The 55015-nt window shown below is 72.1% G+C and carries 53 protein-coding genes, 8 tRNA genes and 1 pseudogene; 21 read left to right on the top strand and 41 right to left on the bottom strand.

What is annotated here, in order from left to right; translation table 11 throughout:
* Positions 1–105 precede the first annotated feature (105 nt).
* Positions 106–1284, bottom strand: a complete 1179-nt coding sequence (locus M8I34_RS32100; protein ID WP_250055474.1) for a hypothetical protein — start codon at positions 1282–1284, stop codon at positions 106–108.
* Positions 1284–1850: a DUF4365 domain-containing protein gene (locus M8I34_RS32095; protein ID WP_030987231.1), complete on the bottom strand. Its 567-nt coding sequence runs from the start codon at positions 1848–1850 to the stop codon at positions 1284–1286. The genes M8I34_RS32100 and M8I34_RS32095 overlap by 1 nt, the downstream gene beginning before the upstream one ends.
* A gap of 199 nt (positions 1851–2049) precedes the next feature.
* On the opposite strand from M8I34_RS32095, the gene M8I34_RS32090 reads away from it, so the two are divergent.
* On the top strand, positions 2050–2775 hold the full coding sequence (locus M8I34_RS32090; protein WP_250055500.1) for an exonuclease domain-containing protein: 726 nt from the start codon (positions 2050–2052) through the stop codon (positions 2773–2775).
* Positions 2776–2901: 126 nt separating this feature from the next.
* Here M8I34_RS32090 and M8I34_RS32085 read toward each other — a convergent pair.
* The 4 genes from M8I34_RS32085 to M8I34_RS32070 all read right to left on the bottom strand — a co-directional run bounded on the left by M8I34_RS32085 (position 2902) and on the right by M8I34_RS32070 (position 4194).
* A tRNA-Val gene (locus M8I34_RS32085) sits at positions 2902–2973 on the bottom strand.
* Between the two features lie 116 nt (positions 2974–3089).
* Entirely contained in the window at positions 3090–3551 is a 462-nt protein-coding gene (locus M8I34_RS32080) for an SRPBCC family protein (RefSeq protein ID WP_250055472.1), read from the bottom strand.
* 85 nt (positions 3552–3636) lie between these two features.
* Positions 3637–3708: transfer RNA gene (locus tag M8I34_RS32075), tRNA-Val, on the bottom strand.
* 54 nt (positions 3709–3762) lie between these two features.
* Complete coding sequence (locus M8I34_RS32070; protein ID WP_250055470.1) at positions 3763–4194, bottom strand: TIGR02611 family protein; 432 nt, start codon at positions 4192–4194, stop codon at positions 3763–3765.
* Positions 4195–4383: 189 nt separating this feature from the next.
* On the opposite strand from M8I34_RS32070, the gene M8I34_RS32065 reads away from it, so the two are divergent.
* The gene (locus tag M8I34_RS32065; protein ID WP_003959770.1) at positions 4384–4797 is read left to right on the top strand and encodes an SsgA family sporulation/cell division regulator; all 414 of its coding nucleotides are present in this window, start codon (positions 4384–4386) and stop codon (positions 4795–4797) included.
* A 227-nt stretch (positions 4798–5024) separates the two neighbouring features.
* Entirely contained in the window at positions 5025–5594 is a 570-nt protein-coding gene (locus M8I34_RS32060; protein WP_250055467.1) for a CGNR zinc finger domain-containing protein, read from the top strand.
* 51 nt (positions 5595–5645) lie between these two features.
* Here M8I34_RS32060 and M8I34_RS32055 read toward each other — a convergent pair whose 3' ends face one another.
* Positions 5646–5801, bottom strand: a complete 156-nt coding sequence (locus M8I34_RS32055; RefSeq protein WP_018087659.1) for a hypothetical protein — start codon at positions 5799–5801, stop codon at positions 5646–5648.
* A gap of 68 nt (positions 5802–5869) precedes the next feature.
* A complete protein-coding gene (locus M8I34_RS32050; protein WP_250055465.1) occupies positions 5870–6331 on the bottom strand; it encodes a hypothetical protein in 462 nt (153 codons plus the stop codon).
* 196 nt (positions 6332–6527) lie between these two features.
* Here M8I34_RS32050 and M8I34_RS32045 point away from each other — a divergent pair, with 196 nt between their 5' ends.
* Positions 6528–7055 carry a DsbA family protein gene (locus M8I34_RS32045; protein WP_250055463.1) on the top strand — a complete coding sequence of 176 codons (528 nt, stop codon included), beginning with the start codon at positions 6528–6530 and terminating at the stop codon, positions 7053–7055.
* Positions 7056–7086: 31 nt separating this feature from the next.
* Here M8I34_RS32045 and M8I34_RS32040 read toward each other — a convergent pair whose 3' ends face one another.
* Genes M8I34_RS32040 through M8I34_RS32030 form a run of 3 tightly spaced genes read right to left on the bottom strand, consistent with a single transcriptional unit; the run spans position 7087 to position 9841 of the window.
* Positions 7087–7917, bottom strand: coding sequence for a GNAT family N-acetyltransferase (locus tag M8I34_RS32040; RefSeq protein WP_250055461.1), 831 nt, complete (start codon positions 7915–7917; stop codon positions 7087–7089).
* Between the two features lie 35 nt (positions 7918–7952).
* A complete protein-coding gene (locus M8I34_RS32035; RefSeq protein ID WP_250055459.1) occupies positions 7953–8777 on the bottom strand; it encodes an aminotransferase class IV in 825 nt (274 codons plus the stop codon).
* Positions 8774–9841 (bottom strand): chorismate-binding protein, encoded by a 1068-nt coding sequence (locus tag M8I34_RS32030; RefSeq protein ID WP_250055457.1) that lies wholly within the window; start codon positions 9839–9841, stop codon positions 8774–8776. The genes M8I34_RS32035 and M8I34_RS32030 overlap by 4 nt, the downstream gene beginning before the upstream one ends.
* Positions 9842–10018: 177 nt before the next feature.
* Here M8I34_RS32030 and M8I34_RS32025 point away from each other — a divergent pair.
* The 5 genes from M8I34_RS32025 to M8I34_RS32005 all read left to right on the top strand — a co-directional run bounded on the left by M8I34_RS32025 (position 10019) and on the right by M8I34_RS32005 (position 10476).
* Positions 10019–10091: transfer RNA gene (locus M8I34_RS32025), tRNA-Gly, on the top strand.
* Between the two features lie 35 nt (positions 10092–10126).
* Positions 10127–10200: transfer RNA gene (locus tag M8I34_RS32020), tRNA-Cys, on the top strand.
* A 1-nt stretch (position 10201) separates the two neighbouring features.
* Positions 10202–10273 (top strand) — tRNA-Val (locus M8I34_RS32015).
* A gap of 25 nt (positions 10274–10298) precedes the next feature.
* Positions 10299–10370: transfer RNA gene (locus M8I34_RS32010), tRNA-Val, on the top strand.
* 34 nt (positions 10371–10404) lie between these two features.
* Positions 10405–10476: transfer RNA gene (locus M8I34_RS32005), tRNA-Val, on the top strand.
* Between the two features lie 84 nt (positions 10477–10560).
* Here the strand turns inward: M8I34_RS32005 and M8I34_RS32000 are convergent.
* The 3 genes from M8I34_RS32000 to M8I34_RS31990 form a co-directional block, all read right to left on the bottom strand.
* Positions 10561–10839: a zf-TFIIB domain-containing protein gene (locus tag M8I34_RS32000; RefSeq protein WP_030987212.1), complete on the bottom strand. Its 279-nt coding sequence runs from the start codon at positions 10837–10839 to the stop codon at positions 10561–10563.
* A 73-nt stretch (positions 10840–10912) separates the two neighbouring features.
* Positions 10913–11926, bottom strand: coding sequence for a phosphotransferase family protein (locus tag M8I34_RS31995; protein WP_250055455.1), 1014 nt, complete (start codon positions 11924–11926; stop codon positions 10913–10915).
* Between the two features lie 238 nt (positions 11927–12164).
* Positions 12165–12374, bottom strand: coding sequence for a hypothetical protein (locus M8I34_RS31990; RefSeq protein ID WP_030083005.1), 210 nt, complete (start codon positions 12372–12374; stop codon positions 12165–12167).
* Between the two features lie 610 nt (positions 12375–12984).
* On the opposite strand from M8I34_RS31990, the gene M8I34_RS31985 reads away from it, so the two are divergent.
* Together M8I34_RS31985 and M8I34_RS31980 are read left to right on the top strand one after the other, a co-directional pair.
* On the top strand, positions 12985–14343 hold the full coding sequence (locus tag M8I34_RS31985) for a serine/threonine-protein kinase (RefSeq protein ID WP_250055453.1): 1359 nt from the start codon (positions 12985–12987) through the stop codon (positions 14341–14343).
* Between the two features lie 66 nt (positions 14344–14409).
* Positions 14410–14625, top strand: a pseudogene (locus M8I34_RS31980) (IS5/IS1182 family transposase); the annotation flags it as partial.
* On the opposite strand, the gene M8I34_RS31975 reads toward M8I34_RS31980, so the two are convergent.
* The 10 genes from M8I34_RS31975 to M8I34_RS31930 all read right to left on the bottom strand — a co-directional run bounded on the left by M8I34_RS31975 (position 14621) and on the right by M8I34_RS31930 (position 27905).
* A complete protein-coding gene (locus M8I34_RS31975) occupies positions 14621–14974 on the bottom strand; it encodes a hypothetical protein (RefSeq protein ID WP_250055451.1) in 354 nt (117 codons plus the stop codon). The pseudogene M8I34_RS31980 and the gene M8I34_RS31975 sit on opposite strands and share 5 nt — an antisense overlap.
* A 40-nt stretch (positions 14975–15014) precedes the next feature.
* Positions 15015–15830: an RNA methyltransferase gene (locus M8I34_RS31970; RefSeq protein WP_250055448.1), complete on the bottom strand. Its 816-nt coding sequence runs from the start codon at positions 15828–15830 to the stop codon at positions 15015–15017.
* A 53-nt stretch (positions 15831–15883) separates the two neighbouring features.
* The gene (cobA, locus tag M8I34_RS31965) at positions 15884–17122 is read right to left on the bottom strand and encodes a uroporphyrinogen-III C-methyltransferase (protein ID WP_250055446.1); all 1239 of its coding nucleotides are present in this window, start codon (positions 17120–17122) and stop codon (positions 15884–15886) included.
* A 162-nt stretch (positions 17123–17284) separates the two neighbouring features.
* Positions 17285–21496, bottom strand: a complete 4212-nt coding sequence (gene cobT, locus M8I34_RS31960) for a nicotinate-nucleotide--dimethylbenzimidazole phosphoribosyltransferase (RefSeq protein WP_250055443.1) — start codon at positions 21494–21496, stop codon at positions 17285–17287.
* Between the two features lie 235 nt (positions 21497–21731).
* On the bottom strand, positions 21732–22952 hold the full coding sequence (gene cbiE / locus M8I34_RS31955; RefSeq protein WP_250055441.1) for a precorrin-6y C5,15-methyltransferase (decarboxylating) subunit CbiE: 1221 nt from the start codon (positions 22950–22952) through the stop codon (positions 21732–21734).
* A 178-nt stretch (positions 22953–23130) separates the two neighbouring features.
* Positions 23131–23766 (bottom strand): GNAT family N-acetyltransferase, encoded by a 636-nt coding sequence (locus tag M8I34_RS31950; RefSeq protein WP_244415927.1) that lies wholly within the window; start codon positions 23764–23766, stop codon positions 23131–23133.
* 289 nt (positions 23767–24055) lie between these two features.
* Positions 24056–24937, bottom strand: a complete 882-nt coding sequence (locus M8I34_RS31945; protein ID WP_250055440.1) for a MetQ/NlpA family ABC transporter substrate-binding protein — start codon at positions 24935–24937, stop codon at positions 24056–24058.
* Between the two features lie 80 nt (positions 24938–25017).
* On the bottom strand, positions 25018–25755 hold the full coding sequence (locus M8I34_RS31940) for a methionine ABC transporter permease (RefSeq protein ID WP_250055439.1): 738 nt from the start codon (positions 25753–25755) through the stop codon (positions 25018–25020).
* Positions 25752–26846 carry a methionine ABC transporter ATP-binding protein gene (locus tag M8I34_RS31935; RefSeq protein ID WP_250055438.1) on the bottom strand — a complete coding sequence of 365 codons (1095 nt, stop codon included), beginning with the start codon at positions 26844–26846 and terminating at the stop codon, positions 25752–25754. Before M8I34_RS31935 ends, M8I34_RS31940 begins: the two co-directional genes overlap by 4 nt.
* A gap of 411 nt (positions 26847–27257) precedes the next feature.
* Positions 27258–27905, bottom strand: a complete 648-nt coding sequence (locus tag M8I34_RS31930) for an HAD-IA family hydrolase (RefSeq protein ID WP_250055435.1) — start codon at positions 27903–27905, stop codon at positions 27258–27260.
* A gap of 118 nt (positions 27906–28023) precedes the next feature.
* Here M8I34_RS31930 and M8I34_RS31925 point away from each other — a divergent pair, with 118 nt between their 5' ends.
* Together M8I34_RS31925 and M8I34_RS31920 are read left to right on the top strand one after the other, a co-directional pair.
* Positions 28024–28392 (top strand): hypothetical protein, encoded by a 369-nt coding sequence (locus M8I34_RS31925; protein WP_244415922.1) that lies wholly within the window; start codon positions 28024–28026, stop codon positions 28390–28392.
* The gene (locus M8I34_RS31920) at positions 28385–28840 is read left to right on the top strand and encodes a hypothetical protein (RefSeq protein WP_250055433.1); all 456 of its coding nucleotides are present in this window, start codon (positions 28385–28387) and stop codon (positions 28838–28840) included. Before M8I34_RS31925 ends, M8I34_RS31920 begins: the two co-directional genes overlap by 8 nt.
* Before the next feature lie 72 nt (positions 28841–28912).
* On the opposite strand, the gene M8I34_RS31915 is transcribed toward M8I34_RS31920, so the two are convergent.
* Together M8I34_RS31915 and M8I34_RS31910 are read right to left on the bottom strand one after the other, a co-directional pair.
* On the bottom strand, positions 28913–29455 hold the full coding sequence (locus M8I34_RS31915; protein WP_250055431.1) for a GNAT family N-acetyltransferase: 543 nt from the start codon (positions 29453–29455) through the stop codon (positions 28913–28915).
* A 343-nt stretch (positions 29456–29798) separates the two neighbouring features.
* Complete coding sequence (locus tag M8I34_RS31910) at positions 29799–30947, bottom strand: glycerophosphodiester phosphodiesterase (protein ID WP_250055429.1); 1149 nt, start codon at positions 30945–30947, stop codon at positions 29799–29801.
* Positions 30948–31245: 298 nt separating this feature from the next.
* Here M8I34_RS31910 and M8I34_RS31905 point away from each other — a divergent pair, with 298 nt between their 5' ends.
* A complete protein-coding gene (locus M8I34_RS31905; protein ID WP_030987173.1) occupies positions 31246–31914 on the top strand; it encodes a 1-acyl-sn-glycerol-3-phosphate acyltransferase in 669 nt (222 codons plus the stop codon).
* Positions 31915–31988: 74 nt separating this feature from the next.
* Here the strand turns inward: M8I34_RS31905 and M8I34_RS31900 are convergent, their stop codons facing one another.
* From M8I34_RS31900 to M8I34_RS31875, 6 genes are all read right to left on the bottom strand, one after another.
* Positions 31989–33959: a bifunctional metallophosphatase/5'-nucleotidase gene (locus M8I34_RS31900; protein ID WP_250055427.1), complete on the bottom strand. Its 1971-nt coding sequence runs from the start codon at positions 33957–33959 to the stop codon at positions 31989–31991.
* Positions 33960–34182: 223 nt separating this feature from the next.
* Positions 34183–35820, bottom strand: coding sequence for an MFS transporter (locus M8I34_RS31895; protein ID WP_250055425.1), 1638 nt, complete (start codon positions 35818–35820; stop codon positions 34183–34185).
* Positions 35817–36368, bottom strand: coding sequence for a TetR/AcrR family transcriptional regulator (locus M8I34_RS31890; RefSeq protein ID WP_244415915.1), 552 nt, complete (start codon positions 36366–36368; stop codon positions 35817–35819). The genes M8I34_RS31895 and M8I34_RS31890 overlap by 4 nt, the downstream gene beginning before the upstream one ends.
* Positions 36369–36483: 115 nt before the next feature.
* Complete coding sequence (gene argH, locus M8I34_RS31885) at positions 36484–37926, bottom strand: argininosuccinate lyase (protein WP_250055423.1); 1443 nt, start codon at positions 37924–37926, stop codon at positions 36484–36486.
* Positions 37927–38045: 119 nt separating this feature from the next.
* Entirely contained in the window at positions 38046–39239 is a 1194-nt protein-coding gene (locus M8I34_RS31880; RefSeq protein WP_250055421.1) for an argininosuccinate synthase, read from the bottom strand.
* 115 nt (positions 39240–39354) lie between these two features.
* A complete protein-coding gene (locus M8I34_RS31875) occupies positions 39355–39723 on the bottom strand; it encodes a DUF488 domain-containing protein (protein WP_250055419.1) in 369 nt (122 codons plus the stop codon).
* Positions 39724–39875: 152 nt separating this feature from the next.
* Between M8I34_RS31875 and M8I34_RS31870 the strand changes: the two genes are divergently transcribed.
* A tRNA-Pro gene (locus M8I34_RS31870) sits at positions 39876–39949 on the top strand.
* Between the two features lie 166 nt (positions 39950–40115).
* Here M8I34_RS31870 and M8I34_RS31865 read toward each other — a convergent pair.
* From M8I34_RS31865 to argC, 6 genes are all read right to left on the bottom strand, one after another.
* Positions 40116–41192 carry a mechanosensitive ion channel family protein gene (locus M8I34_RS31865; RefSeq protein WP_244415911.1) on the bottom strand — a complete coding sequence of 359 codons (1077 nt, stop codon included), beginning with the start codon at positions 41190–41192 and terminating at the stop codon, positions 40116–40118.
* A gap of 280 nt (positions 41193–41472) precedes the next feature.
* Positions 41473–42030, bottom strand: a complete 558-nt coding sequence (locus M8I34_RS31860) for an arginine repressor (protein ID WP_030987163.1) — start codon at positions 42028–42030, stop codon at positions 41473–41475.
* An 8-nt stretch (positions 42031–42038) separates the two neighbouring features.
* A complete protein-coding gene (locus tag M8I34_RS31855; RefSeq protein WP_250055417.1) occupies positions 42039–43274 on the bottom strand; it encodes an acetylornithine transaminase in 1236 nt (411 codons plus the stop codon).
* Positions 43271–44188, bottom strand: coding sequence for an acetylglutamate kinase (gene argB / locus M8I34_RS31850; RefSeq protein WP_250055415.1), 918 nt, complete (start codon positions 44186–44188; stop codon positions 43271–43273). Before argB ends, M8I34_RS31855 begins: the two co-directional genes overlap by 4 nt.
* 99 nt (positions 44189–44287) lie before the next feature.
* Positions 44288–45439 carry a bifunctional glutamate N-acetyltransferase/amino-acid acetyltransferase ArgJ gene (argJ, locus tag M8I34_RS31845; RefSeq protein ID WP_250055413.1) on the bottom strand — a complete coding sequence of 384 codons (1152 nt, stop codon included), beginning with the start codon at positions 45437–45439 and terminating at the stop codon, positions 44288–44290.
* A gap of 67 nt (positions 45440–45506) precedes the next feature.
* On the bottom strand, positions 45507–46535 hold the full coding sequence (argC, locus tag M8I34_RS31840; protein ID WP_250055411.1) for an N-acetyl-gamma-glutamyl-phosphate reductase: 1029 nt from the start codon (positions 46533–46535) through the stop codon (positions 45507–45509).
* 271 nt (positions 46536–46806) lie between these two features.
* Between argC and M8I34_RS31835 the strand changes: the two genes are divergently transcribed.
* Positions 46807–47517 (top strand): DUF6215 domain-containing protein, encoded by a 711-nt coding sequence (locus M8I34_RS31835; RefSeq protein WP_250055409.1) that lies wholly within the window; start codon positions 46807–46809, stop codon positions 47515–47517.
* 190 nt (positions 47518–47707) lie between these two features.
* The gene (locus M8I34_RS31830; RefSeq protein ID WP_250055407.1) at positions 47708–49315 is read left to right on the top strand and encodes an alpha/beta hydrolase; all 1608 of its coding nucleotides are present in this window, start codon (positions 47708–47710) and stop codon (positions 49313–49315) included.
* 195 nt (positions 49316–49510) lie between these two features.
* Here the strand turns inward: M8I34_RS31830 and M8I34_RS31825 are convergent, their stop codons facing one another.
* Entirely contained in the window at positions 49511–49903 is a 393-nt protein-coding gene (locus tag M8I34_RS31825; RefSeq protein ID WP_250055405.1) for a DUF5997 family protein, read from the bottom strand.
* A 57-nt stretch (positions 49904–49960) separates the two neighbouring features.
* Here M8I34_RS31825 and M8I34_RS31820 point away from each other — a divergent pair, with 57 nt between their 5' ends.
* Positions 49961–50755 (top strand): LysR family substrate-binding domain-containing protein, encoded by a 795-nt coding sequence (locus M8I34_RS31820; RefSeq protein WP_250055403.1) that lies wholly within the window; start codon positions 49961–49963, stop codon positions 50753–50755.
* 176 nt (positions 50756–50931) lie between these two features.
* Here the strand turns inward: M8I34_RS31820 and M8I34_RS31815 are convergent, their stop codons facing one another.
* Positions 50932–51123 (bottom strand): DUF1059 domain-containing protein, encoded by a 192-nt coding sequence (locus tag M8I34_RS31815; protein WP_250055400.1) that lies wholly within the window; start codon positions 51121–51123, stop codon positions 50932–50934.
* Between the two features lie 120 nt (positions 51124–51243).
* On the opposite strand from M8I34_RS31815, the gene M8I34_RS31810 reads away from it, so the two are divergent.
* A complete protein-coding gene (locus tag M8I34_RS31810) occupies positions 51244–52332 on the top strand; it encodes a class I SAM-dependent methyltransferase (RefSeq protein ID WP_250055398.1) in 1089 nt (362 codons plus the stop codon).
* Between the two features lie 87 nt (positions 52333–52419).
* Positions 52420–53169, top strand: a complete 750-nt coding sequence (locus M8I34_RS31805; RefSeq protein WP_250055397.1) for a helix-turn-helix transcriptional regulator — start codon at positions 52420–52422, stop codon at positions 53167–53169.
* Positions 53170–53223: 54 nt separating this feature from the next.
* On the opposite strand, the gene M8I34_RS31800 is transcribed toward M8I34_RS31805, so the two are convergent.
* Positions 53224–53769 carry a PadR family transcriptional regulator gene (locus M8I34_RS31800; RefSeq protein ID WP_250055393.1) on the bottom strand — a complete coding sequence of 182 codons (546 nt, stop codon included), beginning with the start codon at positions 53767–53769 and terminating at the stop codon, positions 53224–53226.
* A 220-nt stretch (positions 53770–53989) separates the two neighbouring features.
* Here M8I34_RS31800 and M8I34_RS31795 point away from each other — a divergent pair, with 220 nt between their 5' ends.
* Positions 53990–54943: an alpha/beta hydrolase gene (locus M8I34_RS31795; RefSeq protein ID WP_250055391.1), complete on the top strand. Its 954-nt coding sequence runs from the start codon at positions 53990–53992 to the stop codon at positions 54941–54943.
* Positions 54944–55015: the final 72 nt, after the last annotated feature.

The raw sequence follows: 55015 nt of genomic DNA, 5'->3' as shown, positions 1-55015 counted from the left end.
TCCTGACTCATGTCTCCTGCGCGACAGCGATCGCTGCGCAGCCGAATCGTACCGAGCCACCCGACCTGACCGCGAAACGGTTTCACCACCCCCGGCTCACAGCCGCTATTCCTCCGCCCCGCAGGCCTCCTCGAAGAAGTCGAGATTCTCCTGGAGCGACTTCAGCAGCCGGTCCCGCTCCGCCTCGTCGACCTGTACGGGCGTGACATCGCGGCCGCCGGTGATCCGGCGGAACCCGCCCCGGCTCTCCAGCCGCCCGCTCACCCGGACCGGCAGTCCCACCAGGTGCGCATGCGCGGCGATGCGGTAGTCCTCCTCCCCCAGCGCGACCCGTACCTGCACCACGTCCGCGCCGGTGATCACCCGCAGCCGCACCGTGCCGGGCCCGCCAGGACGTTCCCTGCGCAGCCGTATCACCGCGCCGGTCACCCGGACCGGCAGCGAGGGCTCATCGCGGACATAGCGCTGGGCGGCCTGCTGCAACGCGGGCAGATCGCCGGCCGAGAACTCCACCGGCTCGGGACGGGCCGGGCAGCCGGCCGGGGCCCCGGCCCCGGGCGACCACTCGACCGCGATCCGCACCCCCTCCGCGTCCCGCACCAGCGCGATCAGCGCCTGGACCAGCTCATGGCAGACCCCCAGCTCGACGGCCGCGTCGAAGGCCTCCATGCCGCCGGTGGCCCGCTGGTAGTCGGTGGCGTCGCGGGCCGCGTGCAGTGCCCGCTGAAGCCCGGCGACCGCACCGCGCCCGCCGCGCACCGGGACGAACGCGGTCAGCCGGCGCCCGGCCGCCGCCGGGCCGACCAGCACCTCGGCCAGGAACCCCTCGGCCTGCCGTTTGTGCCGGGCGCCGTAGTAGCCGGCCCGGCCGTACGTCCCCAGCGCCCCGGCGATCAGCATCGAGCGGGCCGCGCCGCGCAGCTGCTCCTGCGCGACCCAGTACGCGGCCCCCGAGCCGCCGTCGGGCACCTCGCGCTCCCAGCGCACCTCGTCGCTGGGCACCGCCAGCCCCACCAGCACCTCGCGGGCGGAGGGCGAGGAGCTCTGCGCCAGCGCCGCCAGCGCCTCCGCGAGCAGCTCCCCGCTGTCGGGGAAGCGGCGGTCGTGCGGCACCAGCAGGCTGGTGCCGCCGGCGCCGCCGGGCGGTGTCCACCGGGCGTAGTGGCCCGCGGCCCCGCCCCGGCGCCGCCAGCCGTGCCGGGCCAGCAGCGCGCTGAGCACCGCCGGATCGAGCCGTGCGGGATCCAGGAGCCGCGCGTCGTAATCGTCGGTCGGCCGGTACATCAGGGTCTCCCTCCCGCCCCGACCCGCGTCATGATCTCGCAGAGCGCTCGGTCGTCGAAGATCCGCGCGGTCGGGATCCGCACGGTGGTCCTGCGCCGGCCGGTCACCGGATGGCCGGCCAGATTGATCCAGTAGCAGCAGTGCCGCAGTGCGAGACGGTCGTGGGAGGCCCGCAGCCAGTCCTCCTGGGTCCGCGGGACCAGCATCACGACCAGGATCTTGTGTACCGATACGGGCGTACGGGCCAGCTTCACCAGATGGTCGTTGTCGAGCGTGAAGGCGAAGGTCGGCCCCGGCGGGCGGGGGGCGGTCTGGTAAGTGCACTTGAGCTGCACCTTGATGGTCACTTCGTCGTCGACGGTGTGACCGGGCGCGCCATGGCTGACGTGCCAGTCGATTCCGTTGTCCGGGAAGGGCTGCGCCAGCGAACATCCGGAGGCGGCGGCGACCGCGTGCAGATAGCCCACCTGGAGGGTCTCCATGCAAGCAGTGGTGGCGAGTCCGCCGCGCTGCGGTGTGGTCAGCTGGGGCAGCAGCCCGCCCGGTTCGGGCTGCGCGAGCGTCATCGCGGGGATGCCTTCCGGGCTGTGCCGATCGATGCGTGTGGATGACGGGGAGAAGGCGGAGCGTGTCGGCCCGTCCCTCTGGTTGTCTCCGCGTCAAGTGGTCCGCAAACAAAGACGGTTCGAGCACCGGCCGAGTCGGGTATCACCAGCTCGGGTGACGTGCACGTCATCCCCCGTACGAGCGCGAGGAGTTGGGATGATGCCGTGCTGGTATGACGGACCGCTTGCCGCCTTCGACACCGAGACCACGGGCATCGACGTCGAGCGCGACCGCATCGTCTCCGCCGCCCTGGTGGTCCAGGAGACGCCGCGCTCCGCGCCCCGGGTCACCCGTTGGCTGATCAACCCGGGCGTCGAGATACCCGAGGCCGCGACGGCGGTGCACGGCCTGACGGCCGACCACCTCGCGCTGCACGGCCGCTGGCCCGCGCCGGTGCTGGAGGAGGTCGCGCGCGCCCTGGCCGCCCAGTCGGTGGCCGGCCGGCCGCTGGTCGTGATGAACGCCCCGTTCGATCTGACGCTCCTGGAGCGCGAGTTGAAGCGGCATCGCGCCAGCTCGCTCGACACCTACCTGGGCGGCCATCCGCTGCACGTCCTCGATCCCCGCGTCCTCGACAAGCACCTGGACCGCTACCGCAAGGGCCGCCGTACGCTCACCGATCTGTGCGCCCATTACGAGGTCGAGCTGGACGACGCCCATGAGGCGGCCGCCGACGCGCTCGCCGCGCTGCGCGTCGTCCGGGCCCTGGGGCTGCGCTTCGCCGAACGCCTGGAGGGGCTGCATCCGCCGGAGCTGCACACCCGCCAGGCGGTCTGGTACGCGGCCCAGGCCCGCGGGCTCCAGGCGTGGTTCGCCCGCAGCGGCAATCCGGAGGTGGTCGATCCGCATTGGCCGCTGCGTCCCGAACTCCCCGCCGCGGCCTGATCCCCCCTCAGCAATTCCGGTCCGGGCGGCAAAGGCACCGGGCGGAATTCCCGGTTCCGTGTTCTTCCGAGTTCGTCCAACAAAAAGAACCGGGCCGCTTTTTGGCGGCCCGGTTCTTGATCCCGGTGGGCGATACTGGGTTCGAACCAGTGACCTCTTCGGTGTGAACGAAGCGCTCTCCCACTGAGCTAATCGCCCGGGTGTCGGCGAGGTTTCCCTCGCGAACGACCTGAACAATACAGGCAGCGCGGGCCTTCCATCAAATTCCTGTTCCGCCGCGGTCCCGGACCCCCGCGCGGGGGCGGCCCGGGTACTCATCCGCGGGCCAGCCAGGCAGCGAGACCGCGGCGCCCGGACCGCATCATCAGCGCGTGATTGGCGAGGAACACCGGCCGCCCCAGCAGCGCGAGCCGCCGCAGCAGCGGCTTGCAGACCTCCACGTCCTGCTCGAAGACGGCACGGGTGCCGCCGGCACCGGGCACCACGGTCCAGCGCGCCCAGCCGGCCAGATCACCGCGCATCCCGATCTCCAGCACCCCCGCGCCCGGGTCCCGCAGACGCTCGGTCGCCACCACGGTCAGGTCGTACGGCAGCAGCGAACGGAAGCGGGCGGTTCCGCTGCGGTCGTCGAGCGGGGTGACCTCGCGCACCTGCGGCCACCACCGGGGGTATGCCTCGGCGCGTTCGAGGACGGCGTAGACGACGGTCGGCGGGGCATCGAGCAGCCAGACGCTGCGGAAGCGGTAGCGGTTCAGTCGGCGTGACCAGTCGGGCATGATCCCAGTGTGCGCCCCACGGCGGTGCGGACACCCAACAACAGCGACGGCCCGGAGACTTGAAGTCTCCGGGCCGTCGTCCGGGTGGGCGATACTGGGTTCGAACCAGTGACCTCTTCGGTGTGAACGAAGCGCTCTCCCACTGAGCTAATCGCCCGGGCGCACCGCCAACATTACCCCACGTCGACGGGCACTTCTGACCATGGCGATGTCACTCGGAGACGTTCCACGGCATCGCGAAGCCGAACTTCCAGACATAGACCGCGAGCACCGCGGCGATGATCACCAGGCCGATGGCGGTGAGGATGATGTTGCGTCGCCGCACCTTGGGGTCGAGCGCCTTCTGGGCCGCTTCCGTGACCTTTCGCTTGGTCCAGCGCAGCACCAGCTGGGCCCAGACGAATTCCGTCGCCCAGATCGCCATACCGCCGAAGATCACCAGCCAGCCCGGCCCCGGCAGCGGCAGCATGATCACGCCGGCCACCACGACCGCGAGACCGACGACGAAGACTCCGACCTGCCAGCTCACGTGGAGCGGCCGGGAGCGCTTGATGAAGTGCGGCGCTCTCGAACCGAGCGGCTGCTCGGCCGGAGCGGCGTCCTCCTCCACCGTTCCCGGCCCCCCGTTACTCTGCGTATTCATACTCACAAACTTACCGGACGGGATGGGTCCGCGGAATTACCGCCGAGGACGATCTCGCAATCCGCCGGAAGAGGTACCTGAAGCCACACAAAACCGTCAGAGGGGTTTACAACGGCACCGTAGGTGGCATGTCGATTTCGCCGACGTGCGAATCCCCGAGCGCACACTGAGCGAAAGGCCCTGGCGCTTATGAACACCACGGTCAGCTGCGAGCTGCACCTGCGCCTCGTTGTGTCGAGCGAGTCCTCACTGCCTGTACCCGCGGGCCTGCGGTATGACACGGCCGATCCTTATGCCGTGCATGCCACCTTCCATACCGGAGCCGAGGAGACCGTGGAGTGGGTTTTTGCCCGCGACCTCCTCGCCGAGGGCCTGCACCGGCCCACGGGCACCGGAGACGTCCGTGTATGGCCGTCCCGGAGCCACGGACAGGGCGTTGTCTGCATCGCCCTGAGCTCGCCGGAAGGCGAAGCCCTGCTCGAGGCGCCCGCACGGGCCCTCGAGTCGTTCCTCAAAAGGACCGATGCCGCCGTGCCACCCGGCACGGAGCACCGGCATTTTGATCTCGACACCGAGCTCTCCCACATCCTTGCGGAGAGCTGAGACGCAGCACGGTTACCGAAAGCACCCACCCGCTCACACTTGCGTCCGTCCGACTCGGGGAGACGGCGCAGGACCGACAAGTTCATACGGCACACTTCGGCGTCGTCGCCGCGGACCCACCGCGGAGTCGGCGCTGAAGCTTGTTCGAAGCGCTAGAGTCGGCGACCATTCGGCAACGACACCGGGGGCGGTACCCGTCCGGCCCCACCCTGCCAGGGAGCGGAACCGTGATGATCAGCCATGACACCCGGTGCGCGCTGGACGCGGTCGTCGATCTGCTGAACACCGCTCCGGAAGGCGAAGCGCCCGGAGCGCCGGACAGCCTGACCGGCCTCGCGGCCCTCGAGGAGTTCGTACAGCGCAACGACGTCAGCGATGTGGGCGCGCTCGGTACGGGCGACCTGGCGGCCGTACGGTCCGTCCGCGCGCGGTTCGCGAAGATCTTCGCGGCCGAGGACGACCGCACCGCGGCCGAACAGCTGAACTCGCTGGTCGCCTCGGCGGGCACCACACCGCAGCTGACCGATCACGACGGGTACGACTGGCACGTCCACTACTTCGCGCCGGGTGCGTCGGTCGCCGAGCATCTGGCCGCGGACGGCGGGATGGCGCTGGCCTTCATCCTCGTCGCCGGGGAACGCGAGCGGCTGCGGCGCTGCGAGGCGCCGGACTGCCGGCACGCCTTCGTCGACCTCTCCCGTAATCGCTCCCGGCGCTACTGCGACAGCCGCACCTGCGGAAACCGGCTGCATGTCGCGGCCTACCGGGCACGGCGGCGGGAGGCCGCGGCGGGCTGACCGCCTGGCGTGGCCCCATGACGGGGCCCGGGGCGGCGGCGCATACCGGCCTCACAGGAGGAAGAGGTCGTGCACTGCTCCGAGAAGGAGCAGAAAGCCGATGACGGCGAGGAAGAGCATCAGCGGCGGCTGGGACAGCGCGAACAGGCAACCGCGCGGTTCGGGGGACGGGGCGTCGTCTTGGGCGAGGGCGCACTCATCGTTCATCTCGGGCGCATCATGACGCAGATGATCGTCCCAATGCGCCCGATAAGCGGCTCAGCAGCGGTAGTTCATCAGATCCCGTGCTTTTTCAGGATCGCTTCGATGTCCGAGAAGTCATCCTTGGGTGCACCGCCCTTGCCCTGAGCGGCCTTCCCCTTGGGAGCCGGCTGCGCGGCACCCCGGCCGGCGCCGAGGGAGGGCACGGAGGCGGCCGGAGCCACCGCGTCGGACCGGTCGGCCGCCGCGGCCTTGCGCTCCTTGCGGTTGCCGATCCCGCCCCTGCGGCGCTCCACTCCCCTGCTGATCATGAACAGCAGGGCGGAGAGCGCGAGCACCCCGAAGCCGGCCCAGACCGTGGGCTTGAAGACGATGTTGGTGACCCAGTCGATGACGCCCGTCATCACCAGGCCGATGGGGATCAGAGAGAAAGCGGCGATGCGGGTCGCGGCCAGGAACCGCTTGCGGTATGCCGTCAGCGCGGCGATGCCCAGGCCCGCTGCCGACACCGCGGCACAGACGGTCGAGGTCAGCATCCGGTCCTCCTGCCGGTGAAAGGCGAGCAGGCGTTCTGCTCCCTTCCATCCTGCCTTGTCCGGCCCCGCGGGGGCCATGTTCCGGAGCGGGCTCAGGGACATCTCGGGGTAGCGCTCCTCCCCAGGTCCCGGTCCGGGCACCGGGCCGGGGTACCACCGGGGCGTCAGCCGGGGAAAGGCTGGAAGACTGACTGCCATGAACGACGCCACCACCTCCGCCGCCCCTCCCGTCCGCCCCGTGCTGGACGTGTGGTGCGAACTCCAGTGCCCGGACTGCCACGCCGCCCTGGAGGACGTGCGGGCACTGCGGGCGCACTACGGCGACCGGCTGGACATCCGCCTGCGCCACTTCCCCCTCCCCAAGCACAAGCACGCCTACGTCGCCGCCCAGGCCGCCGAGGAGGCCATCGAGCAGGGCCAGGGCCGGCCGTACATCGAGGCGGTGCTGGCGCGGACCGAGGAGCTCGGCGCGCGCGGTGAGAAGCTGCTGCTGGAGGTCGCCGCAGAGCTGGGGCTGGACGCCGAGGAGCTGGACACCGCGCTGATCGACGGGCGGCATCTGCTGATCGTCGACGCGGACCAGGCCGAGGGCAAGGCGATCGGGGTGACCGGGACGCCGACGTATGTGATCGGCGGTGAGCGGCTGGACGGCGGCAAGAGCCAGGAGGGGCTGCGCGCCCGTATCGAGGAGATCGCCGACCGGCTGCTGGCCGGGCAGGGCTGAGCCGGGCCTCACGGGCGCCGTCCGGGCTCCCTCACAGGATCGGCTTCCACAGGAGGTATCCGGTGGGCCGGTAGCCCAGCGAGCGGTAGAGGCCGAGCGCCGGCGCGTTGTCCGCGTAGACGTTCAGGCCCAGGGTGGCGTGGCCGGCAGCGAGGCTCTCGCGCTCTGCGACCAGCATCAGGGTGCGGCCGTGGCCCTGCCCGCGGTGTGCGGGCGCGACCTGGACGTCGACGACATAGCCGCCCGGCACGTCCGGCATCCGCAGGGCGACCCAGATGCTGCCGACGTCCGCACCGCGGTGCGTCAGGACGCGCAGCGCCTGGTCGGGCGTGTCCACACCGTCCGGCAGCAGGGCGCGATGGCCCGCGGCCGAGGTCTCCTCGGCGCGTGCACGGGACATCCCCTGGCCCAGCTGCGTACGGACGTGCTCGGCGAGCGCGGCCTCCCGCCAGGCCGGGTACTCCGCCTCGCCGAGCGCACGGTCGCCGCTGTCCTCGGGCAGCGGAGGCGGACCGTCGAGGGTTTTGCTCATCGTGCGGCTGCGCTCGGTGTAGCCCAGCGCCGCCGCGAGCCGCCCGGCGGCCTCCGCACCGGCCGGGACGGTCACCTCGATCTGCCGGCAGCCCCAGCCGCGCAGCACTTCCTCGGCGGCGAGGGCGGCGACCGTGGCGCGGCCGCGGTGCCGGTCCGGCGCCTCGACGGCCAGCTCCGCGATCCGGCCCGCCGCCGGGCCGAACCGGGCGTCCGTCGTCAGCCGGATCCCGCCGACCCGGCGGCTGTTGACACAGATGTCGTACGGACGGGCCCGGCGCCCGTCGTCGTGCCGTTCTTCCGGTCCCGCGGGGCGCAGCGTTGTGGTCACGAGGACTTTCTACTCGCCCGTGCGCGGGCCCGTCATCACCGCGGGTCGAAGTCGGCGGCGGACTGCTCCTCGAAGATCCGCATGGCTTCCGCGGTCACCGGGCCCGGCTCGTCGGCGAGTTGGCGGCGGTCGATCCGGGTCACGGCCTGGACGTCGCGCAGGGTGGAGGTCAGGAAGATCTCCTCGGCCCGCTCCAGGGCGTCCAGCGGCAGATCGGTCTCCTTGGCGCCGGCCCAGCTGATCGTCAGGGCGCGGGTGATGCCCGCCAGGCAGCCGGAGTGCAGCGGCGGGGTGTGCAGTTCGCCGTCCAGGACGACGAAGACATTGGAGCCGGTGCCTTCGCAGAGCGCGCCGACGGTGTTGGCGAACAGCGCCTCGGAGGCGTCCCGTTCACGTGCCCGGGCCAGGGCGACGACGTTCTCGCCGTACGAGGTGGTCTTCAGGCCGGTGAGCGCACCGCGTTCGTTACGGGTCCACGGGACGGTGACGGCGCCGGTGGTGTCGGGGCGGCGCGTGGTCTCGGAGAGCGCGATGACCAGCGTGGGGCCGGCGTCGCCGCGGTCCGAGCCGAGCGGTGAGACGCCGCCGGTGTAGGTGAGGCGCAGCCGTCCGAGGGCCATCGGGTTGGCCGCCATGACCGCCTCACAGCCGCGCCGTACCTCGTCGAGATCGGGATCGGGCAGCCCCAGTCCGCGGGCGGAGGTGGTCAGCCGCTCCAGATGGCGGGTGAGGGCGAAGGCGCGGCCGTGCTCGGCCTTGATGGTCTCGAAGACTCCGTCGCCGACCGTCAGCCCGTGGTCGAAGACCGAGACCCGGGCTCCCTCGGCGTCCTGTAGCCCTCCGTTGAGCCAGATCTTCATCGCTTTCCTCCACTCGCCTCGTGCAGGCCCGACGCTACCGCGAGCAGCCTGCGCGCCTTCAACTCGGTCTCGGCCCACTCCCGCTCCGGATCGGAGTCCCAGATGATCCCGGCGCCGGCGCCGAAACGGAGCACCGGGCCGCCGGGCGGAGTGCGGTCGATCCAGAACGTACGGATGCCGACCGCGAGCTCGCCGGTGCGGCGGTCCGCGTCGACCCAGCCGATGCCTCCGCAATACGGGCCGCGGGGCGCGGTCTCCAGCTCGTCGATGATCCGCAGCGCGCTGGACTTGGGGGCGCCGGTGACCGACCCGGGCGGGAAGGTGGCGCCCAGCAGATCCGCCCAGGCGGTCTTCTCGTTCGCCCCGTCCAGTTCACCGCGCACCGTGGACACGAGGTGGACCAGGCCGGGGTGCTCCTCGACGGCGCACAGTGCCGGGACGGTGACGGAGCCGGTGGCGCAGACCCGGCCGAGATCGTTGCGGACCAGGTCCACGATCATCACGTTCTCCGCCCGGTCCTTCGCCGAGAGGTCCGCCGCGGTCCGGCCGGTGCCCTTGATGGGGCCGGAGGCAACGATGCGGTCGTCGCGCCGCAGATACAGCTCCGGGGAGGCACTGGCGATCTCGACGCCATGACCGGGCAGCCGGATCGTCCCTGCATACGGCGCCGGGTTGCCGCGGGCCAGCACCGCGGACAGCGCGTCCACGTCGGCACGGCCGGGGTCCGGCAGCGGCGCGGTCAGCACCCGGCAGAGGTTCACCTGGTAGACGTCGCCGGCCGCGATGTGTTCACGGATCCGCCGCACGCCGCCGGTATAGGCGTCGCGGTCCAGGGAGCTGGTCCAGGCGCCGGGTACGGGGCCGCGCCAGCCGTCGGGGGCGGGGTCGTCCGCCGCGGTGGCCGGCCGTACGTCGCCGAAGCGGGCGCAGACCACCGCGCCCTCGAAGTCGGCGGCCACGGCCCACCAGCCCGTGGAGTCCAGAGCCGCGGGATCGCTGGTCACATCCAGCAGGTCGGTGGCTATCAGGCCGCCGAAGCGTGCCATCGGAGCGAAGTCGTGCACGTCAGCGAGTCTATGGCGGCGGCCCCGACCCTGCCTGTGCCGAGCGAGCAGCGCAGCACGCTGCACAAACGCGTTTTTGTACTGGCCCCGGAATCCGCTAGAGTTCAACACGTCGCCGGGACACGCAAGCGCCCCGGAGGCCGAGTAGCTCCCGGACGTAGTCTGGGAGAGACATCTGCGGACGTAGCTCAGTTGGTAGAGCACCACCTTGCCAAGGTGGATGTCGCGAGTTCGAGTCTCGTCGTCCGCTCGATGTGGGGGATCTTCCCGAACCCCCTCACTCCTGGTGGAGTGGCCGAGAGGCGAGGCAACGGCCTGCAAAGCCGTCTACACGGGTTCAAATCCCGTCTCCACCTCCAAGGACGATTAGCTCAGCGGGAGAGCGCTTCCCTGACACGGAAGAGGTCACTGGTTCAATCCCAGTATCGTCCACTGACCCGGGTTCGCCCGGGTCCCCGCGCGATTAGCTCAGCGGGAGAGCGCTTCCCTGACACGGAAGAGGTCACTGGTTCAATCCCAGTATCGCGCACGCAGCTGCGGATCTTCGTGATCCGCGGTCCCGAGGACGATTAGCTCAGCGGGAGAGCGCTTCCCTGACACGGAAGAGGTCACTGGTTCAATCCCAGTATCGTCCACACCTGAACCCGAGGGCCGGAGCATTTCGCTCCGGCCCTCGGTCGTTGTTCGGGACTCGTGTTGCTTCAGGACGCGGTCGTTGCTCAGGACGAGAAGAGCATGTGGCCGAAGCTGCGGTGGTGGCCGTGGTGTCCATGGTGGCCGTGGTGGCCCTGATGCGGAGCGCCCCACGCGGGGGCGGCCGGATAGGCCTGCGGGGCGGGCGGCGGCGGGGCCTGCTGGGACCACTGTGACTCGAGACGGGTCAGCGCCTCCAGCTCCCCGTAGTCCAGGAAGATCCCCCGGCAGCCGGCGCACTGCTCTATCTGCACGCCGTTGCGCTGGTACGTCTGCATGGGCGCATGACACTTGGGGCACTGCATCGTCGGCTCAACTCCTGTCATCCGGCACTGCTCACTGCGTTGCCGCCGGAACGGCCTCCCGGCGACGGGGTGTTCACCCTACGTCCGGGCCGGCAGGCGCCAACTGGTCCGGCAGGGACGTCATCCGGGCACAGGCATCGACCACCGCGGTCTCGATCTCGTCCAGGGGACGGCCGGCGGTGGCGGCCTTGGCGACGGCGAGCGCGGCGGTCTGCACGGTCAGGGCGCGCGCCGGAACCTCCAGGTCGGGCCAGGGATCGCCGGCCGGCCGTACGGCGGGGCCGCCGGCGGCGCGGTAGGCGGCGAGGAAGCGCGTCCACAGGTCCGGTGCGAGCAGGCCGGTGGCGAACCAGGCGGCGGGGCGGGCCAGGTCCCAGGCGCCGTCGCCCGTGCCGAGGTCGTCGACGTCGATGAGGAGCCAGGGGCCGTCGGTGGCCGGGTGGCGGACGAGCTGGCCCAGATGCAGATCGCCGTGGCAGAGGGCGCCGGCGCGCGGCGGCGGGGCGGCGTCCCGGGCCCACGGCGGCAGCAGGGCCCAGGCACGTTCGACGGCCGCGGCGGCCGCGGGCAGCGATCCGGCGCCGGGCCGGGGTGCGGACGGCGGGCCGCCGGCCGGGGCCAGGGCGCCGCGCAGGCGGGCCAGGGCGCGGGCGGCCTTGGCGGGGCCGCGCATCGGCGGTACGGGGCCGGGAAGTTGGCGCGGGTCGACGCGGTGCAGACGGGCCAGCAGGCGGGCGGCGTCCTCCCAGGGGGCGGCGTCGGGGTCGTCGGGCGGGACCGGGCTGCCGTACGGCCAGCGGGAGAGGGCGCGGCCGTCCTCGGTGAGGGTGAGGAAGCCGTCGGGGGCGGTGACCGGGAGCGGGGGCAGCAGGATGCCGTGCAGGAGGGGGTGGGCGGCGATCCGCAGCCGGGCGGCCAGGTCGTGCGGGTCGTCGTCGGGGGCGTGTGCCTTGGCGACCGTGCGGCCGCTGCGGAGGACCGTGCCGTCGGGGCGGTCGGCGAGCACCTCGGGGGCGGCGGCCGGTGCGCCTTCCCGGGCCGCCGACGCGGACAGGGCGGCCAGGCACACGAGCAGTGAGGTGGTCATCGTTCCCCCGAGTCCTGCGCGGCCGATGCGCCGTGGTGGCGGTACGAGCGGTGGGCGGCCCGGCTTGGGATCGTACGCGCGCAGCGGTGGGCCGGGCAGGGCCGCGGCCGGGAAAGCTCGAAGGCCGGGCATCTCCCCAGATGCCCGGCCGTCGTGCCGTCCGCCGCACCCCCGTCCCCACGGGGTTTACAGCCGGAGGTCCCCGTCCCGGGCCGCTCTCCCGGGCCTGGGGCGCTGCTCAGCGCCCCAGCATTCCGACCACGGACGACGCCTGTGTCATGACGGCCTCCCAGCCGCCGAAGACCACGGCGAGAACGATCGCCAGCGGCAGCACCATGGCCACCGCGACGAGGGGGTGGCGAGTGCCGGCGGACTGCCGGCCCCCGAGCGCGGCGGCGGCTCGGCGCCCCTGCGCCCGAAGGGCCGTCCGCCCTGGGGTCTCCACCATGGTCCCGCTCCCGTCGTGACTGGGGCGGCGGGCGTCTGACCTCGGGGGACGAGTGCTCCGCCCGCCGCTTGAAGACAACAGTAGGCACCCGCCCGACGCAGGGCGTCATGCCGTCGTACCTATTGATCGGCATCCAGGAGGATGACGGGACCGCGTCTCACGTACTCCTCTGGGTGGAGAGACCGGGCCAGGGCCTGGGGATGTCCCCCAAGGGGTACCGTCGCGCTGCCTTGGCCCGCGCACTCCTGAGGGTGACCTCGCTCACTCCGGCCGCTCCCCCGCGCACCGCGATCCCGCCCCCGCGGACCGCTCGGCTCACCGCCGCTTGCCGCACCCCGGCCGCATCCCCGGCATCCACGACCAACCGGTCCCGATCCCCCTTCATCACGTCAATCCCCCTTCTGTGGCGGATCATTGGGATCGGGTAGGGGAAGTCTGGCCGCGCGGCGGCCGGTTTTCCGCCCGCCCTTCGAGAATCGCACCCGCCACCGGCAATCCGGCCGCCGACGCATGCGCGGCCTCTCAGCACAGCGAGCCGTCAATCCGTAAGCTGTGCCACGTCAGACGGTTGGCAGCGGAGGGGGCTCCCCACCGCAGGTAGGGGACGGACATGGCGATGATGCGGCTCCGACGCGAGGACCCGCGTGTCGTCGGGACGTTCCGGCTGCACCGCCGGCTCGGCGCGGGCGGAATGGGCGTGGTCTATCTCGGCTCGGACAAACGCGGGCAGCGGGTGGCCCTCAAGGTGATCCGGCCGGACCTGGCGGGGGATCAGGAATTCCGCTCGCGGTTCGCGCGGGAGGTCTCGGCCGCCCGGCGGATCCGCGGCGGCTGTACGGCCCGGCTGGTGGCGGCCGATCTCGATGCGGACCGCCCCTGGTTCGCCACGCAGTACGTCCCGGGGCCCTCGCTGCACGACAAGGTCAACGAGGCCGGCCCGCTGTCCCCCGCGCAGGTCGCCTCCATCGGCGCCGCGCTGTCCGAGGGGCTGTTGGCCGTCCATGACGCGGGCGTGGTGCACCGCGACCTGAAGCCGTCCAACATTCTGCTGTCGCCCAAGGGCCCGCGGATCATCGACTTCGGTATCGCCTGGGCGACCGGCGCCAGCACGCTGACCCATGTGGGTACCGCCGTCGGCTCACCGGGGTTTCTGGCGCCGGAGCAGGTGCGCGGCGCCGCGGTGACACCGGCGACGGACATCTTCGCGCTGGGCGCCACCCTCGCGTACGCCTGTACCGCCGACTCCCCCTTCGGGCAGGGAAGTTCGGAGGTCATGCTCTACCGCGTGGTCCATGAGGAGGCGCAGCTCGCCGGGGTGCCGGACGCACTGGCGCCGCTGCTCGCCTCGTGTCTGGCCAAGGATCCGGCGGACCGCCCCAGCACCCTGTCGCTGTCGCTGCGGCTCAAGGAGATCGCGGCCCGTGAGGCGCACGGTCCGTCGGGCGGGCCGCTGGAGAACGGGTCGGGTGCCGGGGCCGGTTGGGAGCGCGCGGAGCGCCGTCCCTCGGACCGGCCGACCGGACAGCGGGCCGAGGAGTACGCACGCCAGCGCACCGAGCGGGGGACGGCGGGCACCTCCTCGCCGCGTCCGCACCCGTCCCGTCCCCCGGCCCCCCGGGACGCGGCCCCCCGGCCGGCCGGCCCGGCATCGGCGGCGGGGAAGAACCCGCGGAAGACCGGCGGGCGCACCGGGCGACGGGCTCCGGCCTCACGCCCCACAGGACGCAACGGCAGCCGCACCCCCGTACGTACGACGTCGGGCGGCCGCCGCCCCGGCCCCGACCGCCGGCTGCTGCGCCAGCGCGTCATCGTGTTCGTGGTGGTGACCCTGCTGGTGGCGCTCGGTATCGCGGCCGCTCAGGGGTGCCAGGGGCCGGCCCGCGGGCTGGGGGTGGAGCGGCCGGCGCCGGTCGCCCCGCCGTCCGGAGGCGTAGATGGGCCCTACGGGGTGGGGGAACAGAACCCGTAGGGGATGCGGACGCCCCCTGCGGGCCTCAACGCGGCGGGGGCGGGGCGGTATTCCTTTGGCGGGGGGTCCCTCCCGGAGCCGAAGGGCCCGCGGTCAAACCGTCGGCGCAGGGGCAACCGAGGAGGCCGGCCCGCGGGCTTCGGCACGGAGATGTACAAGCGCCGGAACGGGGGCGAGTCAACCGGGTCAAGCGTTCCCGGGCCGTGGTGACGCGTTGCGACAAGCTGCGCCTCCGGCTTCCACGGCGCTGTCACCGTCGCCTCGGTACGCCTCTGGCTCAGGCCTTGGTCAGCCGCTTCCAGCACATCGGCCGCTTCACCAGGTCGGCTGCGACGTCGTCCCAGTCCGGGCCGTGCATCCACAGGTTCTCGGCGGCCTCTCGCATCAGTGCCGGCTCGTCCGGCCGCTGCAAGAGCACCAGGCGATAGGCCAGGTTCCGGATCCGGACCGGCAAGCGGCCGTCAACCACGTGCGGGCAGAGTCCGCGCAGCATGGCGAGGATCGAATCCGTGTCGGCGAAGGTCAACTCCTCGACGAAGAAGTGCTCACGGTGTTCCAGCCCGCACGGCGGCGTGGGGCGGTACTCGTCTCCGTAGAGACACCGGGCGAGCTCCGTCAGGGTGCTGTGCATGGCCTGGAGCCTATGACGCCCTGATCCGCCGGACAGGCCGTTAGGCGGGCCGGCCCGTCGCCACCGCATAGAAGGCCACCGCGGCGGCCGCGCCGACGTTGAGCGAGTCCACCCCGTGCGCCATCGGGATGCGCACCCATTCGTCGGCCGCCCGCAGGGCGCCGGTGCTCAGACCGCCGCCCTCCGCGCCCAGCATCAGGGCGGCGCGCTCCAGGGTGTGCGGGGCGGCCTCGTCGATGGGGGTCGCCTTCTCGGCCGGGGTGAGGGCGAGCAGCTTGAAGCCCGCTTCCCGTACGGCGGCCAGGTCCCGCGGCCAGCCCTCCAGGCGTGCGTACGGCACGGAGAACACCGCGCCCATGGAGACCTTCACCGAGCGGCGGTAGAGCGGATCGGCGCAGTCCGGGGAGAGCAGCACCGCGTCCATGCCGAGGGCCGCCGCGCTGCGGAAGATCGCGCCGATGTTGGTGTGGTCGTTGACCGCTTCCATGACGACGATGCGCCGGGCCCCGGCGAGGAGTTCGGTGGCGTCCGGCAGCGGCTTGCGCTGCATGGACGCCAGTGCGCCACGGTGCACGTGGTAGCCGGTCACCCGCTCGGCGAGGTCCGGGCTGACGGCGTAGACCGGCGCCGGGACCTCGTCAATGACATCGCGCATGACGTCGACCCACTTGGCCGAGAGCAGCATGGAGCGCATCGCGTAGCCGGCGTGCCGGGCGCGCCGGATGACCTTCTCGCCCTCGGCGATGAAGAGCCCTTCCGCGGGCTCACGCCGGCGCCGCAGTTCGACGTCGGTCAGTCCGGTGTAGTCGGCCAGCCGCGGGTCGTCCGGGTCATCGACGGTGATGATTTCTGCCACGGGGAGATAGTGCCTTGTCGGTCTCGGGGTTCCAATGCCGCGTACGGGATCGGTTACCGGTGGGTAGGGGCGGTCGCGACGGCGACGACTTCGCCGATGACGATGACCGCCGGGGGACGCACGCCCTCGGCCCGTACGGTCTCGCCGAGCGTCGCCAGAGTGGCGTCGACCCGGCGCTGGGCCGCGGTGGTCCCCTCCTGGATGACAGCGGCCGGGGTGTCCGCGGCGCGGCCGTGCTCGACCAGCTTGGCGGCGATGGCGCCGCTGTTCTCCACGCCCATCAGGACCACGAGGGTGCCGCGCAGCTTGGCGAGCGAGGGCCAGTCCACGAGCGAGCGCTCGTCGTCGGGGGCGACATGGCCGCTGACGACGGTGAACTCGTGGGCGACTCCGCGGTGGGTGACCGGGATGCCGGCGGCGCCGGGCACCGAGATGGTGCTGGAGATGCCGGGGACGACCGTGCAGGGAATGCCGGCTTCGGCGAGCGCCTGGGCCTCTTCCATGCCGCGGCCGAAGACGAACGGGTCGCCGCCCTTGAGCCGGACCACGGCCTTGCCGGCCTTGGCGTGCTCGATCAGCGCGTTATTGATGGCCTCCTGGGCCATGAACCGGCCGTAGGGGATCTTGGCGGCGTCGATGACCTCGACATGCGGCGGGAGTTCGGCGAGGAGGTCGCGGGGGCCGAGGCGGTCGGCGATGACGACGTCGGCCTCGGCGAGCAGCCGGCGGCCGCGGACGGTGATCAGGTCGGGGTCGCCGGGGCCGCCGCCGACCAGGGCCACCCCCGGGGTGTGCGGGCGGCGGTGGTGCGGAGCGGCGATGCTGCCGTCGCGGAGGCCCTCGACGATCGCGTCGCGCACGGCGGCCGAGCGGCGCGGGTCACGGCCGGTGAGCACGGCGACGGTGACGCCCTCGCTGCGGCCGGTGGCCGGGGTCCAGGCGGTGGCCGCCTCGGCGTCGTCGGAGCGCACGCACCACACCCGGCGGTCCTCGGCCTCCTGGGAGGCCGCGGCATTGGCCTCGGCGTCGTCGGTGGAGATCAGCGCGTACCAGGCATCGGCGAGGTCGCCGTCCTGATAGCGGCGGCGCTCCCAGCGGACCTCGCCGGCGTCGGCCATCGCCTCGACGGACGGGGTGGCGGACGGGGAGATCAGCAGGACATCGGCGCCCGCGGCGACGAGGGACGGGAGCCGGCGCTGGGCGACCTGTCCGGCGCCCAGGACGACCACCCGGCGGCCGGACAGCCGCAGTCCGACGGGGTAGGCGGCGTGTTCGGCGGCGTGCTCAGCCATGACGGTACGGCTCCTTGTGCGGATGGTGCGAAGGCGGCGGCCGGCTCAGCCGCTGCGGCGCCGGAGCGGCTGGTGAAGGGGGGTACGGCCCTGGGGCGGTACGGCCCCGGCCCACAGCCTATGGGGCTGCGGGCCGGGGGTCATGCGGAGATCAGGGCCTGATCAGGTCTTCTCCGTCACTCCGGCGGAGTCGAAGGTGGCGACCTCGTGCATGGCGCGGGCGGCGCTCTGCACCACGGGCAGCGCCAGCAGGGCACCGGTGCCCTCGCCGAGGCGCAGATCGAGGTCGACCAGCGGGCGCAGACCCAGCTTGTTCAGGGCCGCGACATGGCCCGGCTCGGCGCTGCGGTGGCCCGCGATGCAGGCCGCCAGCGCCTCGGGAGCGATGGCACGGGCCACCAGGGCGGCGGCGCCGGCGCTCACCCCGTCGAGGATCACCGGCGTACGCAGCGAGGCGCCGCCGAGGATCAGACCGACGAGGGCGGCGTGCTCCAGGCCGCCGATCGCGGCGAGGACGCCGATGGGGTCCGCCGGGTCGGGCTGGTGGAGCTCCAGGGCGCGGCGGACCACATCGACCTTGCGGGCGTGCGTCTCGTCGTTGATGCCGGTGCCGCGGCCGGTGACCTCGACCGGGTCGTCGCCGGTGTAGACGGAGATCAGTGCGGCGGAGGTGGTGGTGTTGGCGATGCCCATCTCGCCCGTGAGCAGCGCCTTGTTGCCGGCCGCGACGAGGTCACGGGCGGTGTCGATACCGACCTCGATGGCCTTGAGCACGTCCTCCTGGGTCATCGCGGGGCCCGCCGTGAAGTCGGCGGTGCCGGGGCGGACCTTGCGCGGCAGCAGACCGGGGGTGGCGGGGAGTTCGCCCGCCACACCGACGTCCACGACACAGACCTCGGCGCCGACCTGGTTGGCGAAGGCGTTGCAGACCGCGCCGCCGCCCAGGAAGTTGGCGACCATCTGGCCGGTGACCTCCTGGGGCCAGGGGGTCACGCCCTGGGCGTGCACCCCGTGGTCACCGGCGAAGATCGCGACGGCGGCCGGCTCCGGGATGGGCGGCGGGCACTTGCGGGACAGTCCGGACAGCTGTGCGGAGATGATCTCCAGCATGCCCAGCGCCCCGGCGGGCTTGGTCATCCGCTTCTGCCGCTCCCAGGCCTCGCCGAGCGCCTTGGCGTCCAGCGGGCGGATGCCCTGGAGGGTCTCCTGGAGGAGGTCGTGCGGGCTCTCGCCGGGCAGCGCGCGCCGGCCGTAGGTCTCCTCGTGGACGACCCAGGACAGCGGGCGGCGCTTGGACCAGCCGGCCTGGAGCAGCTCGGGCTCCTCCGGGAACTCGTCGACGTAGCCGATGCACAGGTAGGCGACGACTTCGAGGTGGTCGGGCAGGCCCAGTTCGCGGACCATCTCCCGCTCGTCGAAGAAGCTGACCCAGCCGACGCCCAGGCCCTCGGCTCGGGCGGCGAGCCAGAGGTTCTCGACGGCGAGCGCGGAGGAGTACGGCGCCATCTGCGGCTGGGTGTGCCGGCCGAGGGTGTGCCGGCCGCCGCGGGTGGAGTCGGCGGTGACGACGATGTTCACCGGCGTTTCGAGGATCGCCTCGATCTTCAGCTCGCGGAACTGCTTGGCGCGCGCCTTGGGCAGCGACTTGGCGTAGGCCTCGCGCTGCGCCGTCGCGAGCTGGTGCATCTTCTCGCGGGTCTCGTCCGAGCGGATGACCACGAAGTCCCAGGGCTGGGAGTGGCCGACGCTGGGGGCGGTGTGGGCCGCCTCCAGGACGCGCAGCAGCACGTCGTTGGGGATCGCGTCGCTGCGGAAGCCGTTGCGGATGTCGCGGCGTTCGCGCATCACGCGGTGTACGGCGGCGCGCTCGGAGTCGTCGTACCCGGCGGCCGGGGACGGGTCCTCGGCCGGGTCGGGCGCCACCACGGGGTCGGAACCGTCGGGCGCCACGGAGCCGTCGGGCGCTTCGGCGGGCCGCTGGCCGGCCGTCTGCGGCTGGTCGTCGTCCTGGCCCTCGCCGAGCTGGACGAGTTCGGCGATGTCCTGCTGCTCGGGCGTCTCGTCGGCGGGCGCGTCGGCAGCGGGGGCGCTGCCGGGCGGGGGCCCGGCCGTCGTGGGCTCTTCACCGGCGGCCGCGGCCTGCGGGGTCGTGCCGTCCGTGGTGGACGGCTCGCCGGAGGCCTGGGCCGGGATGTGGACGGCGACGGGCGGGGCGTCGGCGGGCGCGTCGGAGAGGTCCGCGGGGAGGTTCGCGGGGGCGTCGGCCTCTGCGGGCTCGTCGATCCCGGCAGCCTCTGCGGGCTCGTCGGTCCCGGCAGTCGCTACGGACTCCTCCGTCCCGGCCGCCTCTGCGGGCTCGTCGGGTGTCGCGTCCGCGGCGGGGCCGTTGCCCGGGGCCGGCTCGGCCGTCGGGTCGTTCGGCTCGCCGAGGTGGTCGGGGGTGTCGGGGCCGGCCGATACGGGCTGCTGCTCCGCGGCGTCCACGCCCTGCGGCGCGGCGTCCGGTGCGGGCGCCTCGGCGGTCTGCTGCCCTGCGGCGTCCGCGGGGGCGTCGGACTGCGGCTGTCCGGCGGCCGCTTCCTGCGCCTCGGGCGGCTCTATGGCCGTCTGCTCCAGGGGAGCGCCGCTCTCGGACACGGGCTGCGCGACGGGGCCCTGCGGAGCGGTGTCGGGCAGGGAGGCGGCGGCGGGCTCGGCGGCGGGGACGTCGTCGGCACCGGCCTCGGCCGGAACGGCCTCGGTCAGGACAGCCTCGGGCTCGGCGGCCTCGGGCTGCGGCTGGGGCTCGTCGACGACGGGGGCCGGTTCGGCGGGCTGCGGCTGGTCGGCGGCCTCGGGCTCGCCGACGGGCGGTTCCTGGCCGGCGGTCTGCTCGTCCTGCGGGGCCTGGGCCGGTTCGGCGGTGGCGGCGGGCGCGACGGCGGCGGGCTGCTCCGTCACGGGTTCCACGGGCTCGCCGTCCGCCTCCGCCACGACGGGGGCCGGGGCCTCGGCGGCCTGTTCCTGCGCCGCGGGCTCGGCCTCGGCGGGCGGTTCCTGGTCCACGGGCTGCTGAGGCACCTCGGCGGCAACCGCCTCGGGCTGCTGGGCGGCCACGGCAGCGTCATCCGCCGCGGGCACCTCCTGCGCGGGGGCCTCCGCCACGGGAGCGTTCGCCGCGGCGTCGTCCGGCACAGCGGTCTCCGCGACGGGCGTGCCGTCCTGACCGGCCACTGCCGCATCCGGCAGCACGTCCGGAGCCGCCTCCTGCGGCGGTGCCGGGGCCGCCGCCTGCGCGTCCGGCACGGCACCGGCGGCGTCCGCGACGACGGCCGCGCCGTCGACAGCCGCCGTGGCGTCCTCGGCCGGCAGCGGCATCGGCTGCGGCTGTTCGGCGAGCGGCGCAGCGTCCTGCGGGACGGGCGGCGCGGCCTCGGCGGCGGGTGCGACGGGCGCCTCGGGAGCGACCGTTTCTTCAGTCGGGGCCGGCGCCGTCTGCGGGAGGTGGGCGGCCTGGGCGGAGGCCTCGTTCCACGACGGCACCTGCGACGGGATCTCGCCGAGCTGGGGGCCGGGCAACGGGCCCTGGCCCGCGGCCCCGTAGGTCTGCTCGGCGGACAGCTGACCACCGTAGGGCTGCTCGGCGTACGACGGTGCCGCGAAAGCCTGCTCCGCGGGCACTCCGGGGGTCTGCTCGGCGTACGGGAGGCCCGCACCGGGCTGCGCGTCGGCCACCGGCTGTCCGCCCGGCGCGGTCTCGGGGGCCTCGGCCGGGGCGTCGAAGTATTCGGGCCCGCCGGTGGGCGGTCCCGCGTGCCGTCCGGCGGACTGCGAGGGAGCGTCGGCCGGTCCGCGGTCGGCGAGCGAACGGACCACGCCGCCGGTCGCGTCGGGGACGGGCGGGCCCATGTGCAGCGGACGGCGCTGGGGGGTGGCGGGCGCGGCGGCGCGGGCGCGGTCCTGCTGCTGCGGTGCCGCGGGCTGCGGGATACGGACGGCGCTGAGGTCGACGGAACCGGAATCCCGGCCGCCGCTCTCATGGTCACCGGCCTGGACGGGCATCGGCTCGAAACCGGTGGCCCCCTGGGCGGCCGGGTCGTACGGCGCGGCCTGCTGGGGGTGCTGATCCTGGTGGGTCTCCTGCGGGAGCGGCTGGGGCGCCGGCTGTTCGCTCCAGGCGCCCTGGGTGCCCGGCATCAGCAGCAGATCGTCGTCCTCGACGACGGCGTCGGGCTGGTCGAGGTAGGGGTATGCGCCGGGAGGGGACACCATGCCCGGCAGTTCCGTCGGTCCGGCGTCGGCAGGGGAGGAAGCGGCCGCCGGCTGCGGCTGCCCGGGATGTCCGCCTGCGTTCTCCGGCTGCCCCTCGCCCGGGACCTGGCCGGTGTCGGTCATGCGTACCCCTCGCCCATTGGTAGTGCTCCTTCCAACCGCTCGTGCGACGCGCTCGACCGGGGCGCGCCGACGCCCGATAGCTAGAACGAGCGAGCACGCCTCGCGGCACGTCCGCTCTCCAGAGCTTCATATTCGGCCAAAACCACGGCATTTTCCGGATATTGGCGTACGAAGCCGAATGCGGAACGGCGGCGCAACGATCCGCCAGCCTACCTCGCGCGGGTTGCCGTGCTGGTCATGGGTGAGAAACGCGATAGCCGCTGAGCAAAAACACCACGGACCGCTCGCGTTCGACCCAGACGGAGGTGTCCAGGTCCACGGACTGGAGCAGCGCGCACTCGACTTCGTAGCCGCCGTCGGCCAGTGCCCGGCCCAGCGCTTCGGCCTCGTCGCGGGTGGCGGCGTGGGTGACGATCCGTTCGGGGCGGCGGGCCGCGCAGGCGGTGACGACCTCCGCTCCCCCGCCGCCGACACGGATCACATCGGGTTCGGGCAGGTCCTCCAGGACCTGCGGCGCGCGCCCGTGCACGACCTGGAGTTGGACGCCGTGGCGGCGGGCGAGGGCGGCGGCGCGCCCGCAGGCGTCCGCGTCGGCGTCCACCGCGATGACGGCGGCGCCGAACCGCGCGGCCTCCACCGCGGCGGCTCCGCTGCCCGCGCCGATGTCCCAGACCAGGTCGCCCACCTGCGGCCCGAGACGGGCGAGTTGTGCGGTGCGCAGCTGGACGGCCTCGCCCTCGCCCAGGGCGCCGCCGTAAGCACTGTCCGGAAGTCCCCAGCCGCGCGGGCCCGTCGGGTGGCCCACCTCGCGGCCGGCGATCCAGCCGGTCCCCTGGGCCGCGGCGCCGGCGGGCGAACCACCGACGACAATCACGACATTGGGGTCACGCCAGACATGGTCGGGAACTTTGTCGGATGTGAGGACTGTCACCCGCTCTCGATCGGTGCCCAGGTCCTCGCAGATGACGAAGGTGCGGTGGACGCGGTCGAGCAACAGGGCGAGTTCGGCGGGCCCCGCGCCGGGCGAGGTGAGCACCGCGACCTTGGTGTGGGCGCGGCAGACATTCACCGCGCGGCGCAGATCGCGGCTGTGGGCGACGACGATCTGGGCGTCGTCCCAGGGCATACCGGCCCGCGCGAAGGCGGCCGCGACGGAGGAGACGGCCGGAACCACTTCCACTTCCAGGCCGTGCTCGGGCGCCCGGAGGGTGCGCACGACGCCGAAGAAGCCGGGGTCGCCGTCGGCGAGCACGACGGCGGTACCGCGGTGCTGGGCGATGCGGCGGGCCGCCAGGCTCACACTGCCGAGCCGGATCCGCTCGGCGTTCTGCGGGACTTCGGGCAATGCGAGGTGGTGGGCGGCGCCGGCCACGAGGGTGGCGGCGCCGAGGGCGGAGCGGGCGGCGGCGGTCAGCGCGGAGCCGTCCCATCCGATCACCGTGACCCGGTCGGCCATGCTCGTCAGTCTCCTGGGGCTGCTGTGGGTACGCGGGCGGGGTCAGCGGGCGGGCCGGCCGCTGGGCGGCCGCCGGCCGGCGGAAGTGCCGCTGTGGTGCGCTGGTCCGCGCGGGTCGCGCAGGTGCGCGGCAGGCCGAGGGTACCCCGAGAGGTACGGACCGGAGCGGGGGCGTGGGTCAGTTCCACTCGGGGTAGGCAAATCCGTTCGCGTCCGCCAGCCGGCCGGGAACCCCGTCGAGGTCCTCGGGCAGCAGACTCCACACGATCAGATCGGTGCGGATGTCCGTCCAGCCGCCGTCCTCGGTGCGGCTGCGGGCTATCCAGGCGTTGCGCAGCACGCCCTCGCTGATGCAGCCGATCTTCTGGGCGACCTGCTGGGAGGCGGTGTTGTCGGCCGCCGTGCGCAGCTCGATGCGTTCGAACTTCTGGTCGTGGAAGAGCCATTGCGCGACCGCGAGAACGGATTCGGAGGCGTAGCCCTCGCCGCGCGCCCAGGGGGCGGTGACATAGCCGATCTCCGTGCTGAGCACCCGCCAGTCGGTGTGGTCGACGTGGATGGTGCCGACCAGGCGCTGGGTGAGGAATTCGGTGACGGCCAGGGCGATGCCGCGGCCGTCGGTGCGTACGGCGGCGGCCTTGCCGGTGGCCCAGGCGCGGGCCTCGTCGGTGGTGTAGGGGTGCGGGACCGTGGTCCAGGCGGTGACGAGTTCGTCGGCCATCATGTCGGCGAGCGCGGGCACATCGGACTCGTCGAACGGGCGCAGCACCAACCGGTCCGTGCTGATGGAGATGTCCGGAAAGGTGGATGTCATGCCGCTGCTCCCACGCCGTTGACTGTGGTGTTCCGGAACGTCGCGGGCTGTGAGACCGCGAGGTCACGGGCCGTCTTGACCGTCTTGAATGCACCAGCATGCAGCATGGGCCCGCGGGTGTGCCATGCGCGTGGGCCCCGGCCGCGCACTGCGCGGGTCCGGGGCCCGGTGGCCGCGCGCGCGGACGGCCACCTTCCGGTGACCTGCGCACGAGCGAGGGCACATCCACACCCGCCCACCCCCCGAAGGGGGGTGGGCGGCGGGGAAAACCTCAGGACAAAGGGAGGCGTCAGCTCTTGGCGGGGCCGAAGGCCGGGATGACCGAGCCGTCCTTGTACTTGTCCTCGATGAACTTCTTGACCTCGGGGGAGTTCAGGAGCTTGGCGAGCTTCTTGATCCGCGGGTCGCTCTCGTTGCCCTTCTTGACGGCGAGGAAGTTGGCGTAGGGGTTGCCCTTCGCCTTCTCCAGTGCCAGCGCGTCCTTGGAGGGCTTGAGGTGGGCACCGATGGCGAAGTTGCCGTTGATGATCGCGGCGTCGACGTCGTCGATGCGCGGCGCGGTCTGGGCGGCCTCCAGCTCGGTGATCTTGATGCCCTTGTCGTCCTTGACGTCGGTCAGCTTGGCGTCGGAGCCGACACCGGGCTTGAGGGTGATCACGCCGTTGTCGGCGAGCAGCTTGAGCGCCCGGCCCTCGTTGGAGGGGTCGTTGGGGACCGAGACGGTGCCGCCGGACTTGAGCTGGGACAGCTTGTCGATCTTCTTGGAGTAGACGCCGAGCGGCTCGATGAGCACGTTCTGGACGGGCACGATGTGCGTGCCGTTCTCCTTGTTGAAGGTGTCGAGGAACGGCTTGTGCTGGAAGAAGTTGGCGTCGACCTGGCCGTCGTCGGTGACCTTGTTCGGGATCTTGTAGTCGTTGAACGGCTTGACGACGAGCTTGAGGCCTTCCTTCTCGGCCAGCTCGTTCTTGACGAAGTCCAGGATGGTGCCGTGCGGGGTGGGGCTCGCGGCGACGACGAGCGGGGCGTTCTTGTCGCCCTTGTCGCTGCTGGCGGTGGTGTCGGAGGGAGCGCTGCACGCGCTCGCGCCGAGGGCGACGGCGGAGGCGGCGGCTATGGCGACGGAGATCTTCAGGGTGTTGCGCACGAAGAGTGCCTCTTTCTTGTTCACACGCGCGGGTTCACGCGTGGTGTCCGCCCGGCAAAGGGTCCGGGCTCCGGGGTGGTGCGGGTCGTACGGGGGTGTTGCGGTCAGGCGGCTTCGGTGACGGCGGCCGGCTCCTCGGTACGGGCACGGCGCAGGCCGACGCCCAGGGAGGAGGCCCGGCGGGTGCCGCGGCCGGCGAGCCGGCGGACGACGAGGTCGCCGAGCAGCTGGACGACCGTGACGAGGAGGACCAGCTCGACGACCGTGGTGATCATCAGCGAGGTCTCGTACTGCTGGTAGCCATAGGTGTAGGCCAGGTTGCCCAGACCGCCGCCGCCGACCGCACCGGCGATCGCGGAGTAGCCGATCAGCTGGATGACGGTGGTGGTGACGGCCGCGACCAGTGCGGGCAGCGCCTGCGGGAGCAGCACCTTGAAGACGATGGTCCAGGTGCCGCCGCCCATCGCCTGCGCGGCTTCGACCAGGCCGTGGTCGACCTCGCGCAGGGCGGCCTCCACCAGCCGGGCGAAGAACGGGATGGCGGCGATCGCGAGCGGGACGACCGCGCCGGTCGGGCCGATGGAGACGCCGACGACGAGCCGGGTGAAGGGGATCAGCACGACGATCAGGATCAGGAACGGGAAGGACCGTCCGATGTTCACGATCGCGCCGAGGACCTTGCTCACCACGATGTTCTGAAGGAGCGCCCCGCGGTCGGTCAGGTGCAGCAGCACACCGACCGGGATGCCGATGAGCACCGCGTAGAACGTCGACCACCACACCATGAAGAGGGTGTCGAGCGTGTTGTCGTACAGCAGCGGCTGCATCTCGTTCCAGGTCACTTGGCACCTTCCTTCTGGAGCGTGGCGGCGGGCGCCGGGATCGCCGGCTGGCCGGCGGAGTCGGCGGCGGGCGCCGCGACGCTGCCGTCGACGTCCGCCACGTCCACCTGGAGACCCTGCTCGCGCAGGAAACCGATCGGCACGACGTTCTCCTCGAAGCGGCCGGGGAGCTCGATGCGCATCCGGCCGATCTGCTTGCCGCCGACGGTGTCCATGGCGGCGCCGAGGATCGAGATGTCGACGTTGTAGGTGCGCGACAGCTCGGAGATCACCGGGCGGGTGGCCGCCGAGCCGTGGAAGGTGATGTCGACGACGGTGCGGTCGTCGGCCGACGGCTCGCCGCCGACCGGGAACAGCTCCCTGGCCAGCTCGGAGCCGGGGGTGGCCAGCAGTTCGGCGACGGTGCCCTGCTCGATGACCCGGCCGTTCTTCATCAGCGCGGCCGAGTCGCAGATCGTCTTGACGACGTCCATCTCGTGCGTGATGAGCACGACGGTCAGGCCCAGCTTGCGGTTGAGGTCGCGCAGCAGCTGGAGGATGGAGCGGGTGGTCTCCGGGTCCAGGGCGCTGGTGGCCTCGTCGGAGAGCAGCACCTTGGGGTCGCCGGCCAGCGCGCGGGCGATGCCGACGCGCTGCTTCTGGCCGCCGGAGAGCTGGGCGGGGTAGGCCTTGGCCTTGTCGGCGAGGCCGACCAGGTCCAGCAGCTCCAGCGCCTTGCGGGAGCGCTCGCGGCGGTCGACCTTGAGGATCTCCAGCGGCAGTTCGACGTTGTCCTGGACGGTGCGCGAGGACAGCAGGTTGAAGTGCTGGAAGACCATGCCGATGTGGCTGCGCGCGGCCCGGAGCTGGGCGCTGGCGCGCTTGCCGCGTCCGGCGATGGACGTCAGTTCCTGGCCGGCGACCGTGACCGTGCCGGAGGTGGGGCGCTCCAGGAGGTTGAGGCAGCGGATGAGGGTGGACTTGCCGGCGCCGCTCTGGCCGATGACGCCGTACACCTCGCCCTCGCGGACGTGCAGATCGACGCCGTCCAGGGCGGTGACTTCGCGGTCTCCGGAACGGTAGACCTTGGTCAGGCCCGTTGTGGTGATCACTAGGGAATTCCGTCACTGTCGAGTGCTCGGCGGCTCGCCCGCCGGGCACGGGGCATTCTTGCGAGTGCGGCAGAGGGGAACGCGGGGCGGCGGCGGGCGCGGGGCCCGGCTCCGGGTTCCGGTGACGCGGGGCGGCCGGCGTCGTCGGGGGGCGACGCACGGCTCATGAGGGGTCCCCCTGCTCTTCGAGAGCTCGGGGGAAGGGTCTCGCTTCGGGGCGCGAGGCTCAGACGGGGGCCCTCAGCGGTCACACATTCGACACATGCAACGAGCACCGGACGTCAGGTACGCCTCGGTCGCAGGGGTGCGGCTGCTCGTCGTGGTCATGGCGGCAAGTAAACCAGACAGCAGGACGGGCCGATCAAGCCAGTCCGGATAGCGGACATGCCTGACCGACCCGTGGACAGCGCCTCACTCCGCGATGGTGATCTCCAGCGATCCGTCCGTGGCCTGCGCGGATACCTCCGCGAGCGTGCTGACGACGACATCCGCCGACAGCTCCTCCGCCCGGTGGGTTGTGGTCAACGCCACGGTCAGCATCCCGGCCGCCCGGCCGGCCGCGAGTCCCGCCGGCGCGTCCTCGAAGACCACACAGCGGGCCGGGTCCACCCCCAGCCGCTCGGCGGCGAGCAGGAACGGCTCCGGGTCCGGCTTGCCGCGGCTGATGTCGTCGGCGGCTATCAGCGTCTTGGTACGGATCCCGGCCGCGTCGAGACGGGCCTCGGCCAGCCGGGCGGTCGCGGAGGTGACCACGGCCCACCGCTCGGCGGGCAGGCCCGCCAGCAGGGCGAGGGTGCCGGGCAGTGCCACGACTCCCCCGGCGACGTCCTCGACCTCCAGCTGCTCGATCCGGGCCAGCGCCTCGGGCACCCGGTCCGCGGGCAGCAGATCGGCGACGATCTCCGCCGCCGGGCGCCCGTGCAGCTGGATCCGGGCGAACTCCTGCTCGGTGACGCCGTACTCCTTCGCCCACCGGGTCCAGCAGCGGGAGACGGACTCCAGGGAGGAAATCAGGGTGCCGTCGTTGTCGAAAAGGAGCGCATCAGCGGTGATCTTCATACTGCACGAGCGTACGTGCCAGGGCGGGGCCGGACGCGGCCGCCCGCCCGCCGCCGATTAGCATCGCCCCCATGCCCCACAACCCCACGGCGCGCAGCCACGTGGCCCGGAGGTCCCGGTGATCGACGCGCTGACGATCACGGTCGCGGTGACCGCTCTCGCCCTCGCGGCCTGGTGCGGCTTCGCCGCGTTCCGCGACCAGCCCACCAAGGACTGGCACCTCATCGGCATGGCGCTGGTGTCGCTGCTCGGCATCGCCCAACTGGTCATCGCCGTCGTGCAGTTGGCGCGCGGCCAGTCGCCGGACCAGGGCACCGCCCTCTTTGTCTCGTATCTGCTCGGGGCGGCCGCCTGTGTCCCCGCGACCGGGTTCATGTCGCTCTCGGAGCGCACCCGCTGGGGTTCGGCCACCGTCGCGGCGGGCGCCGTGGTGCTGGCCGTACTGGAAGTGCGGCTGTTCGACATCTGGGGAGGCGGCAGTGCCTGATTCCACGACGGCCTCCGCGGCGGACGGCACCACGGCCGCCGCCCCGGCGAAGCGTTCCCTGGGCACCGGCCCCGGGCGCCTGCTGGTCGCGCTCTACGGCATCTTCACCGTCGCGGCCGCCTCCCGCTCGCTCTACCAGCTCATCGCCCAGTTCGACCGGGCCCCGCTGGCGTACAGCCTCTCGGCCCTCTCCGCGGTCGTCTACGGGTTCATCACGTTCTCGCTGGTGCGCGGCGGCGAGGGTGCCCGCCGGGCCGCGTTCGCCTGCTGCGCGCTGGAGCTGCTCGGGGTGCTCGGTATCGGCACCTGGACGCTGCTCGACCGGTCCGCGTTCCCGGACGCCACGGTCTGGTCGGACTACGGCATGGGCTATCTCTTCATTCCGGTCATCCTGCCCGTCACCGGGCTGATGTGGCTGCGCCGGGCCCGTACGGAACAGCCCGCCTGAGCCGTCCCGGAATCCCTGGCGGAGGCCGGGAGGGCCGGCCCGGCCACCGCGCGGGCCCGCCCTCCCCCCGTGTCATGCCTGGGCGGCGAACTCCCCCTGGCTCCGGCCGGGAGGCGTCCCCACGGCGGTGGTCTCCTGGCGCAGCTCCTTCTCCAGCGTCACCACGCTCAGGCGGGAGGTGAGCTGCTCGGTGCCCACGGGCAGATAGCCGTGGCTGCGGTACAGACGCAGATTGCCCTCGCTGCGGTGCCCGGTGAACAGGCGGAAGCCCGTGACGGACCGCTCGGCCGCCAGCCGCTGCTCGACCGCGTCGAGCAGCCGTCCGCCCAGGCCGTGCCGCTGCATCCGCGGGTGCACGATGAGCTTGGCTATCCGCGCGGTGCCGTCCTCGTCGACCGTGCCGCGCACGGACCCGACCACCTCCTCGCCGAGCCTGGCCACCACCACGCAGGCCTCGCCCAGTTCGGCGCGCAGCGCCTGGAGGGTCTGGGTGAGCGGCTCGATGGCGTAGTCGTCGTACAGCGCGGCTTCCTGCTGGTAGCAGAGGTACTGGAGTTTGAGGATCTGCTCGGCGTCCTGGTCGGTCGCCGCAGAGATGGTCACGCTCGTGCCCATGCGCGTATGCCTCCCCTATTCGGTTTCGCTGGTCCGGGCGCGCTGAGGGTGGTGTGCTGTCCGGGGGACGCTTTCGGTCCCCCGGGGTACGCCCGGAACGGTGTGCCCTGACAGACGGCGCCGTGGGGTACCCGGCGCCGTCATGGCGTGGCTGACGCTGCTTCTTCCGGGATCCCCTGAAGGTGGCAGCGGCAATCTCCGCCGCGAGCATTCTGCGCAGGCATGTGGGGCAAGCGGAACGGACCGGCACCGAGCTCTCCTGTGACATTCCCAACTCAGATGAGAGGGCAGGCGAGGTGTGCCGGTCCGGGCTCCGCAAGCGGCAGGCGGCGGCCGCGTGCGGTCAGTGCTTGCGGAACTGCGCGGCCGCCAGCAGCGCGGTGTCGGGGTTGTCGGAGAACAGACCGTCGATACCGGTGCCGAGCAGGGCCTTGAAGAAGCCGAGCGAGTCGCCGTAGGCGTTCGGGTCGGTGCCGCGGCGGTAGTCGGTCGGCAGGAAGGTGTTCTCGTTGCGGACCGTATACGGGTGGAGCACCAGTCCGGCGGCGTGGGCGTCCTTGACGACGGAGCTGGGCTCGCCGAGCTTGCCGTCCTTGTCCCGCGGGATGATCACGGTCAGGTCCGGGCCGATGCCCTGGGCGAAGCGGGCGAGCCACGTCAGGCCCTCGGGCTTGACCAGGTCGGCGACGGTGCGCGGGTCACCGGTCGCCGTGAAGTCCCAGGGGCGGTCCTTGAGCGTGCCCAGCAGGACGACCTTGGGGCAGTCCACGAGCTTGTCCAGGCGCTGGATGCTGCTGGGCTCGAAGGACTGGAGGAAGTTCGGGGAGTTCTTGCGGTGCCGGCCGTGCGCCCGCAGGGCCTTGGCCAGCCGCTCCTCCAGACCGAGGCCCAGCCCCCGGAAGTAGGTGGGGTGCTTGGTCTCGATGTGCAGCCAGACGCGGCGGCCCCGCTTGCGGCCCTCGCGCTCGGCCCACTGGAGGACCTCCTCGAAGGTCGGCACCTCCCACACACCGTCGTAGAGGGTGTTGTGCTGACGGGTGCCCGGTATGCGCTCCTTGGCGCGCAGCGTCTTGAGCTCGGCGAGCGTGAAGTCCTCGGTGAACCAGCCGGTCAGCTTGACCCCGTCGACGGACTTGGTGGTCTTGCGGTCCGCGAACTCGGGGTGCGCGGAGACATCGGTGGTGGCGGTGATGTCGTTCTCGTGACGGCAGACCAGATGCCCGTCCTTGGTGGGGACGAGGTCCTGCTCGATGACGTCCGCGCCCATGTCCAGGGCGAGTTGGTAGGAGCCGAAGGTGTGCTCGGGGCGGTAGCCGCTGGCGCCGCGGTGGCCGACGATCAGCGGCACGGGCAGCTCCTGGGGCACACCGGCTCGCCGGCCTGCGCTCGCCTGGGCCGCGCTCGCCTGGCCGGCCGTGCCGAATACCGCCGCTCCCGCGCCGAGTGCCGCGGCGCCCAGCACCATCCGTCGTCCCGGCTGCCGATTGTGCATGCGCACGCTCCTTGTGCTCTAGGTGTTCTGTGGTGTTCCAGGTGCTTCCGGGTGTATTCCGGTGGGCGATGAGGCGTGTTGCGCACCGGTCCGGACCACCGGGCTGATCGTAAGCACGGACGGGTCACGCCCGGGAGACGCACGCCAACATCGGGGGGAAGATGGGGGTAACACATGTCAACTGTGCGTATCGACCTCGTGAACCCGATGTGCGAGCGGGAGTGACCCGCGAGTATTGTCCTGGGCTGCAGAGTTCTGCGCCCGCTTGCCGTTGACCAGTCTCGACCCGGAGGGCCCGTTGTCCCGCATTGTGCTGAAGGCGATTCTCGGATTCGTCATGCGTGTCCTGTACCGCCCGAAGGTAGAGGGCATGGAGCGCATTCCGGCGACCGGACCGGTGATCCTGGCCGGCAATCACGTCACCTTCATCGACTCACTGTTCCTGAGCCTGGTCGTCAAGCGCCCGGTGTACTTCATCGGCAAGGACGAGTACGTCACCGGCAAGGGCTTCAAGGGCCGGCTGATGGCCTGGTTCTTCACCAGCTCCGGCATGATCCCGGTGGACCGCGACGGCGGGCACGGCGGGGTCGCCGCGCTGATGACCGGCCGCCGGATCCTGGAGGAGGGCAGCGTCTTCGGCATCTACCCCGAGGGCACCCGCTCCCCCGACGGCCGTCTCTACCGCGGCCGTACGGGCATCGCCCGGCTCACCCTGATGACCGGCGCGCCCGTCGTCCCGTTCGCGATGATCGGCACCGACAAGGTGCAGCCCGGCGGCAAGGGCCGCCCGCACATCGCCCCGGTGACGGTGCGCTTCGGTGAGCCGCTGGACTTCTCCCGCTACGACGGCATGGACCGCGACCGCTATGTGCTGCGGGCCGTCACCGACGAGGTGATGAGCGACGTCATGGAGCTGTCCGGCCAGGAGTACGTCGACATGTACGCCACCAAGGCCAGGGCCGCCTGACCCGATCCGCCTGCGCCGGGCCCCATCCGTTCCTCGGATGGGGCCCGTTGTGCGTGCTGCGCCCGCGCTCCGGGTCAGCAGGGCACCCGGAAGCCGCCGGGGGCGCGCTGGCCCTCGGCGCCGCCGGTCAGCGCCGTACGCAGCGCCGCCTCGGGCCGTGGCACCACGCTGCCGTCGACCTGGAGCAGCTGCTGGCGCTGGGTGACGGTGCCGGTGCGGGCGCCGGGCACCTGCGCGTTCTTGATCGCCACCCGGTTCAGCGGGGCGGGCTTCAGCTGCTTCTTGGTGCGGACGAAGGCGATGAAGCTCTCGAAGTCGCGGGTGTGCCGCACCGGTGCGGTGAACCCGGTGAAGGCGCTGAAGCCGTCCTGGTTGATGAGGGTGTACGAGGGGGCGGCGAGCCGGTACCTGCGGTCGATGTCGAGTGCGGTGCCGTCGATGAACACCTCGGCGGGGTCGATCCGCCGGCCGACCGGACCCGCGGCGTCGAAGGTGTAGCGGACATTGCCGGAGACGGCCAGCGGGGAGAAGCCGAGACCGCCGCCCGCGGTCGGCGCCCACTGTTCCTCCAGCGCGTCATGGATCTGCCGGCCGGTGACGGTGACGGTCAGGATCGGGTCGCCGAAGCCTACGGAGTTCCAGGCCTGCGCGAAGGTGACGGTGCCGTTCGTCTCCCCGTCACGGATCAGGTCGCCGGCGATCACCGCCTGGCCGACGCGCGGTGCCACCGCGATGACGGCGAGATCCGCGGGGGTGTTGGGGTGTTGGGCGGGGTCGTCCATCGGGCCGCGCGGCTGCCGGCCCGCCCACAGGGCCCAGTCGGCGACGAGGTTGCCCATGGTGGACTCCCCCACCGCGTTGCGCCGCCGGGTGAAGGAGGCGGTCTGGGTGCCGATCTTGCTGCGGGCGCGCCGGGTGGCGTAGCCCGCCCAGTAGCCGGCGATCGAGCGCAGCTCCGGGTCCGGCGTCACCTCGCGGGTGTTGGGGTGGTTGACGGAGGTGGTCAGCTCCCGGACCACCGATCCGGTGTCCGGGTCGAGACGCAGATTGATCTCGTTGATGATCTGGCCGTAGCAGCCCGCCTCGACGAAGGGGCGGGGGTCGCCGTTGGGGTCGGGCAGCATCATCGTGAAGGCGCAGTGCCAGTGGCCGGTGACGATGGCATCGATGTCGGGCGAGGCGCGCAGCGCCAGTTCGTACGCGGGCCCCGAGGGGTTCTTGCCGCTGGAGAAGTCGCTGCCGGCCACCGCGCCGTCGTGCATGGAGAGCACGATCGCATGGACGCCGCGTGACTTGAGCTCCGCGGCGCAGCGGTTGGCGGTCTCCAGCTCGTCCAGGGTGCGCAGGCCCGGCTGGTAGGAGCCGGGGAAGGACTCGGTGCCGATGGCGGTCAGATGGATGAAGCCGATCGCCAGCCGGCGGCCGCGGCCGGCGTCCACGTACTCGATGTTGTACGGCGGCAGTACGGTTTCGCCGTTCGCGTTCCACACCAGGTTCGCGCTGTAGTAGGGGAACTTCGCGCCCTCGAAGCGGCGTCCGGTGGAGTCCTTGAAGTCGTCGTCCCGTCCCACGACCGGGAAGGCGTCGCCGTCCGCCATGTGCGAGGTCAGGAAGGTCGCCGACTTGTCGAACTCGTGGTTGCCGGCCGAGGCGAAGTCCAGGCCCATGGCGTTGAGCGCTTCGATGGTGGGCTCGTCGGCGAAGGAGGAGGCGTCGAACTCCCAGCCGGAGAAGAGGTCACCGGGGGCGAAGAAGAGCGAGTTGCGGCGGCCGTCCCTCAGCCGCTCCAGGTGGGCGGCCATAGAGGCCACGCCGCCGACGGTGTACTTCTTTCCGCCGGCGCCGGTGATGATCGAGTTGGCACCCGGGGCGCCCTGAAGATAGCCGTGCAGATCGGTGATGTTGAGGAGCTGGACGTCGACGTATTCGTCGGCGGTGGCCGCGTCGCGGGCGTGGCCGGTGGCGTAGGCGTTGCTGCCGATGGCGCTCGCGGTGGCCAGAGCCCCCGCGGCGGTGAAGAAGGAGCGTCGTCCGATGTCGCGCACTGCGTCACTCTCCTGAGCGGGCCGTCCGTGAGGGGACGACGGGAGAGTCAAGCAAGCCGCTCGGGACGGCCGGTCACCACGATGCGTACCGGGCGTGAACGTGCGGGGGACAGTCGCCCCCAGGGCGTGTCCTGTGGATCATGGCGGTTGCAGGTGCCTTGATCCACAGGACACGCCCTGAGGCGCGGTGTGTGCCCGCCGTCCGGCGGATCGGCCGTACGGCTTACGGGCGTTCCGCCGGGCCGCCGGGCGCCGGTCCGGACCCATGGCCCGGCTTCGGGCCGGCCGCGGAGAGCACCGCGGTGGCCGGCGGGGCCGGGCTGTTCGCCAGCTCCTGGCCGCGGAGCAGGAACCACGCGGCCACCGCGGCGGACAGCAGGACCACCGCGCCCACCCCGGCCGCGACGTCCACGCCCTGGACGAAGGAGTCCTGAGCGGCCTTCACCAGCGCGGCGCCCTGGTCGGCGGGGAGTTGGCCGGCCGTCTCGAAGGCGCCGCCGAGCGACTCACGGGCGGCGTCCGCGGTGGGTTCGGCCACCCCGGGGGGCGTGGCGAAGCCGCGGTAGATGCCGGTGACGATGGAGCCGAGCAGGGCGATACCGAGGGCCGCGCCCAGTTCGTAGGCGGTCTCGGAGACGGCGGAGGCGGCGCCCGCCTCCTCCTTGGGGACGCTGGAGAGGATCACGTCCGCGGTGACGGTGAACGAGAAGCCCGCGCCGACTCCGACGACGAAGAGGATCACGCACAGCGCCGCGGTGCCGGTGTCGCCGTGCAGGGTGGTGCAGCCGACGAGCGAGAGCCCGACCACCGCGAGGCCGCCGGCGACCACGATCCTGACCGACAGCCGCCGGGCGACCCACCCGGCCGCCAGACCGGCGCCCACCGCGCCGACCGCGGCCGGGAGTTCGACGAGCCCCGCGTTCAGTGGCGAGCGCAGCTGCACCATCTGGAGGAACTGGGAGAGGAAGAAGACCAGCCCGGACAGTCCGAGGATGGTCAGCAGGTCGGCCAGCACCGCTCCGGAGAACCCGCGGTGGTGAAAGAGCTTCATGTTCAGCAGCGGCGAGGGGAGGGTGAGCTGCCGCCGGACGAACACGAAGAGGGCGAGCACACCGATGACGGCGGTCAGCGCGATGTCCCAGCGGTAGCCGTGCACCGCCGCTTCCTTGATGGCGTAGACGACACAGACGATGCCCACCAGGGCCAGCAGGACGCTGGGGATGTCCCAGGGGCCGGGGTCCGGGTTGCGCGACTCCGGGATGACCTTGGCGCCGACGGCCACCAGCAGCAACATCACCGGCAGGTTGATCAGGAAGACCGATCCCCACCAGAAGTGCCCCAGCAGAAAACCGCCGAGCACCGGCCCCACGGCCATACCCGCCGAGGCCATCGCGCCCCAGATGCCGACGGCCAGGCTGCGTTCCTTGGGGTCGTGGAAGAGGTTGCGGATCAGCGCCAGGGTGGACGGCATCAGCGTCGCACCGGCCACGCCCTGGAGCGCACGGGCGAGGATCATCATCTCGGGCGTGGAGGCGTACGCGGCGAGCACCGACATCGCGCCGAAGCCGACGGAGCCGATCAGCAGCAGCTTCTTGCGGCCGATGCGGTCGCCGAGGCTGCCCATGGAGACCAGCAGGCCGGCGATGACGAAGGAGTAGATGTCACCGATCCACAGCAGCTGCGTCCCGGAGGGCTGGAGGTCTTCGCTGAGGAAGGGGGTGGCGAGGCCGAGGACCGTGGCGTCGACGCCGACCAGCAGCACGGCGAGGACGAGGACGGCGAGCGCGAGCCAGCGGCCCGGGCGGGGCTGGTCGTCCACATGGGCCGAACCTGCCGGTCCTGACGCTATGGTCTCGGTCATTTCTCCATGCTCCGTCGGATGCCGCCGAGCAGCAGCTCGGCGATCGAGTGGTTGAGGTCGTTGCGGGCGACGCGCCCTTCGTACACGGCCCAGGCGCCGGCGCCGATCAGGCCGTAGAAGGCCTCGGTGAGCCAGGCGGCGCTCAGATCGATCCGGAAGTCGCCCTCTTCCTGGCCGCGGCGGAAGAGGGCGGCGATGCGGGCGTCCAGCTCGGCCCAGCCGGCGTTGATCTCGCCGTCCTCGAAGAGCTGGTTCTCGGTGAAGAGGAAGGCCAGTACGGCGGCGACCGGTTCGGCTTCGGCGATCAGCCGGCGCAGCGCGTCGGCGGCGTCCCCCTCCTCCAGCCGCGCCACGTCCATCGCCTGCACGAACTGGGCGATCCCGTGCTCCTCCAGCGCCCTGATCAGGGCGTCCCGTCCGGCGAAGTGCCGGTGCAGGGTCGCGCGGCTGATGCCCGCCGCGCGGGCGATCTCGTCCATCGGCGTCGATGCCCGCCGCGTGAGCAACGCGGCGGCTTCCTTGAGTACGCGTTCGCGGTCCAGGGCCATGAGACACACACTAGCCGAATGAGACACCAATGTCTCATCTGGGGTCCGCGCATACGACGGCGGCCCGCCCCCGGTCTCTCCCGGGGGCGGGCCGCCGTCACACATGTCCGTACGGTCAGGGCAGCTCGGTGACCTTCTTGGCCGCCGCCCACTCCTGCTGCTTCACCAGATCGGTGCGGACCTCGGCGAGCTGGACCGCCACCGCCGAGGGCGCCGTACCGCCCCGGCCGCTGCGCGAGGCGAGGGCCCCGGGAACGTTGAGGACGCCGCGGACCTCGGGCGTCAGATGCGGCGAGATCTTGGCGAACTGCTCGTCGGTGAGCTGGTCCAGCTCGATGCCGAGCCCCTCGCACTCCTTGACGCACTCACCGGCGACCTCATGCGCCACCCGGAACGGCACACCCTGCTTGACCAGCCACTCCGCGATGTCGGTGGCCAGCGAGAAGCCGGCCGGGGCCAGCTCCTCCATGCGCTCGCGGTGGACGGTCAGCGTGGCCATCATGCCGGTGAACGCCGGGAGCAGCACCTCCAGTTGGTCGCAGGAGTCAAAGACCGGCTCCTTGTCCTCCTGGAGGTCACGGTTGTAGGCGAGCGGCAGCGCCTTGAGGGTCGCCATCAGGCCGGTCAGGTTGCCGATGAGGCGGCCCGACTTGCCCCGCGCCAGCTCGGCGATGTCCGGGTTCTTCTTCTGCGGCATGATCGACGAGCCGGTGGAGAAGGCGTCGTGGAGCGTGACGAAGGAGAACTCCTTCGTGTTCCAGAGGATGATTTCCTCGGCGATCCGGGAGAGGTTCACCCCGATCATCGCGGTGATGAAGGCGAACTCCGCGGCGAAGTCACGGGAGGCCGTGCCGTCGATGGAGTTGCCGGCCGAGCCGTGCTCGAAGCCGAGGTCCGCGGCGACCGCCTCCGGGTCGAGGCCGAGCGAGGAGCCGGCCAGCGCGCCCGAGCCGTACGGGGAGACGGCGGTGCGCTCGTCCCACTGCCGCAGCCGCTCCGCGTCCCGGGACAGCGACTGCACATGCGCCAGCACATGGTGGGCGAAGAGCACCGGCTGGGCGTGCTGGAGGTGGGTGCGGCCCGGCATCGCGACGTCCGGGTGGGCCTCGGCGAGGCCGACCAGCGCCTCCTGGAGGTCGGCGATCAGCCCGCCGATGATCCGGGCGTGATCGCGCAGATACATCCGGAAGAGCGTGGCGACCTGGTCGTTACGGGACCGGCCGGCCCGCAGCTTGCCGCCGAGGTCCGGACCGAGCCGCTCCAGCAGCCCGCGCTCCAGGGCGGTGTGGACGTCCTCGTCGGCGATGGTGCCGGTGAACGAACCGTCGGCGACGTCCCGTTCGAGCTGGTCGAGACCGGCGGTCATCCGCTCCAGCTCGTCGGCGGTCAGCAGTCCGGCCCGGTGGAGCACCCGGGCGTGCGCACGCGAGCCCGCGATGTCGTAGGGGGCCAGCCGCCAGTCGAAGTGGACGGACGCCGACAGCTGGGCCAGCGCCTGGGCCGGGCCGTCGGCGAACCGACCGCCCCAGAGCCGGACGTCACCGCTGTTGCTGCTCACTGCTGCTCCTCAAGGCTGCTTCGGATGTGCCGCTCCCCCACGGCCTTGAGGGCCAGGAGGTGTCGCCGCCCGCCGCGAGGGCGGGGAGGCGGTGTGCGTACGGACGTAACGAGACGGGCTCAGGCCAGGTCGCGCTTGGCCGCAATCTTGCTCGACATGCCGAAGAGCTCGATGAAGCCCTTCGAGAGCGACTGGTCGAAGGTGTCGCCGGAGTCGTAGGTCGCGAGGTTGAAGTCGTACAGCGACTGGTCGGACCGCCGGCCGGTGACCACCGCGCGGCCGCCGTGCAGAGTCATCCGGATGTCGCCGCTGACCTGCTGGTTGGCCTCGTCGAGGAAGCCGTCCAGGGCGCGCTTGAGCGGGGAGAACCACAGGCCGTCGTAGACCAGCTCGCCCCAGCGCTGCTCGACCTGCCGCTTGTAGCGGGCCAGTTCGCGCTCGACGGTGACGTTCTCCAGCTCCTGGTGCGCGGTGATCAGCGCGATCGCGCCGGGCGCCTCGTACACCTCACGGGACTTGATGCCGACCAGCCGGTCCTCGACCATGTCGATCCGGCCGACGCCCTGGGCGCCGGCCCGCTCGTTGAGCTGCTGGATCGCCTGGAGGACGGTGACGGGCTTGCCGTCGATGGCGACCGGGACACCCTCCTTGAAGGAGATGACGACCTCGTCGGCCTCCCGCTGGGTGGCCGGGTTCTCGGTGTACTCGTACACGTCCTCGATCGGGGCGTTCCAGATGTCCTCCAGGAAGCCGGTCTCCACGGCCCGCCCGAAGACGTTCTGGTCGATGGAGTACGGCGACTTCTTGGTGGTCGCGATCGGCAGCTTCTTGTCCTCGCAGAACGCGATCGCCTTGTCCCGGGTCATCGCGTAGTCGCGGACCGGGGCGATGCACTTCAGGTCGGGGGCGAGGGAGGAGATACCGGCCTCGAATCGGACCTGGTCGTTGCCCTTGCCGGTGCAGCCGTGGGCGACGGTGGTGGCGCCGTGCTTGTGGGCGGCGGCCACCAGGTGCTTGACGATGGCCGGCCGGGAGAGCGCGGAGACCAGCGGGTAGCGGTCCATGTACAGGGCATTGGCCTTGATCGCCGGGAGGCAGTACTCGTCGGCGAATTCGTCCTTGGCGTCCGCGACCTCGGCCTCGACCGCGCCACAGGCGAGCGCGCGCTTGCGGATGACCTCCAGGTCCTCGCCGCCCTGGCCGACGTCCACGGCAACGGCGATGACCTCGGCGCCCGTCTCCTCGGCGATCCAGCCGATGCAGACAGAGGTGTCCAGGCCCCCCGAGTAGGCGAGTACGACGCGCTCGGTCACGGCTTTCTCCTTACGATCCATGCACTGATAGGTATAAGTATGCACTCGACCGTATGTTTCGTCAATGCGCCGAGGAAGATGCGGCCGAGGGACGGGCCGGCGGCGGGGCGCGACCTCACGGCCCCTCCCGCAGCACCTCCGTCAGGACGGTCACATGGCTCGCCGACAGTTCCTTCGTCGCCGTCAGGAGCGTCAGCGGCCCCTCCTCGGCGAGCTCCCGCAACCGCTCCAGCGCCCGCCGGGCCGTCCCCTGCGACAGCTCCTCGCGATAGCGCGCGGCGAACCCCTCGAAGCGCTCCCCCTCGTGCCCGTACCAGCGCCGTAGCTCGGTCGAGGGCGCCACGCCCTTGCACCACCCGGTCAGCTGCGCATCCGCCTTGGACAGCCCGCGCGGCCAGAGCCGGTCGACCAGGACCCGCGCCCCGTCCGCCGGCTCGGGTGACTCGTACACCCGGCGCGCACGGACGGCATCACCTGCGGACATATCACCCATATTCCTATCGAACCATGGGAGCGCACCCCCTGCCGGGAGCCCGGAAAGGGCGCTGCGGGGGACCCGCTTTGGATTCATGGGCCCGGACAGGGTATTTTTCTTCTGCACGCCCCGGCCGGGAGTTCTCCGGCCGGTATGAGCACCGGGACGTGGCGCAGCTTGGTAGCGCACTTGACTGGGGGTCAAGGGGTCGCAGGTTCAAATCCTGTCGTCCCGACGGTGTTTTTGCAGGTCAGAGGCCGCTTCCGAGATATCGGAAGCGGCCTTTGCCGTTGCCTTGGCCGCTCCCCTACGGGGGCCTCGCCCCGGCCTGCCGGTGGGCGGACGCGGAGCGAGGCGCGAGCGGGGCCACAAGCGGCCTCCATGGCGTGGGCGGCTGCCGCCTACGCCACCGGGTCCGCCACCCCGCGCGGGTGCGGTATCGCTATCTCCTCCGGCTTCTGGAGTGCCACGGTCCGCGCCGGGGAGGGAATCCTGATGCCCTCGGCCCGGTAGCGCTGGTGGAGACGCTTGATGAACTCGTGCTTGATCCGGTACTGGTCGCTGAACTCGCCGACCCCGAGGATCACCGTGAAGCTGATCCGGGAATCGCCGAAGGTGTGGAAGCGCACGGCCGGTTCATGGTCCGGGTCACCGCCGTTGACGTCGGTCATCACGCTCTCGACGACCTCGGTGGTGACCCGCTCGACATGCTCGAGGTCGCTGTCGTAGCCGACCCCCACCTGGACCAGGATCGTCAACTTCTGTTCCGGCCGGCTGAAGTTGGTCATGTTGGTGTCGGCCAGCTGGCGGTTGGAGATGATCACCAGGTTGTTGGAGAGCTGGCGCACCACGGTGTTGCGCCAGTTGACGTCGACGACATAGCCCTCCTCACCGCTGCTGAGCCGGATGTAGTCACCGGGCTGCACGGTCTTCGAGGCGAGGATGTGCACACCGGCGAAGAGGTTGGCGAGGGTGTCCTGCAACGCCAGCGCGACCGCGAGACCACCCACACCCAGCGCGGTCAGCAGCGGGGCGATGGAGATGCCCAGGGTCTGGAGCACGACGAGAAAGCCCATCGCCAGCACCACGATGCGGGTGATGTTGGCGAAGATGGTGGCCGATCCGGCCACGCCGGACCGGGACTGCGCCAGGGTCTTCACCAGACGGGTGATCACCCGGGCCGCGGTGAGCGTGACGACCAGGATGAGCAGGACGGTCAGCGTCCGGTTGACGGTGTGTCCGACCGCCTCCGTCAGCGGCAGCGCCGCGGCGGCCGCCGCCAGACCGGCAGTGATCGCCGCCCACGGGACCACGGTCCGCAGGGCGTCGACGATGATGTCGTCCCCGCTCCACCGCGTCCGGAGCGCGTGCTTGCCCAGCCACCGCAGGGCCACCCGCAGCACCAGGCCGGCCGCGAGACCGGCGGCCAGCGCGACCCCGGCGACGATCATGTCGTGCAGCGTGAAAGCCCGGTTCACCGGCCGGCTCCCGGGGTCCGGGGGAACGGCTGTGCTATGAGCCGGATGTGATGTGTCGTCACCAAGTCACCTGCTTGTCTCTAAGGCTGCGAATGCGCCGGGACATCCGTGGACTCCCCGACGCGAACTGCCATCCTGCCGCATGCGGTTCGGCATGCGGCGCGGGGCCCGGAGGGGGATCGCCGAACGGCCGCCTCCCGGGGGAGACGGCCGTTTCAGGGAGTGCTGGTGTGACAGGTGAGCAGCGCGAAGGACGGCCTTGCGCGCGCCTCGGTACGCCTCAGTGCGCCTTCTGCGCCAATCGCAGCAGATGGTCGGCGAGCGCCTGGCCGCCCGCCGGGTCGCGGCTGATGAGCATCAGGGTGTCGTCGCCCGCGATGGTGCCGAGGATGTCGTGGAGCTCGGCCTGGTCGATGGCCGAGGCCAGGAACTGGGCGGCGCCCGGCGGGGTGCGCAGGACAACGAGGTTGGCGGAGGCCTCGGCGGAGATGAGGAGTTCGCCGGAGAGGCGGCGCATCCGCTCCTCCTTGGCCGACTCGCCCAGCGGTGCCCGTGGCTTGCGGTCGCCGCCCTCGCTGGGCACCGCGTAGATCAGCTCACCACCGGTGTTGCGGATCTTGACCGCACCCAGCTCGTCCAGGTCGCGGGAGAGCGTCGCCTGGGTGACGGACAGGCCGTCGTCGGCGAGCAGCTTGGCGAGCTGGCTCTGGGAGCGGACCGGCAGCCGGTTGAGGATGTCCACGATCCGGCGGTGGCGGGCGGTGCGGGTCTGCGGCACGGCCTGGCCGCCGTTCTGCGCCTCGTTGTCCTGCGGCTCGTTGTCCTGCGGCTCGCTCATCGTTGTCGTCAGTCTCCGGCTCGTTGTTCCCCGTCGGCCCCTTGGCGGACCGTGTTCAGGACGCCCGGGAGCTTGTGGAGGAACACTTCCGCTTCGTCGTCGGAGACGATCAGCGGCGGGGCGAGCCGGATGACATCCGGCGCGACCGCGTTCACCAGGAGGCCCGCGTCCTGAGCCGCCTGCTGCACCTGCGGCGCGAGCGGCTCCGTCAAGACGATACCCAGGAGGAGGCCCGCACCGCGGACCTGGCTGATCAATGGGTGGCCCAGGGCCTCGGTCCCCTTCCTCAGCCGCTCGCCGACCCGCGTGACGTTCTCCAGGATGCCGTCCGCCTCGATGGTGTCCAGGACGGCGAGGGCGCCGGCGCAGACGACCGGGTTGCCGCTGAACGTCGAGCCGTGCGAACCGGGCGTGAGCAGCTCGGCGGCCCGGCCGAAGGCCAGCGTCGCACCGATCGGCAGACCGCCGCCCAGCCCCTTGGCGAGGGTGATGATGTCGGCCTCGACGCCCTGCGCCTGCGACTCCAGCCAGTGTCCGGTACGGCCGATGCCGGTCTGGATCTCGTCGAGGACCAGCAGGGTGCCGGTGGCGGCGGTGATCTCGCGGGCGGCCCGGAGGTAGCCGGGCGGCGGGACGATGACGCCGTTCTCGCCCTGGACGGGCTCCAGGATGACGAAGGCGGTGTCGGTGGTGACGGCGGCGCGGAGGGCCTCGACGTCCCCGTACGGGATGTAGTCGACGTCGCCGGGCAGCGGTGCGAACGGCGCCTGCTTGGCGGGCTGGCCGGTGAGGGCGAGGGCGCCCATGGTGCGGCCGTGGAAGCCGCCGGCCGTGGAGACCATGTGGCGGCGCCCGGTCAGCCGGCCGATCTTGAAGGCGGCCTCGTTGGCCTCGGCGCCGGAGTTGGAGAAGTAGACCCGGCCGGGGCGTCCGGCCAGCGCGAGCAGCCGCTCCGCGAGGGCCACGGTGGGCTCGCTGACGAAGAAGTTCGAGACATGGCCGAGGGTGGCGACCTGGTCGGAGACGGCGCGGACCACGGCGGGGTGGGCATGGCCGAGGGAGTTGACCGCGATGCCGCCGAGAAAGTCGAGGTACTCGTTGCCGTCGGCGTCCCACACCTTGGCGCCCTCACCGCGGACGAGGGGGATACGGGGGGTGCCGAAGTTGTCCATCATGGCGCCCTGCCAGCGCCCGGTGAGGCCCTTGTTGGTCGCCGGCCCGTGGCCGTGTGCCGCGTCGCTCATGTCGCCCCCTCGATCGTGTTCGCGTCCGGCACGACCATCGTGCCGATTCCTTCGTCGGTGAAGATCTCCAGCAGGATCGAGTGCTGGACCCGCCCGTCGATGACCCGTGCCGTGTGGACGCCGTTGCGGACGGCGTGCAGACAGCCCTGCATCTTGGGGACCATGCCGCTGGCCAGGTCGGGCAGCAGCTTCTCCAGTTGGGTGGCGGTGAGGCGGGAGATCACCTCGTCGCTGTTCGGCCAGTCCTCGTAGAGGCCCTCGACGTCGGTGAGCACCATCAGCGTCTCGGCGCCGAGGGCGGCGGCCAGCGCGGCCGCTGCCGTGTCGGCGTTGACGTTGAAGACTCCGGAGGCATCGTCCTCGTCGCTGCTGCGGGCGATCGAGGAGATGACCGGGATCCGGCCGTCGTCCAGGAGCGCCTGGACCGCGCCGGGGTCGATGGCGGTGATCTCGCCGACCCGGCCGATGTCCACCCGCTCGCCGTCGATATCGGCGTAGTGCTTGGTCGCGGCCATCAGATGGGCGTCCTCGCCGGTCATGCCGACGGCCAGCGGGCCGTGCTCGTTGAGCAGGCCGACCAGCTCACGCTGCACCTGGCCGGCCAGCACCATCCGCACGACGTTCATCGCCTCGGGGGTGGTGACCCGCAGGCCGCCCTTGAACTCCGACTCCAGGCCGAGCAGGTCCAGCTGGGCGCTGATCTGCGGGCCGCCGCCGTGTACGACGACGGGGCGCAGTCCGGCGTGCCGCAGGAAGACCACGTCCTGGGCGAAGGCCCGCTTGAGCTCCTCGTCGACCATGGCGTTGCCGCCGAACTTGATGACGACGGTCTTGCCGTGGTGCCGGGTCAGCCAGGGCAGCGCCTCGATCAGGATGCGGGCCTTGGGGAGCGCGGTGTGCTTACGGGCGTTCATGCGTCGGCCTCACTTCTCCCCACGCTGCGCGCGGGAGGTACCCCCGGGCGGGCTGTGTGCACAGCACGCGCCCCTGAATGACGTGCTCGCTGCGCTCGTTCATGAGGAGTACGCGCTGTTCTCGTGGACGTAGTCGGCGGTCAGGTCGTTGGCCCAGATGACCGCGGACTCGGTGCCGGCGGCGAGGTCGGCGGTGATGCGTACCTCCCGGTAGCGCATGTCGACCAGCTCGCGGTCCTCCCCCACCGAGCCGTTCTTGCAGACCCAGATGTCGTTGATGGCGACGTTCAGCTGGTCGGGCTCGAAGACGGCGGAGGTGGTGCCGATGGCGGAGAGCACCCGGCCCCAGTTGGGATCCTCGCCGTGAAGGGCGCACTTGAGGAGGTTGTTGCGGGCGATGGAGCGGCCGACCTCGACCGCGTCGTCCTCGCTCGCCGCGCCCACGACCTCGATCCTGATGTCCTTGCTGGCGCCCTCGGCGTCCCCGATCAGCTGCCGTGCCAGGTCGTCGCAGACCGCGCGCACCGCCTCGGCGAACGCGGCGGTGTCCGGTACGACGCCGAAGGCGCCGGAGGCGAGCAGCAGCACCGTGTCGTTGGTCGACATACAGCCGTCGGAGTCGACCCGGTCGAAGGTGGTACGGGTCGCGGCCCGCAGCGCCGTATCGAGGCCGGCGGCCGGCACATCGGCGTCGGTGGTCAGCACGACGAGCATGGTGGCCAGGCCCGGAGCGAGCATGCCGGCGCCCTTGGCCATCCCGCCGACGGTCCAGCCGTCCCGCGTGACGACCGCGGTCTTGTGCACGCTGTCGGTGGTCTTGATGGCGATGGCGGCCTTCTCGCCGCCGTGCTCGGTCAGCTCGGCCGCGGCGCGGTCGATGCCGGGCAGCAGCTTGTCCATCGGGAGCCGCAGGCCGATCAGGCCGGTGGAGGCGATCGCCACCTCACCGGCGTTGAGCCCCAGCACCTCGGCGGCCTGCTCGGCGGTGGCGTGGGTGTCCTGGAAGCCGAGCGGGCCCGTACAGGCGTTGGCGCCACCGGAGTTGAGGACGACGGCGGAGACCGTGCCGCCCTTGAGGACCTGTTCGGACCAGACGACCGGTGCGGCCTTGACGCGGTTGGAGGTGAAGACACCGGCGGCGGCCAGCCGGGGACCGTTGTTCACCACGAGGGCGAGGTCCGGGTTGCCGTTCTCCTTGAGCCCGGCGGCGATGCCCGCGGCCGTGAACCCTTGTGCTGCCGTGACGCTCACTGCTTCTTCTCCTCCATCGCTTCGCCGGCCCCGCCGGTCACGCTGTGCTGCACCGGGTCCGTCCGTGTCACGGAGCGACCCCGACCTTCGGAAGCCCCGTCTCCTCGGGGAGACCCAGGGCGATGTTCATGCTCTGCACCGCGCCGCCCGCGGTCCCCTTGGTGAGGTTGTCGAGCGCGCTGATCGCGATGATCCGGCCGGCCGCCGCGTCGAAGGTCACCTGGATCTGGGCGGTGTTGGACCCGTAGACGGCGGCGGTCGACGGCCACTGGCCCTCGGGCAGCAGCTGGACGAACGGCTCGTCGGCCAGCGCCTTCTCGTACGCGGCCCGTACGGCGGCGGCGTCCACGCCGGGCTTCGCCTTCGCCGAGCAGGTGGCGAGGATGCCGCGCGACATGGGGGCCAGGGTCGGGGTGAAGGAGACGCTGATCCGCTCGCCGGCCACCGCGCTCAGGTTCTGGATCATCTCGGGGGTGTGCCGGTGTCCGCCGCCGACGCCGTACGGGCTCATCGAGCCCATGACCTCGGAGCCCAGCAGATGCGGCTTGAGCGCCTTGCCGGCGCCGGAGGTGCCGGTGGCCGCGACGATCACGGCCTCGGGCTCGGCGAGCCGGTCCGCGTACGCGGGGAACAGGGCGAGCGAGACGGCCGTGGGGTAGCAGCCCGGGACCGCGATGCGCCGGGTCCCCTGGAGTGCGCCGCGGCCCCCGGGCAGCTCCGGCAGGCCGTACGGCCAGGTGCCCGCGTGCGCCGAGCCGTAGAACGCCTCCCAGTCGCCGGCGTCGCCGAGCCGGAAGTCGGCGCCGCAGTCCACGACGAGCACGTCGGGCCCGAGCTCCTCGGCGACCGCGGCGGACTGGCCGTGCGGCAGCGCGAGAAAGACGACGTCGTGCCCGGCCAGCACCTCCGCGGAGGTCGGCTGGAGCTCCCGGTCGGCCAGCGGCGCCAGATGCGGTTGCAGCGCACCCAGGCGCTGCCCGGCGTTGGAGTGCCCGGTCAGCGCGCCGATCTCCACCTCCGGATGCCCCAGAAGCAGGCGCAGCACCTCACCACCCGCATACCCGCTCGCACCGGCCACTGCTGCTCGTACCGTCATGGACCTCTCCTCCTCGATGGCATGACTATACGGACAGTGGCAGTTTTATGCAATGAGGCGTGGTCGGGGGCCCTCTTCGGAGGGGCTCGGGCTTCAGCGGGCCCGTGAGGGATGTGGCTCCTCGGGTGGGCGCTCGCGGTGACCCCCAGGGCGGGCGGGTCGGCGCTCCGGGCGAGGTTGGCACTCGGTGACGGACGGATCTCTTGTCCGCCTGATGATCACGGGTTAAGGTCCCCGGGCACGTATCGGGGGATCATGGCAGGTGGGGGATATGGCAGACGATATCGGCACGGCCGTGACGGGCGCGGGCGCTGTCGGGCAGGCGCTTGCGGCCGTGGCGCTGGTGGCGGCACTCGGTGTCGGTCTGTGGACGGTCGGGGAGTCGTCGCCCCCGGACAGCGACCCGCCGCCCGCCACGTGCTCGGGCGGGGAGCCCGAGAAGGCGGCGGGTGCGTCCGGAAAGGCGCGTCGGCCGGTCTCCGGGGCGCAGCTGTGCAAGGCGTTGAACCGTCCCGACCTCGCTGAACTGCTCGGCACACCGGGGGAGCCCGTGAAGACCGCCGGCGGCAGCAGCAGCTCCACCAGGTTCGGCAACGGCAAGGAGATCGCCACTCCCTCGGCGCAGGTCGAGTTCGGGACCTACACCGTGAACCTGTCGGCCACCTACGACCGTCATCCGGTGGCCGGATCCGCCGGACTTCTGGGGGCGGGCGCGCGGCAGCGGAAGGTTCTGGGCCGCCCGGCGGTCATCTACGCGGACCGCACCCTCAGCATCAGCTTCCGCCTCGACGGGAAGGACAGCGCCGGCGGCCCCGGCGTTCCGGCCCGCACCGTCACCGTGGCCCGGGACGCGAAGGACAGCGGCGGCTCCTTCGAGGTGTCCCTGTGGCGCACGGACGGCGCGGTGCCGGACGACGCGGTGCTGCTCCGCGTCGCCGAGAAGGTGCTGCCGACGATCCCGTGGTGGGCTGCCGGCGCCTGACGCGAAGGGCCCGCCTCCACCCGAGGCCGGCCCCGGCCGACGGCCTTGAGGAGCCCGCCTGGCGGAGCTCGCCTCATTCGGCCGCCGTGGGCTCGCGCGCCGTGCCGGACCGCAGTGTCGTTGACACCGGATGCGTGCCGGTGCTCAAGGCGCGGCGGCATCAGGCGCTCAGCCAGGAAGAGGACCGGGCATGCTCATATCGGGATTCCTCGCGGGCCGTCGGCGTTGGGCCGCGGCCCTCGCCGCGTCGGTGATCAGCTCGACGGTGTTCGGCGTGCCGGATCCCGCTCCGGCTGCCACCAGGTCGCCTTCGGTGCCCGCCCCGCAGCTGGACTGGAGACCGTGCGCCCAGGACAGAGCGTTCGACTGCGCGACGGCAAAGGTCCCGCTGGACTACCGCAGGCCGGGTGGTCGCACCATCGAGCTGGCAGTCGTCAAACGGAAGGCGACCGCCCCCGGAAGCCGCATCGGCACCCTGTTCTTCAGCCCCGGCGGTCCCGGCGGCCCCGGGACGGTGCAGATGCCGCAGGTGTACAAGCACTTCCCGCAGCAGGTACGGGAGCGGTTCGACATCATCAGCTGGGACCCCCGGGGAATCGGCAACAGCACCGCGGTGAACTGCTTCGACAGCCCCGAGGAAGCCGCCGCCTGGACCGCCGGCAGACCGGCCGGCTTCCCGGTGGGCGCACAGCAGCGGAGGACCTGGATCGCTGCCTACCGGGATCTGGCCCGGCGCTGCCACCGGCATGACCCCGAGCTTCTGCGCCATGTGTCGACCGCCGACACCGCACTCGACCTCGACCAGCTCCGCCGGGCCGTGGGCGACCCGCAACTCACCTACCTCGGCGTCTCCTACGGCTCGTTCCTGGGCTCCACCTACGCCAACCTCTTCCCCGGCAAGGTCCGCGCCATGGTCCTCGACAGCAACATCGACCCGCAGGCCTGGACGAACCACGCCTCGCCCGGCGACCCCCGGCTCCCGATCTTCCTGCGCGTGGGCTCCGACCTCAGCGCGGCCACGACGCTGGACAAGTTCCTCGCCCTGTGCGGCTCCACCACCACCGCCCGCTGCGCCTTCTCCGCCGGCAGCCCCACCGCGACCCGGGACAAGTTCGACCGGCTGATGCAGCGCCTCCGGAAGCATCCGCAGGGCACGTGGACGTACGGCGGCACCGTCGGCGACGCCGTGTACTCCCTCTACACGGTCCACCCCGGATGGACGGACCTCGCCGCCAGGCTCCAGGACCTGTGGCAGGGAGGCGTCCCGCCGCCCACCCCGCCCCAACCGGTGGTTCCGTACCTCGGCGAGGAACAGGCCGCTGCCGTGCTCTGCTCCGACAGCCCCAATCCACGTGACCCCGGTGCGTACCACGCCATCGAGACGGCCAGCGCCCTCCGTGCGGGCGACGCCGGACGCTTCTGGACCTGGGCCGCCGAGCCGTGTGCCACCTGGCCGGCCCTGGCCGCCCACCGCTACACCGGCCCGTGGAACACCCCCACGGCGCACCCCATCCTGTTGGTCGGCACCACCGACGACCCCTCCACTCCGTACCGGGACTCCCAGGCCTTGGCCAAGGAACTGGCCGACGCCCGCCTGCTCACCCATCACGGGTACGGGCACACCGAACTGATCAACCCCAGCAGCTGCGTCGGCGACCACGAGAGCCGCTACCTCATCGACGGCACCCTCCCGCCGGCCGGAACGACGTGCCGGCAGGACACGCCCCCCTTCGCCGCCACCAGGCCACAGGGCGGCGTGGCCACCGGCGGCGGGGCGATGGCCGGCCTCGCCTCCTGAGTCCGGTACCGAGTCCGGTGCGGGCAAGGCCGGCACGTCAGGGATGTGCGGGCCGGCACGCAAAAGATGCTGTGGCCGGCCCTCGCCCCGTCGGGCGAAGACCGGCCACAGCATCCATGAGCGGGCGCCTGTGTGCCGGCGCCGCTCAGCAGTCCGTGGTGCGAAGCCGCCGGGAGCGGCAGGTCAGGAGCGCGGTCAGCCGGTCTGCTCGTCCCGGGCCGCCTTCTTCTCCTTGATGCGGACCGCTTCCTTGCGGACCTCGGCCTGGGTGGCGCGTTCCTGCTGGAGCCACTCGGGGCTCTCCTGCTTCAGGGCGTCGATCTGCTCCGTGGTGAGCGGCTCGGTGACCCCGCCGCGCGCGAGGCCCGAGATGGAGATGCCCAGCTTCGCCGCGACCACCGGCCGGGGGTGCGGGCCGTTGCTTCGCAGCTCCTGGAGCCACTGGGGCGGATCGGCCTGGAGCGCGTTCAACTCGGTGCGCGAGACGACACCCTCCTGGAACTCGGCGGGGGTGGCCTCGAGGTACACACCCAGCTTCTTCGCCGCGGTTGCGGGCTTCATCGTCTGGGTGGTCTGGTGCGACGTCATGTGTCAAGGGTATCGAGCATGTGCGCTACTGCCGACCACGACCGGTAACCTGGCGGAGTGACTGGCTCGGAAGAATCCCCTGCGTTCCGGCTCGCGTACGTCCCGGGGGTGACGCCCACGAAGTGGGTGCGGATCTGGAACGAGCGGCTGCCCGACGTCCCGCTGGCCCTGGTGCCGGTGTCCGCCGCCGACGCCTTCGACCTGCTGCGGGACGGCGGCGCCGACGCGGGCTTCGTGCGGTTGCCGGTCGACCGGGAGGATCTCAGCGCGATCCCCCTCTACACCGAGACGACGGTGGTCGTGATCCCCAAGGACCACCTCGTGACGGCGGTCGAGGAGGTGTCCGCGGAGGATCTGGCCGACGAGATCGTGCTGCACCCCCTCGACGACACCCTCGACTGGGAGCGCCCCCCGGGCCGGCCCGCGAACGAGCGCCCCGCCACCACCCTGGACGCCGTCGAACTGGTCGCGGCAGGGGTGGGACTCCTCGTCGTCCCGCAGTCCCTCGCCCGTCTGCACCACCGCAAGGACCTCACCTACCGGCCGGTCGCGGACGCCCCCGCGTCACGCGTCGCGCTGTCGTGGCCGCAGGACGAGACCACCGACCTGGTCGAGGACTTCATCGGGATCGTCCGCGGGCGGACCGTCAACAGCTCACGGGGGCGCCGCCCGTCCCCGGCCCCGGCACAGCCGAAGGCCAAGCGTCCGGAGACGGGCGGTGCCCGGCGCAAGACCGCGGCGGGCAAGCCGGCCGGCAACGGCTCCCGCGGCGGTTCCGGCGGCCGGAGCGGTTCCGGCAGCACCAAGGGCGGCAAGGGCGGCACGCGGGGCAAGCCGCGCCGTCGCTCGTAGCTCCGCCGCCGCTGTTCGCCGCTCCCCCGCCCGCACCGCTGTTCACAGCCAGCCCCCTCGCCACCGTGTGCGGCACCCGGCGCACCCGGCTCCCGGCGCCGCGCTGCCCGCGTGCTCGGCGCACCCGGGCACGGCAGCGCCGCCCCGGGCCGAGGGCGGCGTGTCACTGTCGTTCGTCAGGCGTGCTGCGGAAGCTCGTCCTTCATCGAAGACCTGATCTGTTCCCGCAGCTCCGGGCTCTCCGTGTGCCCATGGACGGATATCGCGTGCTCACTGGCGGCGCGGAGCACTTCCTCCTCCTCGCCGGAGATGACGAGGGTGCAGTTCATCTCGCTCGGGTAATCCCGGCAGTCGATCTTTTTGCGCATGGGGCACCTCCTCCACCCCCAGTGTCGGCCGGTGCCGCCGGCCGCCGTATACGGCGAATCCCGTATGGCGTGCGGGGTGGCCGGCCTGCTGGAGTGAGGGAGGACGAGGAGGTGACGGCGATGACGACCTCCGCCGGGGTGAACCCCGGCGCCGCGGTGGACGAGGACCGGGTACAGCGGTTCCTGGAGAAGGTGATCACCGACACCGGCGCCGCGGTCGCCGGTCTGTGCACCTCGCTCGGTGACCGCCTCGGTCTGTACACGGCCATGGCCGGCGCCGGTCCGCTCACCTCCGCACAGCTCGCCGCCCGTACGGGACTGGCCGAGCGCTATGTGCGCGAATGGCTGGCCGCCCAGGTCGCCGGGGAGTACATCGGCTACGCGCCCGGCACCGACACCTACCTCCTGCCCGACGAGCACGCCGCCGTCCTGGCCGACCCGGATCTGCCGACGTACGCGGCGGGCTTCTCCACGCTGCTCCAGGCGATCTACGCCACCGAGGACACCCTCATGGAGGCTTTCCGCACCGGCGAGGGCGTCGGCTGGGAGGAACACGGCCCGGCGCTGTTCGCCGGCAGCGCGAAGTTCTTCCGCCCCGGCTACGCGGCCTCACTGGTACCGGAGTGGCTGACCGCGCTGGACGGCGTGGTGGAGAAGCTGGAGCGCGGTGCCCGGGTCGCGGACGTGGGATGCGGCTACGGCTACTCCACGACGCTGATGGCGCAGGCCTTCCCCCGGTCGCACTTCGACGGCTTCGACTTCCACCGCCCGTCCGTCGAAGCGGCCCGCGGCCTCGTGGCCGAGCAGGGACTGGACGACCGGGTCAGCTTCGAGGTCGCCACCGCCCAGGACTTCCCCGGCGAGGACTTCGACCTGATCACGTTCTTCGACTGCCTGCACGACATCGGCGATCCGGGCGGCGCGCTGCACCACGCCGAGCAGGCACTGGCCGACGGCGGAACCTGCATGGTCGTCGAGCCGAACGCCTCGGCCGACGCGCAGGAGAACGCCAACCCCATCGGCCGGGCGCTGACCGCCGCCTCGGTCGCCGTCTGCCTGCCGTCCGCGCTGGCCCAGCACGGACCGCAGGCACTGGGAAACCACGCGGGTGAGGAGGCGATGCGGCAGATCGCCGACGAGGCCGGACTCCACCACTGGCGACTGGCCGCGGAGAGCCCCGTCAACCGCGTCTATGCCGTCGGGCGCTGAGGCGCCTGACGCGCCCGGCCGGTCTTCCCCCGGCCGGCCGGGTGGCCCTCGTTTGACGGACCCCTGCCCCCTCGGCACGCTGGAAACATGAGCACGGCCGCGGAGGCCGGCCTGCGGCGCATTCTCGCCGTCGTGGACCTTCTGATCGATGCCGTCGACGAGGAGACCCTGGTCCCGGCATTGCTCCCGCTGCTGCTCGGCGCCGTTCCCGGGGACAGCATCGTCTGGTCCCCCCGGGCCGGCTCCGCCGAGCGGCCGCTCACCCTCCCCGCCGGTCTGCTGACGCCGGACGTACGGGACGCGTTCGCGCGCGAGTCGGCGGCGGACTCCCTGGTCACCCACACCACCCTCGGCCCCGGCACCCCGATGCGCCGCTCGACGCTCCAGACCCGCAGCGAATTCCATGCCCTCGCCGCCTACCGCGACGTCTACCACCCGTTGGACGCCGAGCAGCAGCTCGCGATGTCGTTCCCCGCGGGCTACGCCGGCGGTGTACCGCGGAAGGTCTGTGTGGCGATCAGCCGCAGCGGCAGCGACTTCTCCGACGACGATGTGGCGGCCGCCGCCCTGCTGCGCACCCGGCTCAGCCACGTCCTCAACCGGCTCGCCCCGCCGCCGCTTCCGCCCTCCCCCGTCACCCTCCGCGAATCCGCCGTACTCGCCCTGCTCGCCCGCGGCCTGACGAACCAGCAGATCGCGCACCGGCTGGCGATCAGCCCGCGCACCGTCGACAAGCATCTGGAGCACGCCTACGCGAAGCTGCGGGTGGGCGGCCGGGTCGAGGCGGCGAACGCGTGGCTGACCCGTGGCCGGACGGCGGTACGGAGCGCGCGGTGACGACGGCAGAGAGCGCGCCGTAGGGCCCCTCCGGCGCGCCGGCTTCACGGCGGCTCAGTCGTCGAGCCGCTCCGGATCGGCGGCCATCGACTCCCAGAACTCGGCATGGGCCCGCTCGTGCAGCACTCCCAGCCGCAGCACCCGTGCGCGCGAGCGCTGCCGGGAATCCGCCGACGGATCGAGCGCAGCGCGCAGCGACGCATAGTGGGCGAGCAAGGTGCGGTGGCGTTCCGCCTGTTGTGTGGCGAGGGCGACGATGTCGGAGGGGTCGCCGAGGTCGGCGAAGAAGAGCTTCAGCTGCGCCGGGTCGCGGGTTTCCGCCTCGGCCGTGTCCGGGTCGGCCAGCCAGCGCTCCAGTGCGGCGCGGCCGGCGTCGGTGAGGTGGAAGATCCGCCGGCGGCGGCCCGCCGTCTCGGTCTCCTCCCGCAGCAGCCCGGCCCCCGCCAGCTCCGGCGGGATCCGGTACAGCTGCGCATGGAGGATCGGCCAGAAGGGCTGGATGTCGTCCTCGACCCGGGCCTTGAGCTCGTACGGCGTCATCGGCCCGTGCCGGGCGATCAGACCGAGCACGACATATCTCGCCGGGCTGTACTCCGCCATCGCCGCCCCTCACTCCCCTTGACACCCTCTCAATGAGACCATAACTTTCCTCCCGTTGAGACGATATCAATGAGATGGTTTGACGTTCGGCGGGCTACGCGGACCGTCGACCGGACGGGGAGGCGAAGTGACGGTGAGAGACGGAATCCATGCGGGAGATCTTCGGGCGACGGGGGAGGCGGGAGAGGCTACGGGGGCTAGGTCTTCGGCGGGCGTCGACGTGCACCCGTATGTCCATCCGGAACTGGCCGGTGTCCTGGCCGCGTTGCCGGAGCGGCCGGAGAATCCGTACACCGATGTCGAGGCGACCCGCGCCGCATTCCGGGCGCTGATGGCACCGCGGATGCCCGCACACGACCCCCGGGTCGGCATCCGGCAGCTGTCCGTCCCCGGGCCGGACGGCAACAGCATCGACGTGCAGGTACTGCGCCCCGCCGGGGCCGAGGTCATGCTGCCGGGGGTGCTCTACCTCCACGGGGGCGGCTTCGCGTACGGGGAGTTGGACGGGCCCAGCCCCATGGCGCGCGACGTCTGCGCCGCCGTCGGGGCGGTCGTGGTCAATGTGCACTACCGGCTGGCGCCCGAGCACCGGTATCCCGCGGGCGTCGAGGACTGCTACGCCGTCCTGGAGTGGATGGCCGCGGCCGCCGGTGACCTCGGCCTCGACGCCGGGCGGATCGCCGTCACCGGAGCGTCCGCGGGCGGCGGTCTGAGCGCCGCCCTGTGCCTGATGGCCCGCGACCGCCGGGGGCCGCGGATCGCCTTCCAGAGCCTGCTCGTTCCCTGTCTCGACGACCGGGGCGGCACCGCGTCCCTGCGGCGCGTCACGGACCGGCGCATCATCAACGGCGACGGCATCCGGCACACCTGGGACACCTACCTGGGCCCCGGCCGGGGCGCCGAGGTCCCCGCGTACGCGGCGCCCGCCCGCGCCACCGACCTCTCGGGCCTCCCGCCCGCCTACCTCCTCACCTGCGGCCTCGACCCCCTGCGGGACGAAGGGCTCGACTACGCCCGCCGCCTGATGGAGGCGCAGGTGGCCGTCGAGGTCAGGGACGTCCCCGGCGCCTGGCACTTCTTCGAGGCGTACGCCCCGCACAGCGCCCTGGCGCGGCGGACCACCACGCACTGGCTGGACGCGCTGCGCACGGCGCTGACGGAGGGCTGCGGGTAACGGAGGGCCGGGGGGAGCGGAGGGCCGGGGGGAGCGGAGGGCCGGGGGGAGCGGAGGGCCGGGGGGAGCGGA

Origin of the sequence: Streptomyces sp. MCA2, from assembly GCF_023544705.1 — a bacterium.
Classification (GTDB): Bacteria; Actinomycetota; Actinomycetes; order Streptomycetales; family Streptomycetaceae; genus Streptomyces; species Streptomyces decoyicus.
The sequence above is the reverse complement of the archived record's forward strand: the minus strand, read 5'-3'. Positions and strand labels throughout refer to the sequence as shown.

Bases quoted from the DNA above. Each gene is read 5' to 3' on its own strand.
- M8I34_RS31930 (WP_250055435.1), bottom strand. From the start codon at position 27,905: ATGAAGATCACCGCTGATGCGCTCCTTTTCGACAACGACGGCACCCTG.
- M8I34_RS32080 (WP_250055472.1), bottom strand. From the start codon at position 3,551: ATGCCCGACTGGTCACGCCGACTGAACCGCTACCGCTTCCGCAGCGTC.
- M8I34_RS32000 (WP_030987212.1), bottom strand. From the start codon at position 10,839: ATGCAGTGCCCCAAGTGTCATGCGCCCATGCAGACGTACCAGCGCAAC.
- argB (WP_250055415.1), bottom strand. From the start codon at position 44,188: ATGAACGCCCGTAAGCACACCGCGCTCCCCAAGGCCCGCATCCTGATC.
- M8I34_RS31915 (WP_250055431.1), bottom strand. From the start codon at position 29,455: ATGGGCACGAGCGTGACCATCTCTGCGGCGACCGACCAGGACGCCGAG.
- M8I34_RS31975 (WP_250055451.1), bottom strand. From the start codon at position 14,974: ATGCACAGCACCCTGACGGAGCTCGCCCGGTGTCTCTACGGAGACGAG.
- M8I34_RS31855 (WP_250055417.1), bottom strand. From the start codon at position 43,274: ATGAGCGACGCGGCACACGGCCACGGGCCGGCGACCAACAAGGGCCTC.
- M8I34_RS31985 (WP_250055453.1), top strand. From the start codon at position 12,985: ATGGCGATGATGCGGCTCCGACGCGAGGACCCGCGTGTCGTCGGGACG.
- M8I34_RS32050 (WP_250055465.1), bottom strand. From the start codon at position 6,331: ATGCTGACCTCGACCGTCTGTGCCGCGGTGTCGGCAGCGGGCCTGGGC.
- M8I34_RS31995 (WP_250055455.1), bottom strand. From the start codon at position 11,926: ATGACCACCTCACTGCTCGTGTGCCTGGCCGCCCTGTCCGCGTCGGCG.
- M8I34_RS32070 (WP_250055470.1), bottom strand. From the start codon at position 4,194: ATGAATACGCAGAGTAACGGGGGGCCGGGAACGGTGGAGGAGGACGCC.
- M8I34_RS31805 (WP_250055397.1), top strand. From the start codon at position 52,420: ATGAGCACGGCCGCGGAGGCCGGCCTGCGGCGCATTCTCGCCGTCGTG.
- M8I34_RS31815 (WP_250055400.1), bottom strand. From the start codon at position 51,123: ATGCGCAAAAAGATCGACTGCCGGGATTACCCGAGCGAGATGAACTGC.
- M8I34_RS32100 (WP_250055474.1), bottom strand. From the start codon at position 1,284: ATGTACCGGCCGACCGACGATTACGACGCGCGGCTCCTGGATCCCGCA.
- M8I34_RS31950 (WP_244415927.1), bottom strand. From the start codon at position 23,766: ATGACATCCACCTTTCCGGACATCTCCATCAGCACGGACCGGTTGGTG.
- M8I34_RS31910 (WP_250055429.1), bottom strand. From the start codon at position 30,947: ATGCACAATCGGCAGCCGGGACGACGGATGGTGCTGGGCGCCGCGGCA.
- M8I34_RS32035 (WP_250055459.1), bottom strand. From the start codon at position 8,777: ATGAAGATCTGGCTCAACGGAGGGCTACAGGACGCCGAGGGAGCCCGG.
- M8I34_RS32055 (WP_018087659.1), bottom strand. From the start codon at position 5,801: ATGAACGATGAGTGCGCCCTCGCCCAAGACGACGCCCCGTCCCCCGAA.
- M8I34_RS31860 (WP_030987163.1), bottom strand. From the start codon at position 42,030: ATGAGCGAGCCGCAGGACAACGAGCCGCAGGACAACGAGGCGCAGAAC.
- M8I34_RS31890 (WP_244415915.1), bottom strand. From the start codon at position 36,368: ATGGCCCTGGACCGCGAACGCGTACTCAAGGAAGCCGCCGCGTTGCTC.
- M8I34_RS31875 (WP_250055419.1), bottom strand. From the start codon at position 39,723: ATGTCCGCAGGTGATGCCGTCCGTGCGCGCCGGGTGTACGAGTCACCC.
- M8I34_RS31990 (WP_030083005.1), bottom strand. From the start codon at position 12,374: ATGGTGGAGACCCCAGGGCGGACGGCCCTTCGGGCGCAGGGGCGCCGA.
- M8I34_RS31835 (WP_250055409.1), top strand. From the start codon at position 46,807: ATGGCAGACGATATCGGCACGGCCGTGACGGGCGCGGGCGCTGTCGGG.
- cobA (WP_250055446.1), bottom strand. From the start codon at position 17,122: ATGGCTGAGCACGCCGCCGAACACGCCGCCTACCCCGTCGGACTGCGG.
- M8I34_RS31825 (WP_250055405.1), bottom strand. From the start codon at position 49,903: ATGACGTCGCACCAGACCACCCAGACGATGAAGCCCGCAACCGCGGCG.
- M8I34_RS32095 (WP_030987231.1), bottom strand. From the start codon at position 1,850: ATGACGCTCGCGCAGCCCGAACCGGGCGGGCTGCTGCCCCAGCTGACC.
- M8I34_RS32045 (WP_250055463.1), top strand. From the start codon at position 6,528: ATGAACGACGCCACCACCTCCGCCGCCCCTCCCGTCCGCCCCGTGCTG.
- M8I34_RS32090 (WP_250055500.1), top strand. From the start codon at position 2,050: ATGCCGTGCTGGTATGACGGACCGCTTGCCGCCTTCGACACCGAGACC.
- M8I34_RS31810 (WP_250055398.1), top strand. From the start codon at position 51,244: ATGACGACCTCCGCCGGGGTGAACCCCGGCGCCGCGGTGGACGAGGAC.
- M8I34_RS31830 (WP_250055407.1), top strand. From the start codon at position 47,708: ATGCTCATATCGGGATTCCTCGCGGGCCGTCGGCGTTGGGCCGCGGCC.
- cobT (WP_250055443.1), bottom strand. From the start codon at position 21,496: ATGACCGACACCGGCCAGGTCCCGGGCGAGGGGCAGCCGGAGAACGCA.
- cbiE (WP_250055441.1), bottom strand. From the start codon at position 22,952: ATGGCCGACCGGGTCACGGTGATCGGATGGGACGGCTCCGCGCTGACC.
- M8I34_RS31895 (WP_250055425.1), bottom strand. From the start codon at position 35,820: ATGACCGAGACCATAGCGTCAGGACCGGCAGGTTCGGCCCATGTGGAC.
- argC (WP_250055411.1), bottom strand. From the start codon at position 46,535: ATGACGGTACGAGCAGCAGTGGCCGGTGCGAGCGGGTATGCGGGTGGT.
- M8I34_RS31800 (WP_250055393.1), bottom strand. From the start codon at position 53,769: ATGGCGGAGTACAGCCCGGCGAGATATGTCGTGCTCGGTCTGATCGCC.
- M8I34_RS32065 (WP_003959770.1), top strand. From the start codon at position 4,384: ATGAACACCACGGTCAGCTGCGAGCTGCACCTGCGCCTCGTTGTGTCG.